Genomic DNA, 57,493 nt, shown 5'->3' on the forward strand with positions numbered 1-57,493 from the left:
CTTCGGCGACGAGATCGCCGCCGAATTCGCCGAGGATCTCGGCGACGCCGGGCACAGCGTCGGTGGCCAGCTCATCGGAGAGCCGGTAGCTGTCCAGCATGGTGAGCAGCGCGACCTCCTCGCCGGCCGCCTGCAGTCGGACGGCGATGTCGTGCGCGATCAGTCCGCCCAGCGACCAGCCGAGCAGCTGGTACGGCCCGTGCGGTTGCACGGTCCGGATGTGGGCGATGTAGTGCTCGGCCGCTTCGCCGATCGAACCGAATCCCGGTTCGCCGCTCGCCTGTGGTGACTGCAGCCCGTAAACCGGCTGATCGGCGGGCAGTTCGGCGAGCAGGCCGGCGTAGCACCAGGACAACCCGATCGCCGGATGCACACAGAACAGCGGGGGCCGGTCGGTCCCGGTGCCCGGGCGCAACGGCAGCAGGGGAGCCAGCGCCAACCGCATGGCATCGGCGGCGGAGCCGTCGCCGAGCCGGGCGGCCAGCGCGGCCGGGGTGGATTCACCGAACAGCAGTTGCATCGGCAGGTCGTACCCGGCCTCCCGGGCCCGGCCGACCACCTTCGTGGCGAGCAGTGAATTACCGCCCAGTTCGAAGAAGCCGTCTCCGGCGCCCACCCGGTCGACCCCGAGCACCTCCGCGAAAATATCGCACAACGCGGCCTCTACCGGATTGGCGGGCGCCCGGTAGGCCTCGGCGGCGGTGAACACCGGTTCGGGCAGGGCGGACCGGTCGAGTTTGCCGACCGGAGTGAGCGGCAGCCGGTCGATCAGCATGATCGACTGCGGAACCATGTAATTGGGCACCAGTTCGGACACATGCGCGGTGAGTTCGGCGGCGGTAGTGACCCCCGCCGCTGCCTTCACATACGACACCAGCGCGGTCGCGCCCGCGGCCGTCCGATGTCCCGCGGTATGAGAGAACTCGACCGCGGGGTGCCGGCTCAACGCCGCGTCGATCTCGCCCAGTTCGATCCGGAAACCGCGGATCTTCACCTGATGGTCGGTCCGGCCGACGTATTCGATATCGCCGGGACCGCCGTCGCGCGCCGTGCGGATCCGCACCAGATCCCCGGTGCGGTACATCCGCTCCCCCGGTTTCCCGAAGGGATCGGCCACGAAGCGCTGGGCGGTGAGCCCGGGCCGGTCGTGGTACCCGCGGGCGAGCGCCCCGCCGGCCAGGTACAACTCGCCGGTGACCCCGAGCGGCGCCGGGCGCAGCCGGGCGTCGAGCACCATGGCCGCGACACCGCGGATCGGTTCACCGATCGGGATCGGACCACCGGGTACCAGGGGCGGCGACATAACGGTCACGATGGTGGTTTCGGTGGGTCCGTAGACGTTGTGCAGATTGCGGCCCGGCGCCCAGCGCGCCACGACTTCGGCCGGCAGGGCCTCGCCACCGACCAGTACATGCTGGAAATCGGTGACACCTTCCGGGTCCACCGTCGCCAGGGCGGCCGTGGTGATGAAGGCGTGGGTGATCCGTTCCGCGATCAGCACCCGGGCCAGATCCGCACCACCGACCACACCCGACGGGGCGAGCACCAGGGTGGCCGCGCCACCGAGCGCGAACAGCAACTCCAGCATCGCGGCATCGAAACTGGGGGTCGCGAAGTGCAGGATGCGACTGCCCGGCCGGACATCGAAGCGGTGGGCCGTCTCCGCCGCGAAATTGGACAGCCCGCGATGGGTGACCACCACACCCTTGGGAGTTCCGGTGGAACCGGAGGTGTAGATGACGTAGGCCGGGTTGTCCATCCGCAACGGGGTGATCCGGTCCGCGTCGGTGAGCGCGGCGCTGGACGCCCGCAGCACCTGTTCGCGAACCTCGTCGTCGTCGAGGGCCAGCCAGTGCGCCCCTTCGGGCAACTGCTCCCGGTACTCGGCCAGCGTGAGACCCAGGGCCGCGCCGGAATCCGAGAGCATATGGGTGATGCGCGCGGCCGGATAGCCCGGATCCACCGGGACGAACGCGGCGCCGGTCTTGGTCACCGCCAGGACCGTGGCCACCGATTCGACGGTACGCGGAATACCCAGCGCCACCAGCGTTTCCGGCCCCACGCCGTAGCCCACAAGCACCCGGGCCAGCCGGTTGCTCCAGCGGTCGAGCGCATCGTAGGTGACCTCCACGCCCGCCCCGGCGAGCGCGACCGCCTGCCGGTCGACGTGCACCGCGGCGGCGAAGACCTCGGCCAGGGTGCACGGCTGGTCCGGATCGGCTCGACGCAGCGGCGCCAGCGCCGACCATTCGGCAGGCTCGAGCAGCTCCAGATCACCGATGACCACGGCGGGGTCGGCGGCGATCGCGCCGAGCAGCCGGACCAGGCGGCGGCCGAGCCGGGCCGCGGTCGGTTCGTCGAAGAGATCTCCGCTGTAATTCACCGCCACGCCGATACCGTCGGGCGACCGGTCGGCGCCGCGGCATTCGGTGAGGGTGAACTGGAGATCGAATTTCGCGATACCGGCGTCGATATCCATCGCCTCGATACTCAGGCCCGGGAGTTCCAGGGCGCGTACCGGTTCGTCGCGTACCGACAGCATCACCTGGAACAGCGGGTGGTGCGCCTGGGAACGAACAGGGTTGAGCACTTCGACCAATCGCTCGAACGGCAGGTCCGCGTGCCCGAACGCGTCGAGATCGGTATCGCGCACGGTGTCGAGCAGATCGGTGAACCGGTCGTTGTGGGCAACCGGGGTTCGCAGGACCAGCGTATTGACGAACATGCCGATCATCCGGTCGAGTTCGGGCCGCCCCCGGCCGGCAACCGGGGTGCCGACGGCGATATCGCCGACGCCGGTCATCCGGTGCAGCAGCACCGCCAGCGCGGCGTGCAACACCATGAACAGGCTCACATTGTGGCGTCCGGCGAGTTCGCGCAGTTCCCGGTGCACCCCTGCGTCGACTCGCTCCTCGACGGTGCCGCCGCGGTAGGACGGTACCGGCGGCCGCGGGCGGTCGGCGGGGACGGCGAGCAGTTCGGGCAGTCCCTCCAGCCTGGTGCGCCAGTAGTCGAGCTGCCGGCGGATCGGGGAGCCGGGATCGTCCTCGTCGCCGAGCAGTTCCCGTTGCCACAGGGTGTAGTCGACGTACTGGAGTTGCTCAGGGTCGGTATCGGGCCGGGCGCCGAGCCGGATCGCCCGGTAGGCCGTCGCCACATCGGCGGCCAGCGGTTCCAGCGACCAGCCGTCCATCGCGATGTGGTGCACCACCAGCACCAGGATGTGATCGTCCGGCGCCACCACGAAAAGCGCTGCCCGCAGCGGTATTTCGGTGGCCAGGTCGAATCCGGGGGTGATGAACCGTTCGATCGCCGCTCCGTGGCCCGCGTCGCCGGCCACCGGTGCGTGCAGGGTGACCGCGGCGTCGGCCGCGTCGAGCACCCGCTGTACCGGCTCGCCGCCGACCTCCGGGAACACCGTCCGCAGCGTCTCGTGCTGTTCCTGTACCCGGTGCAGCGCACCGCGCAGCGCCGCGTGATCGAGCGGACCGCGCAACCGCAGCACCACCGGGATGTTGTACGCACCGCCCGAGGTGTCCGAACCGCCGAACCGGTTGAGGAACCACAGCCGCTGCTGGGCCGGGGACAGCGGAATCCGCTCGGGCCGCTCCCGGCGCACCAGGGCGGCCCCGGTGCCGGCGGATTCCCCGTCGAGACGGGCCGCGAGTTCGGCGACCGTCGGGGCGGCGAACACCGTCCGTACCGGCAGTCGTACTCCGGTGGCCGCGTCCAGGCGACCCACCAACTGGGTGGCCAGCAGCGAGTTGCCACCGATATCGAAGAAACTCTCGTCGGCATCGGTGATCGTCACGCCCACCAACTCGCCCATGATCGCGGCGACCCGGCGTTCGGTCTCCGAACCGAGCACGCGTCCGGATGCGGTGGCGGGCAGGACCCGGGGTTCGGGCAGCGCGGCGGTATCCAGTTTGCCCACCGGTGTGAGCGGGATCTCGTCGAGCAGTGTGAACGCGGCCGGGATCATATGCCGGGGCAGGCGACTGCTCAGATGGTCGCGCAGTTCCTCGGGTTCGGGGCATATCGTGGGATCGGCCGGGTGGACGAAGGCGACCAACCGGTCCGAATCGCCGAGCCGGCGCACCTCGACATGGGCGAAGTGCACCGCCGGATGCGCGGTGAGCGCGCCGGCGATTTCGCCGAGCTCGATGCGGAAGCCGCGCATCTTCACCTGGTTGTCGCTGCGGCCCAGATAGCGCAACCCGCCGTCGCGGGTCCAGCGCGCCACATCACCACTGCGGTAGAGCCGGGCCCCGGGCGGTCCGTAGGGGTCGGCGACGAACCGCGCCGCGGTGAGCCCGAACCGGTCGTGATAGCCCCGCGCCAGGCCCGGACCACCCAGGTACAGCTCACCGGGTACCCCCACGGGCACGGGCCGCAGGCGTTCGTCGAGCACCACGGCCCGGGTCCCGCGGACCAGATCGCGTAGGTCGCCCGGGTTGCCGGCGGTCAGCGGCGTCACCGAGATCACGATGGTGGTTTCGGTGGGTCCGTAACCGTTGAACAGGCGGCGGCCGGGCGCCCAGCGCGCCACCAGCTCCGGCCCGGCGTGTTCACCGCCGACCATCAGACCCCGCAGCGCCGGCAGCGGCCAGCGCTCGTGGTCGATGGTGGCGAGCGCCGCGGGGGTGATGAAGGTGTGGGTGACCCCGGTGCGGGTCATGAATTCACCGAGTTCGTCACCGCCGTACACATCCGGCGGCACGATGACCATGGCGGCACCGGATCCGATGGCGAGCAGCAGGTCCAGGATCGCCGCGTCGAAACTCGGCGACGCGAAGTGCATGGTGCGCGCGGCGGGGTTCACCGCCAGCCGGTCCCGGAACTCGTCGGCGAGATCGGCGACCGCGCCGTGGGTCACGATGACACCCTTCGGCTTACCGGTGGAGCCGGAGGTGTAGATGAGGTAGGCCGCATCGGTGATCCGCACCGGGCGCAGCCGGTCGCTGTCGGAGACCGGGCCCGCGGCCTCACCACCGATCTCACTACGGCCCGCGGGGGAATCCAGCAGCAGCCAGTCGATCTCGCTGCCGCCCGCCGCGCGCAGCCGTTCGGCGTACCCGCTGCGGGTGATCCCGACCGAGCAGCCGGAATCGGCGAGCATATGCGCGACACGCTCGGCCGGATAGTTCGGATCCACCGGGACGAAGGCGGCTCCGGCTTTGGCGACAGCGAGCATGGTCGTCATCGAATCCGCGGATCGGATGAGCCCGAGAGCGACCTTGTCGCCGGTGCCGAGTCCGCGCCGGATCAACGCGCGGGCCAGGCGGTTGGCGCGACGGTCGAGGTCGGCGTAGGTGAGTACCGTCTCGTCCTCGTACAGCGCCGGGCGCGGTCCGTGAGCGAGTACGGTGGCACCGAACAGAGCGCCCAGGGTGCGCGGGATCCCCGGAGCGGGGCCGCGGGCCGGGCACAGGGTGTCACGTTCGGCATCGGTGCGGGTGTCGATATCGCCCACCGGTACGGTCGGCCGGGCGCCGATCGCGGCGAGCACCCGCAGGAAGCGGTCCGCGAGCGCCTCGACGGTGGTCGCGTCGAACAGTTCGTCGGCATAGACGAATTCGAGGTCACCGCCGGTGAGATCGTCGGCGCGCAACTCCAGATCGAACTTCGCGCGCGCAATATCGAGCGGGGCCGCCCGCACCGCCAGCCCGGGCAGTGCCAGGTCGGGCACCGGGGTGTCCTGCACGGTGAGCGCGACCTGGAACAGCGGGTGGCGCGCGGTGGCACGCGGATCGTGCCCGAGCGCGGCCACCACCTGTTCGAAGGGAATATCGGCGTGCGCGAGCGCGGCGAGTTCGGTATCCCGGTCCTCCCGCAGGAGGTCGGTGAACGGGCGCGCCGGATCGACCAGGGAGCGCAGCACGAGCGTATTGACGAACATCCCGACCAGATCGGCGAGCCGGCTGTCCGTGCGTCCGGCGACCGGGGTACCGATGGCGATATCGCGGCCACCGGTGACCGCCCGCAGCAGTACCGCGAGCGCCGAACGCAGCAGCATGAACGGGCTCACGCCCTCGGCGTGGACCAGATCCACCAGGGCGGTGCGCACCGGCTCCGGAATACTGCGGCGGACCGAGGCGGACGTCTGCTCGGGTTCGGTGGGGCGGGGCCGGTCGTAGGGCAGGGGTAGTTCATCGGGCAGACCCACCAGCCGGTCCCGCCAGTAGCCGAGCTGGCGCGCGGCGAGGCTGTCCGGGTCGGCCTCGCTACCGAGGTGCTCACGCTGCCAGAGACCGAAATCGGCGTACTGCACCGGCAGCGGTGCCCACTGTGGCGCGGCACCGGCGCGGCGGGCCTGGTAGGCCAGCGCCAGATCCCGGATCAGCGGCCCCATCGACCAGCCGTCGGCGGCGATGTGGTGGAGCACCACGCCGAGCCGGTAGCGATCCGGCCCGGTGCGCAGCAGGGTCACCCGCAACGGAGTCCCCACGGTGAGGTCGAATCCGGTGGTGGCCGTTTCCCGGAGCGCCGCTTCGGCCCCGGCGTCCTCGGTCTCCTGTGGTTCCAGGGTGGGCAGCGCCCAGGCGGCGGGCAGAATACGCTGCTGGGCGCCGTCACCGTCGGCGGGGAAGACGGTACGCAGGACCTCGTGCCGTTCGACGATATCGCCGAGCGCCGCTCGCAACGCGGGTACGTCCAGCGCGCCGTCGATATCGAGAACGAACGCGATGTTGTAGGCGCTGGATTCGGGCGCGAACCGGTTGAGGAACCACAGCCGCTGCTGCGGCAGCGACAACGGCAGCCGCGCGGGCCGCGGATCGTAGGCGGCCAGCGGGATCCGGGCGGTGGCCGGAGTCCGCAGCAACTGTTCGGTCAGCGCCGCGACGGTCGGAGCCTCGAACACCGTACGGACCGGCAGGTCCACCCCGAACCGGTCGTAGAGCTCGCCGACCAGCCGAGTCGCCAGCAGCGAGTTGCCGCCCAGGTCGAAGAACGGGTCCTCGGCACCGGTCACCGAACAACCCAGCACCTCCGAGAAGACCTCGGCGACCCGGCGTTCGGCCTCGGTGGCGGGCGCGCGGGAGGTGGAGCCGGTGCTCAGGAACACTGGTTCGGGCAGCGCCTTACGGTCCAGCTTGCCCGACGGCGCCTTCGGGAACTCCGGCAGCACGGTGATGGCGTCGGGGACCATGTACGCGGGCAATTGACCGCGTACGGCCGCCCGGACCACGGCGGGATCCAGTGTGCTGTCGGCGACCAGATAGGCCGCCAGCCGCTGCCGGGCGTGCGCGTCGGTGTGTACCACCGTCAGTGCCGACCGCACTCCGGGATGGCCGCGCAGTACGTGGTCGATCTCCGACAGTTCGATCCGGAAGCCACGCAGTTTGACCTGATCGTCGGCGCGGCCGAGGAACCGCAGCCGCCCGGTCCGGTCGGCCACCACCAGATCACCGGTGCGGTACATCCGTTCGCCGCGCCGGCCGTACGGGCCGGCCACGAAACGGGAGGCGGTCAGGCCGTGCCGGCCCAGATAGCCGCGAGCCACCCCGGGGCCCGATACGTACAGTTCACCCGGGGTACCGGGCGGTACCGGACGCAATCGGGAATCCAGCAGGAACAACCGCATACCGCGCACCGGGTGGCCCAGCGGCACCGGACGGCCGGGCCGCATCGGGCCGGACATGGTGGCGGCCACCGTCGCCTCCGACGGGCCGTACATATTGTGCATGCGGTACCGGTCGGCCCAGGCCGCCACCAGTTCGGGACTGCACGCCTCACCACCGACCATGACACTGTGCAGCTGATCCAACCCGGACGGATCGACCGTGGCCAGGGCCGCAGGGGTGACGAACGCGTGTGTAACGGCTTCGGCCCGCAACAGTTCGGCGAGTTCGGCACCGCCGTAGATATCCGGCGGCGCGATCACCACGGTGGCCCCGCAGACGAACCCGAGCATCAGTTCGAGCACCGAGGCGTCGAAACTCGGCGAGGAGAAGTGCAGGGTGCGCGCGGCCGGGGTGACGCCGAACAGATAGCACTGTTCGGCGGCGAAGGAGGACAGTCCGGCGTGGGTGACGACGACGGCCTTCGGCGTGCCGGTGGAGCCCGAGGTGTAGATCAGGTAGGCCGGATGCGCGGCGCGCAGCGGCGCGATCCGGTCGGCATCGGTGATCGGCGCCGCGGATACGGCGGCACAGTCGATGTCGATATCCGGCGAGCCGAGGATCAGCCACGATTCCACGGCACCGGGCACCTCCGCCAGCGCCGCGACCTGCTCCCGGCCGGTGACCCCGAGCCGGGCGCCGGAATCGGTGAGCATATGGGTGATCCGGTCCGCCGGATAGCCCGGGTCGACCGGGACATAGGCGGCACCGGTCTTGGCGACCGCCCAGACCGCGGTGATCGCGTCCAAACCGCGCGGCAGCGCCAGCGCGACCACGGTTTCGGGTCCGGCCCCCTGCTCGATCAGCAGCCGGGCCAGCCGGTTCGCGCGTTCGTCCAGCTCCCGGTAGGTGGTGTCCCGGCCGCGGTACCGAACCGCGACCCCGTACGGGTCCTTGACCGCCGACCGGCCGAAGAGGTCGGCCAGCAGCACCGGCGATTCGGCGGGTCCACCCGCCAGCGGAACGAGATTGCCGCGCTCGCGCCGCTCCAGCACCTCGATATCGCCGACCGGCCGCCGGGGGTTGCCGACCGCCGCGTCCAGCACGGCGACGAACCTGCGCGCGATCGCGGCGACGGTCCGCTCGTCGAACAGATCGGTGGCGTAGCCGATCTCGGCATGCAGTTCACCACCGGCGTTGTCGTCATGGATCTCGAGCTGGAGGTCGAATTTCGCGATGGCCCCGTCCAGCGGCAGGATCTCGGTCCGCACCCCCGGCAGCGCCAGTTCGATTTCACCGGCGTTGTCGTAGGACAGCATCACCTGGAACAGCGGATGACGCGCCCCGGAGCGTTCCGGGTTCACCACCTCGACCAACCGCTCGAACGGAACGTCGGCGTTGGCGAAGGCATTCAGATCGGTTTCCCGGACGATATCGAGCATCCGCTCGAAATCGGCGCCGGGATCGACCTCCGTGCGCAGCACCAGGGTGTTGACGAACATCCCTACCAGTTCGTCCAAGGCAGGGTCGGTGCGGCCCGCGATGGGGGTGCCGATCACGATATCGGTGCTACCGCAGATACGGGCCAGCAGCGTGGCCAGCGCGGCGTGCACCACCATGAACATGCTCGCCCCGCGCGCGGCGGCCAGTTCCGCGGCCGCGCGGCGGGTGCCGGCCGGGATGGTGAACGAGACCTGCCCGCCTCCGGTGGAGCGGCGGGCGGGACGCGGACGGTCCAGCGGGAGGTCGAGCTGATCGGGCAGTCCGGCCAGTTCGGCCCGCCAGTGGGTGATCTGCCGGCTCAGCGCACTGCCCGGATCGGATTCCTCGCCGAGCAGCTCCCGCTGCCACAGCGCGAAATCCGCGTACTGCACCGGGAGCGGAGTCCACCGCGGCGCCCGGCCGGCGACCCGTGCCTCGGCCGCGGTGGTCAGATCCCGGACCAGCGGCGCGACCGACCAGCCGTCCCCGCAGATATGGTGTAGCACCAGTACGAGGACATGGCTGTCGTCGTCGAGGGAGTACAGGGCGACCCGGACCGGGAACTCGGTGCGCAGATCGAACGGCCGGGAGGCGAATTCCGCGGCCAGGCCCGTGATCCGGGCGCTGTCGGCCTCGATCACGTCGAGGGCGAGCCCGGCGTCGGCGGCCGGATGGATCTGCTGGTAGGGGCCCTCGCCGGACTCGGGGAAGGTGGTCCGCAGGCTTTCGTGCCGCTCCAGCACGTCGAGCAGCGCGGCCTGCAACGCCTCGATATCCAGGATGCCGTCCAGCCGGACGGCGAGCGGCATATTGTAGGCGGCGGCGTGCTCGGCGAAACGGTTCAGGATCCAGAGCCGCTGCTGCGCCGGGGAGAGCGGGATCCGGTCGGGCCGGGCCATCGGGACCAGCTGTGGTGAGGCGAGGTCCGGTTCGTGTACGGAGAACCGATCGGTCAGTTCGGCGATGGTGCCCGCCTCGAACAGATCACGGATGGTCAGCGCGGTACCGAGCGCGGTATTGATCCGCGCGACCGCGCGGGCGGCCACCAGCGAGTTGCCGCCGAGTTCGAAGAATCCGTCCTCGATTCCGACCTCGGGCACACCCAGGAGTTCAGCGAATATCGTGGCCAGGACTTCTTCCACCTCGTTGCGCGGCGCGATCCGGGCACGCTGTTCGGTGGGTTCCGGGGCCGGTAACGCCGCCCGGTCGATCTTGCCGTTGCTGTTCAGCGGCAGTTCGTCGAGCACGGTGACCGTGGCGGGCACCATGTATCCGGGCAGCGAGCGGGCCAGTCCCGCACGGACCTCGTCCGGTTCGGGCACCGCCCCGCCGCGTGCCACCACATAGGCCGCGAGCCGATCGCCGGCGGGGCCGCGGTGCGCGACACAAACCGCGCGGGCGATCCGCTCGTCGGCCAGCAGTGCGGATTCGATCTCGCCGAGTTCGATGCGCAACCCGCGGATCTTGACCTGGAAATCGGTGCGGCCCAGATACTCCAGCACCCCCCGGCGGCTCTCGGCGGACCCGAGCTGCCAGCGGGCCAGATCGCCGGTGCGGTACATCCGCGCGCCCGGGGTGAACGGATCGGCCACGAACCGCTCGGCGGTCAGCGGCGCCTGACCGGTATAGCCGCGCGCCAGCTGCACACCGGCCAGGTACAGCTCCCCCACCGCGCCCGGCGGGACCGGGCGCAGCGCCGCATCGAGTACATAGGTGCGGGTGTTCCACACCGGCGAACCGATCGGGACCGATTCGGGGTCCGGCGGGCAGCGCCAGTAGGTCACGTCGACCGCGGCCTCGGTGGGCCCGTACAGGTTGTGCAGCTGCGGGCCCGGCAGCGCCGCGTGGAAATCACGCACGGTGGCCGGCGGCAGCGCCTCCCCGCTGCAGAAGACGCGGCGCAGTGACGCGCAGTCGCCGACTTCGGTATCGGTGACGAAGACCGAGAGCATCGAGGGCACGAAATGCACTGTGGTGATGCTCTTCTCGCGGATCACCCGCGCCAGGTAGGCCGGATCGCGGTGCCCGTCCGGACGCGCCACCACCAGCCGGGCCCCGGTCTGCAACGGCCAGAAGAACTCCCATACCGAGACATCGAAGGTCGCCGGGGTCTTCTGCAGCACGGCATCGGTGTGGTCGAGCGGGTATTGATGCTGCATCCAGCGGAGCCGGTTCACGATCGCCTCATGGGTGATGCCGACGCCCTTCGGGGCGCCGGTGGAACCGGAGGTGTACAGCACATAGGCCAGATGTTCGCCGCGCAGCGGTGAGATCCGGTCGGCGTCGGTGACGGGTGCGGGATCGTAACCGGAGAGATCGGCGGTATCGACCGCGAACAGTTCGGCATTGCCGGGCAGTTCGAGGCCGTCACGGATGGCGACCAACAGCGCGACCGGACGGGCCCGGTCCACGATCCCCGCCAGCCGCGCGACCGGATGCTCCGGATCCAGTGGAAGATAGGCGGCACCGGTCTTGATCACGGCGTACATCGCGACCACCAGTTCGATACTGCGGCGCAGGCACAGCCCGACCACCTGTTCCGGACCGGCACCCGCCGCGATCAACTGCCGGGCCAGGCGGTTGGCCCGGGCATCGAGTTCCCGGTAGGTCAGCGCCGCACCCTCGAACTCCACTGCCACGGCCTCCGGGCAGTGCCGCACCCGGTCGGCGAAAATACCGGCGAGCGTGCCGGTGTGGACCTCGGCGGCCGTATCGTTCCAGGTGTGCAGCACCTGCCGCTGTTCGGCGTCGGTGAGCACGGGCAGATCCCGGACCGCGGTGTCGCCGCCGGTGTTGAGGAAGCGGTCCAGGAAGCCCAGGAACCGGCGGTGGTGGGCGGTGACCTCGTCGTCGCTGTAGAGCAGCGGGTTGGCCTCGAAATCGAGATGGACCCGGCCACCGTCACCGTTGTACAGGTTGACCGAGAGGTCCTCGACCGGCCCGGTGGCCAGCACATGGACCGAGACCTCGCATTCGGCGAAGTGCAGTGGCTTGCTGAACAGCATGATGTTGATCATCGGGCCGAAGAAACCGCGGGTATCGCGGTCGTAACCGCAGTCACGGCGGATATCGTCGTGCCGGTAGCGCTGATGCCGGAGCGCTCCGGTGATCTGGCGTTCCACCACCCGGACGACATCTTCGACGGTGGTCTCGGCCTCGAAGCGGATCCGCAGCGGCACCACATTCGATACCACCCCGGCCGAGCGGCGCAGCGAAACGGTGGTGCGCGCGGAGACGGGCAGGCTCAGTACCACGTCGTTCTCTCCGGTCATGGACCGCACGTAGCAGGCCATGGCGGCAGCGTACAGAATCGAATCGGTCGCGTTGCGTTGCGTTGCCGACGCCGCGACGGACGCCTCGGTGGCCTCGCTCAGGACCGCGGTGGCGAGCCGGCGACCCGCGTCCGCAGTGGCCGGGGGGTTGGCCACGGTGGAGAGACTGACGACCTCCCCTGCGCCGTCGAGGATTTCGCTCCAGTAGGCGCGGTCGGTGGTGAACCGCTGCGTATTCCGGTACTCGCGCTCCCCCGCGTACAGTTCGGCCAGGGGGGTGGCGCGCGACACCGTGGGTTCCCGGGACTCGTAGTAGGCGGAGTAGATCTCCGCGGTGCGGACCAGGGCGTTCATCGCCGCATAGCCGTCGATGAGGATGTGGTGGACCCGGGAGTACCAGATGTAGTCGCGATCGCCGGTGCGCAGCACGGCATTGAACACCAGCGGGTCGTGGTCGAAGTCGACCGGAGTGCGCGCGTCCTTCTTCATCCAGGCCAGGGCCGCGGCATCCGGGTCCGGTTCCGACCGCAGATCCAGTCGCGCCCACCCGGGTCGCGTCGCCGGATCGACCACCTGGTGCGGTACTCCGTCTATCTGGACGATGCGCTGGAGGCCGACCTCGGTCTCCACCCCGAAACGCTCGACCGCGTACAGCAGCAGACCCGGATCGAGATCACCGTGGAACTTCACGTACTCGACGACGACGAGCGGGATCTCGGGCTGGATCCGCTGGGCATACCACATCGCTGTCTGTGCGGGTGTGAGCGGAAACGGTTCGGCCGAAACTTCTGCCGACGAACTGCTATCGACCCCGGTGGCCGACGATCTCATCAATCACTCCGTTCTACAGCTCGACACTCCCCGAACAGCCCGCAACCGGCCTGTACCGGCCGTGGGGTGTGATTCACGACTGGTTATTCGGAACAGCGCAGTGAATGGATTGCAGTCGAAACCGAATGGTTACCTGGAGCCGGAACGGTAGCGGACCACGGTGTCCGATTTCCGGCACGCTGATGACGCAGAGACGTGGAAGATCGCTTGACTTCTCGTCCGGCGGGCCGGACGCTGCCTAGATACTACGCACAAAGAGCCGACATGCTTACCCCTCGCAATCGAAAAATAAACACGGTGCAAACCGGAAGAACCGCCGACAGCCCAGACGTTATCGCAGACTGGCCGGTGGTGACGAAAATCCGGGTCGGCGGTCAGCCGGACACGGGCGCCGCGGGCCTCTCGGCCGGTCCGCGGGCGGCTCGCCGCCGGAGGATCGAGAGCACCACACCGGCCGCCGTCACGAATACGGCGACCAGCTCCGGCCAGGGCCCCAGCACTGTCGCCGGGGTGTGCGAATCACGCAGCGGCACCTCGGCGACCAGCGCTTCCGGCGTGAACAGCGCGCTCTGCTGCCGCACCGTCCCGTCCGCGGCGATGATCGCGCTGACCCCCGAGGTGGCGGCCACGACCAGCGAGCGCCCGTGTTCGACCGCCCGCACCCTGGACATCGCCAGTTGCTGGTAAGTCATTTCACTGTCGCCGAAAGTCGCATTGTTCGTGGGGACCGCCAGCAATTGCGCTCCCGAGCGCAACGAATCTCGGAAAGCCCGGTCGAAAGCGACCTCGTAACAGGTTGCCACCCCGATTTCCGTACCTGCGGCCCGAATTGTTCCGTCTCCGTGACCCGGAACGAAGTATCCCGCCTTGTCCGCATAGTCCGAAAAGAGCCGGAAGAACCCGCGCATCGGCAGGTATTCGCCGAAAGGCTGTACTATTTTTTTGTCGTGCCGGTCCCCCGGACCACTTTCCGCGGTCCACACCATGACCGAATTCGTCGTGGTGCCATCCCCGTTGACCAGTACCGCTCCCACCAGAATCGGTGCCGAGATCCGCCGGGCCGCCCCCGAGATGAGGGCGGACGCGTCGGGATTGCGTAACGGGTCGATATCGGAGGAGTTTTCGGGCCACACGACCACATCCGGGGCCGGAAACAGACCGCTCGCCACCTCAGCGGCCAGTTGTTCGGTCCGGCGGACATGATTGTCGAGCACGGCCCGGCGCTGCGCATTGAAATCGAGGCCGAGCCGGGGCACGCTGCCCTGAATGGCGGCCACAGTGATCGTCCGGTCGCCGTCCAGCGGACCGGGCAGCGTCGCCCGGAGTCCGAGCCCGGCCAGTGCCGACAGCAGACAGGTCGCCGCCGCCACGGCCGTTGCCATCCGCCCACCATTCCCGGCGAGGCCGTATCCCGGCGAATGCGAAGAGGCGGCCGCACCCCTGTCCTCTTCGTCGCTCGCGGCAACGCGCCCGGTACCGCTGCCCGCTGTCGCTACCGGGTCGGCGCTCATCGGCCCGCGGCGCCCACCCACCTCCCGGAGGACCCCCAGCACCACCGCGGCCCCGCAGGTACCGCTCAGTGCGACGGCGAAGCTCACCAGCGGCGCGCCACCGTAGGCCGCGAGCGGCAGAAACCAGCCGTCGGCCTGCCCGAAGGCCAGCCGCCCCCAGGGGAATCCGCCGAACGGGAAACTCGACCGGCCCCATTCGGCGGCCGTCCAGGCCAGGGCGAGCCACAACGGCCATCCGGGCAGGCGGCCCAGTATCCGGCCCAGCACCCCGAACAGGCCCAAGTACACCGCGCACGCGGTGGACAGCGCGAGCCACGGCAGCGGACCCACATAGATCCCGGTCCACGGCAGGAGCGGAAGGAAGAAGCCCAGCCCGGCGAGGAAGCCGTAGCCGAAACCGGCCCGCAGCCGGGGCCCGCTCCGCACGACCAGGGTCAGCAGCGCGATCCCGGCGGGCGCGAGGAACCACCACGGTCGCGGCGGGAAGCTACCGAACAGCAGGGCTCCGGCGGACACCGCGGCCACCGATCGCACCACCACCGGGTAGCGGGTGAGCTTCCCGGTCCACCGGATCGCCGGCCCGTCACCCTGGTTCACTGCTGCATCCTGTTCCACTCGAGCCGAGATCACGCCTGATAGATGGGGACACCGTCGCGCACGGTGCGCAGGCAACGCGGCAGGTCGGCATCCGGGGTCAGCGAAGGCAGCCCGGGCACCCGGGAGCGGGGGTCGGTGGACCAGCGCTGGACTGTATCGGTGGGCGCGGCGACCACCAGCTCACCGGCCTCCCATACCGCGTACGACGCGGGTGCCCCGGGCACCAGGGTTCCGGCGACGCCGTCGCGCACCCCACCGGCCCGCCACGCGCCGCGAGTGGCGGCGGCGAAGGCGGCCCGCGGGGAGAGGCCGTGCCCGGGGGTGCGGTGATGCACGGCCGCGCGGACCGCCGACCACGGGTCGAGGACGGTCACCGGCGCATCCGAGCCGATGGCCAGCGAGACACCGGCCGAGGCCATGGCGGCGAACGGGTTCAGGGCCGCGGCGCGGGTGGCGCCGAGCCGTTCGGCGTACATCCCGTCGGGTCCGCCCCAGACCAGGTCGAACGCGGGTTGCACACTGGCGATCACCCCCCAGGCTGCGAGGGCCTCGATCTGTGTCGCGTCCAGCAGTTCCGCGTGCTCCACCCGGTGGCCGCGCGCGGCCACCGCCGGGCCACCGAGTTCGGCGACCACCTGCCCGAACCCGGCCACCACCGCGTCGAGCGCTCCGTCACCGATGGCATGGAAACCCGCTTGGACGCCCGCCTCGGTACAGGCCCGCACATGCGCGGCGATATCCCCGGCATCCAGGTAGGAGACCCCGGTCCCGGGGGCGTCGGCGTAGGGGTCGCGCAGCCGGGCGGTATGCGAGCCGATGGACCCGTCCACGAACAGATCGCCGGCGAGCCCGTGCGCCCCGAGATCGGACAGCAGGGTGCGCGCCTCATCCGCGGTGCGCACCGCCTGGCCCCAGTAGGCCCGCACCTGCACGCCGTGCTCGAAGGCGAGCAGTTCGCGTAGATCGGCTTCTCCTTCTATATCGGGGCCCGCGCATTCGTGCACGGCCGCGATCCCGTGCGCGGCCGCGGCGTCCAGCGCGGTCCGCCGGGCCGCGTCCCGCTGTTCCCGGGTGAGCCGGGCCCGGGCCGCGGCCCGTACGAGATGATGCGCCGCCGCCCGCACCGGCTCCCCCGGAGTGAACCCGGCCGCGGAACGCAGTCCCGGCACCGCGTCCAGCAGTGCCGAGGAGGCCACCGCGGAATGCGCGTCCACTCGCGCCAGATACACCACCTGGCCGGGCCGGGCGGCGGCGTCCACTTCGGCCACCGTCGGCGGCCGGCCCTCCGGCCAGCGGGTCTCGTCCCAGCCGTCGGCGAGGATCGCGGCGTCGGGGTGACGGGCGGCGTAGTCGGCGACCAGTTCCAGGCAGTGGGTGAGCGAACGGGCCGCGGCGAGGTCGAGGCCCGCGAGCCGCAGGCCGAGCGCGGTGGTGTGCAGATGGGGTTCCACGAAGGCGGGTGTCACGAAGGCGCCGTCGAGCTCGACGATCTCGGCGTCCGGATGCAGGGCACGTCCGACATGATCGGCGCCGAGCCATACGACGACGCCGTCGGTCACCGCCAGGGCGGTGGCATCGGGCGCACTCGAACTGTAGATCCGGCCTCCGACCAGCAGCTGCGTACTCACGGGAGTCCAGTCTGCCGCACCGCTGCCCGGCTCGCGCGGGCCGGTCCGGGCGCGAGCGGGCGGAGCAGCCCCGCGGCGGCGCCGGATCCCGCGCCCGCCCGCGGCGAATTACGCTGCCTCCATGACCAACACGCTCGGTGCGGTCGGTACCGCCGACTACGTTCTGCTCACCACCTTCCGCAAGGACGGCACCCCGGTGTCCACACCGCTGTGGGCGGTAGCCGAGGACGACAAGCTCTACGTCTGGACTGTCACCGACAGCTGGAAAGTGAAAAGGCTGCGGCGCAACCCGGAGGTCACGCTGCAATCGTGCGATTACAAGGGCACACCGCGCGGTGAGGTGGTCCACGGCACCGGCCGGGTCCTCGATGCCGACGGCAGCACGCGGGTCCGCCGCCTGATCCGCCGCAAGTACCGGCTCACCGGCCCACTGGTGGTATTCGGCAGCGTCCTGCGGCGCGGCAAGTCCGGCACCGTCGGCATCGAACTCACCCCACGGTCCGAGCCCGCCGTCCCGGAATAGCCGACCGTCGTCCCGGCCTGTCGGGTCAATCGACGTGGGGCCGTAACCATTCCTCGAGGTCGTCTGCCGCGCCGAGCTCGGCGGCGAGTTCCGCCCGCTCGGTGTCGGTCAACCCCAGTGCCGATAGGTCGGCCCGGCGCTCGGCGGCCTTGTCCGGGTTTCCGCGCGCGACGGCGAGTTCGGCCAGTGCCGCCAAGGCACGTGCGCGGTCCAGCACACCGGCCGCCCCGCCGTGGCGGCGCAGCCCCGATTCGAGTGCTCGTTCGGCGGCCTTGTCGTCGTTCTTGGAATCGCGCAGGATCCGCGCATTGTCGAGCACTCGGGCAAGGCCGGTCAGTTTCGCCGATCCGCCGTACTCGATTTCCGTGGGCTCCGTTCTGGCGATATAGATCACTCGGTTGCCGTCCGGGTCTATGAGAGTGAACCTGGTCTGCCCGGCACGGAAGCGCGTGATCCGCCCGGGACCCTGCGCGGGGATCCGGCCGAACCGTTCGCGTAGCGCGGTACTGAAGTGGCGATGCCGGTCCGCGACATCGTCGACCATGACCAGACAACCCGCCTCCTCCTTACCTGCGTGCCCCGCGGGAGCGGAGGTGAAGTGGAGGTCGCAGTCGTGCGCCGAGATCGCGCCGTAGACGTACGGCTTGGTCTGTTCGTAGGTGACCGTGTAACCGAGCGCCCGGTAGAAGTCGAGCGTGCGGGTCAGATCGTGTGTGGGCAGCACCGGTACCGCGGTATCTCCCATGAGAACCCTCCCAATAGTCAATTTTGACTACCCGAAGCTAGGTCACTCGGCGTTCGGAAGTCAAATTTGAGTACCGTACTGTTCGGGTGACGGAAGGAGCGCCGATGGCGGCGGTACGGTTGCTGGTTCTCGGAGTGGCACGGCGGCAGCAGCCGACCCACGGTTACGCGGTGCGCCGCGAACTGCTGTCCTGGCGCGCCGATACCTGGACCAATGTGCAGCCCGGCTCCATCTACCACGCCATGAAACAGCTCACCCAGGAGGGAAAGCTCCGCACCCTCGGCACCGAGGACGGCGGCCGGGGACCGGGCCGTACCCTGTTCGAACTCACCCCCGCCGGCGAGGCGGAATTCCTGGAGCGCATGAACGAGGCGCTGACCAGCGTGGACATGGAGGAACTCGGTGCCGGTATCGCCTTCATGGACGCCCTGCCGCGCGCCCATGTGATCGCGAAACTACGCGAACAGCGGGAGGGCAGCCGCGCGATCCGCGATGAGCTGCTGACCATGGTCGGTGACTATCCGGGTCGCTACGAGCCCCCGCACGCCACCGATCTGCTCGAATTGTGGAGCGGGGTCTTCGACAATCTCACCGGCTGGACCGCCGGTGTACTGGATCGGCTGGAGCGGGGCGAGTACCGCATGGCCGACGATTCCTAGATCCCGCGCGGCTCCGCGGGCGGGAGCCGCTTTTCCACGATAGTGCTCGAGTGCGGTCGCTCGTCGGTGTACCACTCGCTCACCACGACACCGTCCACGACATCGGCATCGATCACCGTGGGCCGGTACGGTGCGGCCGCGGCGATCTTGGCGACGCGGCGCGCGGCCAGGGCCGCCAGTATCGGGCGCAACAGCGCGCGGGTCGGCGGGATGAGTATCAGCAGGCCCACCACCGAGGTGACCGGGCCGGGAACGAACATCAGCAGGCTGCCCGCCCCCACCAGCGCGCCGTCGGCGACCGCGGCTCCCGGGGTGATCTCACCACGCGAGGCGCGGCGGAACTGTTCTCCCACCCGACGCCACTGCGAGCCGAGCAGCAACATGCCCGCGGCGGAACTGGCGATGAGCAACAGGATGGCGGGAACGGCGCCGAGCCAGGCGACGGCGGCGGCGAAGACTGCGATCTCGACGACGAGGTAGACGAGGAAACCGAGGACGGGCATGGGCGAACCTTTCGGTCGGACTACCCGGACAACGAACGAGATGTCCGATTTTCTCCCGAAACCCTCGATTGCCCGGCTTCCGATGCCGGGAAGCCCGGACTCCGCTTCCGGATCCCGGCCGGCCGCAGTGCCGGTTCCGCGTTCCGGGCCGCCCGCCCGGATCCCGATGCTCAGCCGCCCGGACGTACCACGCCGGTCTCGTAGGCCAGCACCACCGCCTGCACCCGGTCCCGCAGGCCCAGTTTGGTCAGTACCCGGCCGACGTGGGTCTTCACCGTGGCTTCGGACAGGAACAGCTGGCCGGCGATCTCGGCGTTGGACCGTCCGGCAGCGATCTGTTCGAGCACTTCGCGCTCGCGGGCGGTGAGCACCTCGAGGATGGCGGGGTCGCGCGAGGGCGTGGGTTCTTCGGCGATCAACCGGTCGAGGAGGCGTTTGGTGACCTTCGGCGACACCACCGCGTCCCCGGCCGCGACGCTGCGGATGGCCGAGATCAGGTCCTCGGGCGGGGTGTCCTTGAGCAGGAATCCGCTCGCGCCGGCACGCAGCGCGCCCAGAGCGTGTTCGTCGAGGTCGAAGGTCGTCATCACCAGGACGCGGGCGCCGTGGTCGGCCTCCAGGATGCGACCGGTGGCGGTCACTCCGTCCACGACCGGCATCCGGACGTCCATGAGCACCACATCGGGGGTGAGCTCGGCGGCCCGGGCGACCGCCGTGGCGCCGTTGTCGGCTTCGCCGACCACCTCGATATCGGGGTGTGCGCCGAGCACCATTTTGAGTCCTACGCGCATGAGTTCCTGGTCGTCCACAACGAGCACGGTGATCGGCACGGATTCCAATGTAGTGGCGGCCGGTACCTATTCCCGATCCGGTGCGGACAGCGGAATCCGCGCGTATACCCGCCAGGCGCCATCGGGCCGTCGCCCGGCCTCGAGACTGCCGCCGAGCACCGCCATCCGTTCGCGCATTCCGGCCAGGCCCAGGCCGCTGCCCTCGATCCGGTCCTCGGGCCGTACCGGGACGCCACCGGAGTCGACGACCTCCACCTCGATATGGTCGGCGTGCCGCCGCACCCGCACCCACGCCTTCGGGTGGGCGCCGGCGTGGCGGAGGGTGTTGGTCAGCGCTTCCTGCACGATGCGGTGGGTGCCCAGACTGATCTCGGGCGCGACGCCGTCCAGTTCGCCGGCCAGTTCCAGTTCGACCGCCAGGCCCGCGTCCCGCATCAGCTGCACCACCGCGGCGAGCCCCGCCGTCCCGTGCTGGGGGACTTCGTCGGGGGCGTGTTCGGTGCGCAGCAGCGCGACGGTGCGGCGGAGTTCGCGCAATGCCTCGCGGCCGGTCCCGGCAATGGTGACCAGCGCCTGTTCGGTGGTGCCGGGGTCGGTGCGCAGGGCGAACCGCGCGCCGTCGGCCTGGACGATCATCACGCTCACCGCGTGCGCGACCACATCGTGCAGTTCCCGGGCGATCCGGGTGCGCTCGGCCGAGACCGCGTCGTGCGCACGGCGTTCCCGGTCGGAGTCGGCGACGGCCAGCCGGGCCGCCACCTCCGCGTCGTAGGCGCGGCGGGCACCGGTGAACTCGCCCAGCGCCCAGCACAGGGCGAAGAACACCGAGACGAACGCGAGGTCCCCGGCCCGGAAACCGCTCAGCAGCGCCATCCCGTACGCGGTATCGGCGACCAGCGCCAGCACGTACCAGAGTCCGGCGCGCCGGCCGACATAGGCGACCAACGTGTACAGCATGACCCCGTGGCCGATCAGCGCCGCGTGCCCGGTGGGGTCGCCGACGATGTAGCCGATGGTGCTGGCGCAGATCGACAGTGCCATGAAGGTGACCGCCATGGCCCGCGGATAGATGCGGCGCAGCACGATCGGGAGCGGGATGAGCACCGAGAACACCAGGAAGGCGGCGAGGTGGGTGCTGTCGCGGGCCATGGTGAGGTCGAACACCAGCAGCGCCGCCGCGAGCGCGGAGTCCGCGACGACGGGGTTGTCTCGAAGCCACAGAATGAACCGGCGCACCCGCCCAGCCTAGGAGTACGGCTCCGGCCGGCTCCGTGAGCGGGTGATCTCCACCCGCGGACCGTCTGGTTCGCTTGGCGGGTGGATGTGACCGACTGGCTGATGCTGCTTCCGGCCGCGGCCGCCGCAGGCTGGGTGGACGCCGTGGTGGGCGGTGGCGGCCTGATCGTACTGCCGACCCTGCTGCTGGTGGCCCCCGGCCTCGCGCCGCAGACGGCACTGGGTACCAACAAGCTGGCGGCGGTCGCGGGTACGGCCACGGCGGCGGCTACCTTCGCCCGGAAGGTTCCGCTCCAGTGGCGGCTGCTGATACCCGCCGCCGCACTGTCGGCGATCACCGCGGCGGCGGGTGCGGCGGCGGTGGCGCTCATCGACCGAGACCTGTTCATCCCGATCGTGCTGGTGGTGCTGATCGGGGTCGCGATCTTCGTCACGGCCCGTCCCACGATCGGGATCACGCTGGCCGCCCACCCCCCGTCGCGGCGCAAGATCGTGCTGGTGGTGGCGCTGGCCGCGGGTCTGATCGGTGCCTACGACGGACTGCTCGGCCCCGGCACGGGAACGTTCCTGATCATTACTTTCGCCACCCTGCTCGGCACCGAGTTCGTCCGGGCGGCGGCGATGGCGAAAGTGATCAACTGCGGCTCGAATATCGGGGCGCTGATCTACTTCGGCGCTACCGGGCACGTGCTGTGGGCGCTGGGCGCGGCGATGGCGCTGGCCAATATCGCGGGCGCGGTGCTGGGTTCGCGGATGGCACTGGACCGCGGCGCGGAGTTCGTCCGCGCGGTGCTGCTGGTGGTCGTGGTCGCCATGGTGATCCGGCTGGGCTGGCAGCAGTTCGGCTGAAGACGCGCACCGCGGGCCGCTCGTCCGGGGCCGGTTGCGCCGGAGTTCCCCACCGCAACCGGCCCCGCCCCGCGGACCGCTGTGCCCCACGACACGATCCGGGGCCTGCCCCGGTCCTCGCATCGTTACGGGCGTGCCTCGCTCCGGATATCCATCACGACCGCCTTGGGTTCGGTGAAGAACTCACGGCTGAAGTTGCCGCCCTCGCGGCCCACCCCCGAGTCGCCGACCCCGCCGAACGGGGCCCTGAGGTCTCGGACGAAGAAGCAGTTGACCCACACGGTTCCCGCACGCAGCAGCGCGGAGACCCGGTGCGCCCGGGACAGGTTCTCGGTGAACACCATGGCGTTCAGCCCGAACGGGGTGTCGTTGGCCCGGCCGATGGCTTCGGCTTCGGAATCGAACGGAGTCATGACAACAACCGGGCCGAAGATCTCCTCCCGGCAGACCCGGGCGTCGGCGGGAGCGTCGGTGACAACGGTCGGACGGACCGTCCACCCCTCCCCCATTCCGCCCATCACCGTGGTGCCGCCGTCGGCAGCGACGCCCTCCAAGAAAGAGCGCACCTTGGTGTAGTGCTCCGCGGAGGCCAGCGGGCCGAGCTGTGTCGCCGGATCTTTGGGATCACCCAGGACCAACGCGTCGGCCACCTCGCAGAAGCGGCGCAGGAAGGCGTCGTAGATACCGCGTTCGACGAACAGGCGACTACCGGCGAGGCAGACCTGTCCCGCATTGCTGAAGATGGCCTTGATCGACCACTGCACAGCGGATTCGAGATCCGCGTCGGCGAATACGATATTGGCGCCCTTACCGCCCAGCTCGAGGCTCACCGGTGTCAGGTTGCCGGCCGCCGCCCGGGCGATGGCGCGGCCGGTGTTCGATTCACCGGTGAAGGTGATGCGGTCCACCCGGGCGTCCGTGGTGAGCGCCTCACCCACCGAATCCGGCCCGAACCCGTGCACGACATTGAGCACGCCCGGGGGCATACCGGCCTCGTGTGCGAGCCGGGCCAGAATCGTCGCCGAGTGCGGCGTGTCCTCGGCGGGTTTGAGCACGACGGTGTTTCCCCAGGCCAAGGCCGGTGCGATCTTCCATGTTTCGAGCATCAGCGGGAAGTTCCACGGCGCGATGGCCGCGACCACACCGGCCGATTCGAATCTCGTGTACGCGTGGTGGCCGGAGTCCATCGGTAGCGTCTCGGCCGACGACATGCGCGCGTGGTCGGCGAAGAACCGGAAGTTCAGCGCCGAGCGCGGAACGTCCTTGGACGAGCTGTCGGCGATGGGTTTGCCCATATCCATGGTGTCGGCCATCGCCAGCTCGTGTGTGTTCGCATCGATGAGATCGGCCAGCCGGTGCAGAATCTGCCCCCGCTCGGCGAAACCCATCCGCGGCCACGGGCCCGAGTCGAAGGCTTCGCGGGCCGCCGCGACGGCGAGATCGGCTTCCGCGGGTCCGCCCAGCGCGACCTCGGTGCGCACCTCACGAGTCCACGGGTCGATATTGTCGAAGCGGCCGTTGTTCTTCGACTCGACTTCTTTTCCATCGATGAAGTGGGTGATCAGTTCCATGGCTATCTGTCTCGTTCCTCAATGGTGACGTCGCCGGCCGCCCAGTGGGAACCGGGAACCTCCCGGACGACGACGCGAATACTGGGCAGCGGTGCCCCGGTGGATTCGGCGGTGGCATGGGTGAGTCTGGAGATCAGGTCACGTAGGACCTCCGGACTGCGTCCTTCCACGAGCGTTACTTCGACGAAGGGCATCCGCGCACCGCCTCGAAACGTGTCACCAGGGCATCGACGGATTCGATACGGGCGAACACGGTGCCCATAACACGCAGACTGTTCTCGTGCAGGTCGGGGAAGTACCCGGCGACGGCATCGCGGGCCACCACGACCTCGAGATCGCGGAAGAACGCGTCCCGGACGGTGGATTCGACGCAGAAGTCGGTGCGCACACCCGCCACCGCCATCCCGGCGACCCCGGCCAGCGTCTCGGCCAGCGATGTTCGGTAGAAGGCACTGAAGCGCTGTTTGACGACGACGGGGTCCTCGGACCGGACATCGAGTCCGGCCACCAGCTCGCTGCCCCAGGTGCCGGTCCGAAGGCCCGCGGCGGCGAGAAAAGGACTGCGCTGCGCGAGTATTCCGAGCTCGGAATCGTCGGCCCACTCCATCCGCACCCAGATGACCGGCACCTGCGCCGCCCGGGCGGCACTCACCAGGGTATTGATGCGGTCGACCAGTGCGGGCAGATCGCGAACGACCAGGCCGGCCTGCGCGAAGACTCCGTCCGGATGGCAGTAGTCGTTCTGCATATCGATGACGACCACCGCCCCGATCCCGTACTCGGAGCTCGGCGCCGCGGCGGTCATGCGCGATCCGGGTCGGCCGTGAGCGCCGCATGCGCTTCGAGTGCGGTGGTCGCACGTCCGGAATCGCCGCTCGCGATGGCCTCGACCAATTCCCGGTGTACCCGTGCCCCGACGCCGGTGTCCACCGGAGAACCCGAGGCGACGACTCCCGCCAATCGGCTCTCGACGAACTCGAGCAAAGACAGATACGTGTGCTTGAGGATCTCGTTCGTGGTGATCTCGGCAATACGTTTGTGCAACGCCCAGTTGGCACGCAGATAGGCCTCCACACCGAGGTCGGGGGCGAACATCACCTCGCCCAGGGCACGCAGTTCCTCGACATCGACGGTGTTCCGGAAACGGGTCGCGTCCTGGGTGATGAGTGGTTCGAGCGCCTCACGCATGATGAGACAGTCGGCCACCGATACCGAATCGCCACTCAGCTCCAGCATCTTCTGCCCCAGGCGAACCAGTGGCGGCGGTGAGGCCACGAAGATCCCGCCGCGGACACCGGGCCGGATCGTGATCATCTTCCGAGCGCTCAACAGCCTGATCGCCTCGTTGAATGTGGCGACTGCCACGTCGTACCGCTCGCGCAGGCTCTCCTTGGTACCGAGACGATGGCCGTTGCCGAGGCCTTCGTCCCGGATCATCTGCTCGATATCGCGCGCCACCTCATCGGCCAGCGAGAACGAGGACTGGGTATCGAGTTCGCGTTTGCTCATGGTGTCCCTCTGCTCTGCCGTAGTTGTGGTATCTCCTCGAGCCGATCCGGTCGACAGGTCGGTCTCGACAGGAATCGGAGGGCATTCCCACCCAGGATCATGTGCTCCTCCTCGTGCGTCAGGTCGAGTGCCCGGACCGATTGCAGCGGCGACCGGTCCGCGAGATCGAAGGGGAAATCGCTGCCCATCAGGACGTTGCGCACGCCGACGTTGTCGATCAGGCGGGCGAGGGCCTCGTCGTCGAATACGGCTGTGTCGTACAGCAACGTGCGCAGATAGTCCGAGGGTGGCCGCAGCATCATCCGGGCAGACGATTTCCGTTCATAACCCAGGTCCAGCCGGGGGGTGATACCGGGCAGGCAGCCGCCGCCGTGCGCGAGACACAGCCGGAGATCGTACCGGTCGAGCACACCACCGAACACCAGGCGGGAGATCGCGAGACCGGTCTCCACCGGGTAGCCGAAAAGCTGGACCAGATGGTAATCGGCGAGACGCGTCCGGCCCGAGACCCGGCTGGGGTGCACCAGAACCAGGGTCTGCCGGCTCGAGAGCTCGTCCCACAGCGCATCGTTGACCGGCGCGTCCAATTCCGCCCCGCCACCGTAAGTCCCGATTGTCGCCCCGGCGAACCCGAGTTCGTCGATACACCGGCGCAGTTCCGCACTCGCTTCGGGCAGACCGACCGGAAGGGTGGCCATTCCCACCAATCTGTCCGGCGCCTGCGCGACGAACTCCGCCAGCGCGTCGTTGGATTGCCGGACCACTGCCGAGGTGAGCGCATCGTCGGTGGACTCCGACGCGAACAGGAAGGGCGGCGCCGATACCGCATGCATCGACACACCCGCCGCATCCATCGAACGGAGACGCTTCTCGATGTCGTACTGCTCGGCCGGGAAGGGGATCGCCGCACCCCGGTTCAGCCCGCAGATCGCCGGATCGATCGAGATCGAACCCGCGTCCATACCGGACAGGTCGGCCAGCCCGCGTCGTTCGAGCGCGACGAGCAGCGGCAAAGGCATTGCGTGACTGTGTATATCGATGACCGGGGAGGATCTCTGGCGGGACGACGGTATCTCTCTAGTCACGTCGCTCGGCCATGTATGCGTCGTAGTCGTCGCCCAGCAGCGAACGGATCAATGCCGTGGCCGCACCCGATGTACCGGCCTTCTCGCCGGTGCCGTAGATCAGGCGAGCCAGCTGAGAGAGAAGGTACGGGTGCAGCCCCAGCTCGTGCAGTCCGCGGAAGTCGCGCTCCCTGATGGCCCGCCGCTCCGCCTCGGTCAGCGGATATTCGTCGATGACCGCGTCCTCGTCGGACTCGAAGCGAGCCCGGAACTCCTCGTCCCACTTGAGGTCTTGCACGAGATCGTTGGTTTTCAACAGGGGATCGAACCGATCCAATGCCATGGTTTCAGATCCTTCCATTCGAAACAGAGCTCAGACGGTCCAGCGCACCGCGCCGACGCCGCACCGCCACTGTTCCACTGCGACGTAACCCAGATCGGTGCACGGACGAGGCCCGATGGCACCCAGAACGACTGTCCAGGAGAGTAATTCGGCGGTGCCGCCCGAACCGGCCGCCTCCATCCGCTGGAATGTCGCCTCGGTGCGGATGCGCTCGTGGTCCCCCGCGGTCAGCAGATCCATGTACCAGCGGTCGAATTTCTCGTCGATCTCCAGGTACCGAGGACCGCCGGGCTCATGGCTGAGCCCGCCGGAGCCGAACAGGCCGATCCGGGCGTCGGCCGGGAGGTCCTCGGTGATGGCACGCCCCAGGGCCTTCCCGAAGTCGTAGCAGACCCGCTCGTCCGGCACCGGAGGAACCGTACAGTTCTGCAGGATGGGGATGACGGGTACGTCCAGGGCGGCCAATCCGGCCATGGTCACCGGGACGGAGACATTGTCGTCGAACCTGAGCCGATCGCGGACCCCGCGCACCCGGGGGCCGCTGTCACGCACCGACTCGAACAGGGTTCTCGCGATGTCCGGCGCTCCGCGCAGGTCGTAGTCCGCTACCCGCAGCCACGGCTTGAACCACTCGTCCGGACCGGAGTGCCGATCGGTCAACCCGAAGGAGAAGTCCCATGGGTCACCCACCCGGGTATTGGCCACGTGATCGTTCCCGATGATCAGCAGTGCGTCCAGATCCGCGGCGGCGATCTCGTCGTGGATGACGTCGTACGCCCGTCGTACCGTCTCCCGATCGGCCGCGGGTGCCTTGTCGAACCACCCCGTCAGGCCCGGCGCGTGACTTGCCGCCACCGCCAAACTGATCCTAGCCATCATTCCTCCGAGTTCGTTTGCACAGGGGTGTCCCGCATGCGGGACACCCGGTTCGAGAAGGCCGAGCTCCGGTCACGATTGCCGCGCGGCCAAGCGGCGGCGGATCGCGGCGGCGGCGGCTTCGGCCGTGGCCGCCTGGGTATCCCGTCCTTCGCCCGCGGTCGCGCCCGCCGGGTCCCCGAGATACCCCAGGGGCGTGGTCCGGCGGGCGTCGTCGTAGCCGCGCCGCCAGACGGCGAGCTCCTCGGCCCCGTAGTCGGTGGCCCGTAGTTCTTTCCGCACGTCCTCACGTACCAGGCCAGGGCAGGAATCCATCATCATCGCGGTCTCCCACCGGCCGGCGTGCACGTCGACGAACTCGCGGCCGTCCGGTCCGCTTCGCACGGGCGGCGCCGTCACCGGGGGTGCGACGGCCGGGTCTTCGTGGACGGTCAGCAGGGGATCATCCGGAGACAGTTCGAGCCGCCGCGCGAGGGCCGTGTCGACGACGAAGCTGATATCCGCCGGCGCTCGTTTCGTACCCGTCTCCACTGCCTCGTAGATCGTCCTGTTGTGCAGGGCGTCGCCATGGCCGGAGAAGCAGAAGATATGACCGAAGCCGTCGCCGGACATGCTCACGAACAGATCGGCGAGTACCTCGCGCATCAGACCGGGCCGAATACTGTAGGAGCCGGGGAACGATCCGGACACCACGTTCACGCCCCAGTAATAGGGCGGGACGACGAGGGCGTCGACACCGTGTTCGGCCAGCACGGCCCTGACCTTGTGTGCCCGATCGGTCGGCACGTACACATCGGTCCCCGCCGGTAGGTGCGGTCCGTGTTGTTCGATCACGCCGATGGGCCAGAGCAGCACCGCCCCCGCGGCGGCCGCGGCATCGATCTCGTACCAGGTCATCTCGGCCATCGAACCGCTGAAGATATCCATCGGCTCAGCCTCCGGCCCGGGTGTCGTGGAATGTTTTGGCGTCCTGGATCCGCTGATAGACCAGTGCGCGCAACTCCGCGAAGCGGGGCAGTGCGCGGGTACGCAACTGATCGCGCTCGTCGGACAGATCGATCGTGATGTCGTCCAGCACCACGGTCGGCGACGCCGACAACACCAGGACCCGCTGCCCGATGTAGACCGCCTCGTCGATGTCGTGGGTCACGAACAGCACGGTCATGCCCAGCTGCTCCCAGAGCGAGCGGGTCAGATCCTCGAGCTCGGACCTCGTCTGGGCGTCGACGGCCGCGAACGGTTCGTCCATGAGCAGCACCGAAGGCTGGTAGGCCACGGCCCGCGCGATGGCGACACGCTGCTGCATACCACCGGACAGCTGCCACGGGTACGCCTGTGGCACATCATTCAGACCGACCGCGGCCAGAGCCTGTTCGACCAGTTCGGATCTACGGGCCTTCGGCACCTTCTTCTGCCGGAGCGGCAGCGAGACATTCTGCTCGACGGTCATCCAGGGAAACAGGCTTCTGCCGTATTCCTGGAACACGATCGCCATATCGCGAGGCGGACCGACGACCGGGCGGTCGCCCAGGTACACCGCGCCGGACGTGGGTGACAGCAGGCCGGCGATGCATTTGAGCAGGGTCGTTTTGCCGGCTCCCGAGGGGCCGACGATGCAGGCCAATTCGCCCCGGCCGATCCGGAAGGTCAGGTCACGGACCGCTTCCACGTGCCGGCCGTGACCGGAGTAGACCTTCTGGACCCCGCGGACGTCGAGCATGGCCGGCGCGGCATCGATCGTCGCCTCGGTGGGGCGGGTTCGGGTTGTGGTCATTTCTCTCCTAGTTGCGCACGGCGCAGGCCGTGATACCAGCCGAGGGCACGACGTTCGAAGACGCCGAACGCGAGCGACAGAGCGAAGCCGAGCAGACCCAGCACGATGATTCCGCTCCACATCTGTGGGATGGCGAACCCGCGCTGGAATTGAACGACGGTGAAACCCAGACCGCTCGAGCTGGCGAACATTTCGCTGATCACCATGAGGATGATCGAAATCGACAGAGCCTGACGCATTCCGGCCACGATCTGCGGGCTCGCCGCCGGGAGCACGAGGTGACGGATTCGCGCGCTTCCGCCGATACCGTACGACCGCGACGTATCCGACAAAACATCGTCCACCGCACGCACACCCTCGACGGTATTGAGCAACACCGGCCACACCGCGCCCAGCACGATGACCAGAATCTTCATTCCGTCACCGATTCCCGCGACGATGATCAAGACCGGGATCAATACCGGCGGCGGGATCGCGCGAAAGAATTCGAGTACCGGTTCCACCGTCGCGCGGGCGCGGCGGTGCAACCCGAGGAACACCCCGAGCCCGACCCCCGACACCACACAGAGGGCGTAGCCGGCGGCCAGACGCAACATGCTCGGCACGACGTCCTTCGTCAACCGCTCGGTGGTCAACCAGGAATCACCGAACGCCTGCGCGATCTTGACGAGCGAGGGGAAATAGTAACTACCCGAATTCGCTGTACCGATCCACCACAGCGCGATCAGAACGACCGGCAGTCCAACGATATAGAGGACCTTCTTCGCCACCGCGACGAGTTTCACGAAACCTCGTCCTTCCGTATCGACATATGCCACCCGAGCACCCGCCGTTCGATCGATCGAATGACTACATTGACCGCCATTCCGAGCAGACCCGAGACGATCACCATCGCGTAGACATCGGCGATCGCGTTGCTCGCCTGGGCTCGCGCGATCTCGCTTCCCAGTCCCGGGCTCCCGATGATCAATTCGGCCGAAATGGTGAGGATCAGGGCGACCGAGGCCGACAGGCGCGCGCCCGTGATCAGGTACGGCAATGTCGTCGGCCAGACCAGGTGCCGGAACACGGCCCAGCGCGAGAACCCGTACGATTCGGCCGTGTTCGCGGCAACGGGATCGATGTCCTGTACACCGTGGAGTACCTGCACGAGGACCGGCCAGAACGACGCGTAGCCGACCAAGAGCAGTGTGCTGCGAATATCCGTGCCGAACAACAGCACTGCCAGCGGAATCAGGGCGACCGACGGTATCGGGCGCAGGAATTCGATGGTCGACGCCGTGATCGCGATCGCCTTCGCCGAACTCGCGATGGCGAATCCGACCGCGGTGCCCGCGATCAGGGCGAGCCCCAACCCGATTCCCCAGCCGCGCACGGTGTCCAGCAGGGCCGCCCAGAAGGACGCCGCGCCGAGTTGCCCGGCGAGCGCCGTGAGCATTTCGCTCAGTGGCGGGAAATACTTCCGCGGCAGCACGCCGAGTCGTGGCAACACCTCCAGCAGGGCGGCGAAGACGACGACCCCGACGATGCCGAACGCCGCATCCGGCACCTTCCGCCTTCGCTCGGGCGCACGATCGGGACGGGACTCAGGCATTCCCGCGGCCCGCGCCCGGCCGGCCTTCGAAGACTCGTCCACGGTGACCGATTCCGAAATTGTGGGTGGCACTGTTACCTCGCTTCTTCACCCGGTACCGAGGCCGGAATGTCGCGGCCGACCGGAAACCGGATCACTTGACGATCAAGCCGTCGAGTACGCGGGGGTCGCCGATCAGGCCGGCCTCGGCCGTGAGCGTCGCCAAGCCGTCGATTTCGTCCCGATCGACGGCCGGCCCCCACACCGGTAGCCGGACGCTCTCGGCGACACCCTCGTCCAGCGTCAGATAGGTGTTCAGCGACTGACGTACTTCGTCGGGGTGCGCGGCGGCGTACTCGAAGGATTTCTCCAGTGCGGTGGTGAACCGCTCGACCACGTCCGGACGGTCGGCCAGCATCTTCTCGGAGGCGAACCATCCGGCGAACGGAATACCCTCGCCCATGGCCGCGTAGCCGACCGGCAACGGGCGCGCGCCCGCCTTCTCGGCGATCGTGATGAACGGCTCGCCCACCATCGCTCCGGCGATCTGGCCCGATTCGAGGCCCGCGACCATATTGGGGATGGGCATTTCGACCAGCGTGACATCCTCGGGAGCGAGCCCGCCCTTCTCGAGGCCGGCACGCACCGCGACCTCGCTGATGCCCTTCAGCGTGTTGATCCCGACGGTTTTTCCTTTCAGGTCCGCCACGGTGCGGATCGACGGGTCCGAGACCATCAGCTGGCCCGATCCGTCGTCGAGAACGTCGTCCGACGCGCGGGCGCCGATCGCGACCAGTTTGAGCGGAAGCCCCTGCTCGCGGGCCACGAGCAGGCTGGCCAGGTTGGAATAGCCGAAGTCGAAGTCGCCGCTCATGACGCCGGGCACGATCGCGGCGCCGCCCTGGGCGTCCTGCGTGGTCACGTCGAGTCCTTCGGCGGCGAACAGACCGCGTGCGACGCCCAATTTGACGGGAGCGACATCGATGATGGGGATGATTCCGAGCTTGACAGCGCCGCTGTCCTCGGCACCGGATCCACCGGCGCCGCAGCCTGTCAACGCGGTCGCCGCCAGCAGGCTCAACGCGACGGCGAATGCCCGCACGCTTTTCGGAAAGTTCGGCATGGGTCTCCTTGCTGGTACCCCCGGATCAGTATCGACTATAATCAATCACAATTGATAACGATCGACATGGCTTTCGCGAAAATTCAGTGTTACGAATCTTCCGAAGCCGGTAACCCGGCCGACACGGACTCACCTCGCGGCCGCCTCACCTGGCACATCCCCACCCCTCGACCCGACCCAAGGAGTCCCATGTCCGCACTCGACCTGTCCGGCGTAGTCGATATCCTCGCCACCGCGCAGCGCACCGGAACCGCCGTGGACCAGTTCGGTGCCGAGCTCACGCTCGGCGACGCCTACGCCGTCCAAAGGGCACTGCTCGACCGCCGCCGTGCGGATGGAGCGGTCTATGTGGGGCCGAAGCTCGGGTTCACCAGCCGCGCGAAGATGGCCCAGATGGGTGTCGACGAGGTGATAGTCGGCTGGCTCGTCGACGATATGCAGATCCCCTCCGGCGGCACCCTCTCCCTCGAACGGCTCGTCCACCCGCGGGCGGAGCCGGAGATAGCGTTCCGTCTCGGCCGCGACGTGAGCCCGAACGATCCGGACGACGACATCATCGACGCGGTCGACGCCGTGGCCCCCGCCCTCGAAATCATCGATTCGCGGTACCGGAACTTCCGGTTCAGCCTCCCCGACGTGGTCGCGGACAACACCTCGGCATGCCGATTCGTCGTCGGCGCATGGCAACCCGCGAACTCCACCACCGAGGTGGCCGAGCTACCCGTCACCTTGAGCTTGGACGGTGAACCGGCCGAGACCGGGACCACCTCGGCAATCCTGGACAACCCGTGGAACGCGCTCCGCGAACTGTCGACAATAGCCGGACGTTACGGTTACGCCCTGCCCGCCGGCGCGGTCGTCCTCGCCGGCGGCGCGACAGCGGCCGCATCGATCGACTCGTGCACCCACATCAGGGTGGACGTGCACGGCCTGGGCAGCGTGACTCTCGACATCGCACCACGTGGACAGGCCCGCACCGTCGACTAAGTTGTGCAGGGTGACGGCGACAACCTCCACCGAATCGGGCGGCCTACCGTCCGGGCACACCATCGATCCGGAGTTCGCGGACCTACCGCTGGCGGCGCTGACGGAATCGGCCCTGGCCGCGGCCCGCGCGGCCGGGGCCGAGCACGCCGATCTGCGAGTGCACCGGTTGTGTACGCAGACACTGCGGTTACGCGATGGCCGGGTGGAGGCACTGACCGATACCGTCGAACTCGGGTTCGCGGTCCGCGTCATCGTCGACGGCACCTGGGGTTTCGCCTCGCACGCGGCGCTGACCCGGGAGACCGCGGCCGAGGTCGCACGGTCCGCGGTGGCCGTGGCGACCACCTTGCGCGCCCTCAACCGGGAACGCGTCGAACTCGCCGCCGAACCCCGCTACAACAACGCCCGCTGGATCTCCGACTACCGGATCGATCCGTTCACCGTGGCCTCGGCCGACAAAGTGGCGCTGCTCCAGGACTATTCGGGCCGGCTGACCGCCGCCGACGGCGTCGACCACGTCACCGCCTCACTTCTCCAGGTCAAGGAGCAGACCTACTACGCCGACACCGCGGGCTCCTCGATCACCCAGCAGCGGGTGCGTCTGCACCCGCAACTGGAGGCGATCACCGTGGACACCGCCTCCGGCGGGTTCGAGACCATGCGCACTCTGGCGCCCCCGGTCGGCCGCGGCTGGGAGTACGTCACCGGCGCCGACGGGGTCTGGGACTGGGATACCGAACTGGCCCGCATCCCGGAATGGCTGGCCGAGAAGGTGAAGGCGCCGACCGTCACCGCGGGCCCGACCGATCTGGTGATCGACCCCACCAACCTGTGGCTCACCATCCACGAATCCATCGGCCACGCCACCGAGTACGACCGCGCGATCGGCTACGAATCCGCCTACGCCGGAACCTCGTTCGCGACCCCGGATCTGCTGGGCACGCTGCGCTACGGCACTCCGGTCATGCATGTCACCGCCGACCGGGTCCAGCCGCACGGGCTGGCCACCGTCGGCTACGACGACGACGGAGTGGCCGGTCAGCGCTGGGACCTGGTGCGCGACGGCGTGCTGGTGGGCTACCAGCTCGACCGGGTGTTCGCGCCGCGACTGGGCCTGGACCGCTCCAACGGCTGTTCCTACGCCGATTCGCCGCATCACGTACCGATCCAGCGGATGGCCAATGTCTCGCTACAGCCCGACCCCGAAGCCGATACCAGTACCGCGGAGCTGATCTCGCGGGTGTCCGACGGCATCTACATCGTCGGCGACAAGAGCTGGTCGATCGATATGCAGCGCTACAACTTCCAGTTCACCGGGCAGCGGTTCTTCCGGATCCGCAACGGTGAGCTGGCCGGCCAGTTGCGTGATGTCGCCTATCAGGCGACCACCACGGATTTCTGGGGTTCGATGGAGGCGGTCGGCGGATCGTCGACCTGGCAGCTGGGCGGCGCGTTCAACTGCGGTAAGGCGCAGCCCGGCCAGGTCGCGGCGGTCAGCCACGGCTGCCCGTCGGTGCTGGTACGCGGCGTGAACGTCCTCAACACCCGGACGGAGGCAGGACGATGACGGTGACCGGTGCGGGTGTACTGCCCGCGGGTGCGGTGGTCGAGCGGGCTCTCGGCGCGTCCCGGGCCGATGAGGCGATCGTGATCGTGAGCGACGAATACGAGGCCTCGCTGCGCTGGGCCGGCAACTCCATGACCACCAACGGCGCCTCCGTCTCGCGACGCTGGTCGGTGATCTCGGTGTTCCGGGACGGGCCGCGCTCGGCACGCGTGGGGAGTGTGGCCTCGACCAGTGTCGACCCCGCCGATATCGAGGCCGTGGTGCGGGCGAGTGAGGAGGCCGCCCGATCCGCCGAACCGGCCCGCGACGCCATGCCGCTGCTGGACACGAACGCGGTTCCGGCGGCACCGGATTGGGAGCAGGCGCCGGCCGTCACCGGGATCGATGTGTTCGCCGGGCTCGCCGCCGATCTGGCCACCGGTTTCGACGGCGGCGACCGGCTCTACGGTTTCGCACACCATCAGGTGCAGACCACCTGGCTCGGCACCTCCACCGGTGTCCGGCGCCGCTACACCCAGCCCACCGGGTCGATCGAGATCAACGGCAAGCGCGGCGACGGGGCGGAACTGGCCAGCGCCTGGGTGGGCGCCGGCACCGCCGATTTCACCGATGTGGACACCCCCGGTCTGCTGGCGGAACTGGCCCGGCGGCTGGACTGGTCGGCGCGGCGGGTGGAACTGCCCGCCGGACGGTACGAAACCCTGCTACCACCCTCGGCGGTCGCTGATCTGCTCATCTACATGTACTGGTCCATGGAGGGCCGGGGTGCGCAGGAAGGGCACACCGCGTTCGCCGCCGCGGGCGGTACCCGGGTCGGCGAGAAGCTCACCGATCTTCCGCTCACCCTCTTCTCCGATCCGGCGGCACCCGGCCTGCAGTGCCTGCCCTTCGTAGCCACCCCCGCCTCGTCGGAGACGGTCTCGGTCTTCGACAACGGCCTGTCCGCGCCGCGGGTGGACTGGCTGCGCGACGGTGCGATCGCCGATCTGGTGTACCCGCGTGCCACCGCCGCCGACTACGCCGTCTCGCCCACCGTCCCGGTGCAGAACCTGCTGCTCACCGGCGGTTCCGCGGCAACGCTGGACGAGATGATCGCCCGCACCGAACGCGGTCTGCTACTCACCACCCTCTGGTACATCCGCGAGGTCGACCCGGCCACCCTGCTGCTCACCGGGCTCACCCGCGATGGTGTCTACCTGGTGGAGAACGGGGAGGTCACCGCGGCGGTGAACAATTTCCGGTTCAACGAGAGCCCACTGGACCTGCTGCGCCGGGTCACCGAGGCCGGGGCCACCGAACTCACGCTGCCGCGGGAATGGAAGGACTGGTTCACCCGCACGGCCATGCCGCCGCTGCGGATCCCGGACTTCCACATGTCGTCGGTGAGCCGGGCGACCTGAACCCGCGAAGCGTCGTCCCGGGACTTCACCCCACACCGATGCGACCCGGCTCGGCGCCGGGCAGGCAGGAGTCGGCCGGCAAGCGGCACCGCGGGGCCGGCAAGCGTCCGCGACGGAAGATGTCCGCCACCGGCCTCGTCGTGTCGGCGCCGGGCGAGTGGGCGTCGCCGACAGTGATCACGCGGGATGTGTTGCTGCCGGCGCCGGGAAATCTATTCTGCTCGCGGTACACGCGGGAAACGGTCGATCACGCCACCGCAGTCAGCACTCGGGGCCCGTCGGCGGTGATCGCTACGGTGTGCTCGGAATGGGCGGTGCGGGAGCCGTCGGCCGAGCGGATGGTCCAGCCGTCGGCATCGGTGACGATCCGGTCTGTGGTGGCGGCGAACCACGGTTCCAGGGCGAGGGTGAGGCCGGGCCGCAGCCGGAAGCCGCGGCCCGCGCGTCCGGCGTTGGCGACGTGCGGGTCCTCGTGCATGGTGCGCCCGAGCCCGTGACCGCCGAACTCGGTATTGACCGGGTATCCGTAGGCGCGGGCCACAGCGGAGATCGCCGCGGAGATGTCCCCGATCCGGTTACCCGGCTGCGCGGCCTCGATGGCCGCGGCCAGCGCCTCCTCGGTGGCCCGCACCAGGCGCAGATCCGCAGCGGCGGGTGTGCCGACGATAACGGTGGTGGCGGCGTCGGCGACCCAGCCGCCGATACTCAGCGCCAGATCCGCGGTCAGCACATCACCGTCGCGTAGCGCGTAGTCGAAGGGCAGGCCGTGCAGGACAGCGTCGTTGACCGACAGGCAGACCGTATTGCGGAACGGACCACGCCCGAACGAGGGCGCGTAGTCCCAGTAACACGACACCGCGCCCCGCTGCCGGATCCGTTCGCGCACGATCATCTCCAGGTCGAGCAGGTTCACGCCCACCGCCGCGACCGCCCGCAGTTCCGCCAGGATCTCCGCCACGAACGCCCCCGCGACGCGCATCCGCTCGATCTCCTCGGGCGATTTCAACTCCACCATCACAACCTCCACAGCCAGTGGTATTTCTATACCGTCATTGCGGTACATTAATACCACTCTTTAGAATGGGGGTATGGTCCGCCTGCCCCTCACCGCCACCCAGATCGACGCCGGCCGCCGTCTCGGAGTCCGGTTGCGTACCGCCCGTGACGCGCGCGACCTCGCCGAGGTCGCGCGCGCGGCCGGGATCTCCCCGGAGACCCTGCGCAAGATCGAGACCGGCCGCCTTCCCTCGCCGGGCTTCGGCACGGTTGTTTCCCTGAGCCGCGTTCTCGAACTGCCCCTCGAGGAGCTTGCCGAGATCTGGACCGCGGACAATCTCGCCGAATCCGCCTGAAGGATCCGGAACGGCCTGGCCATCGGCTCCCCGCGGCCTGGGCACGGCCCTGCATTTCCGGACACCGACGCGATCACCGAGCGTCGACGACGTAAGCCCCAACCGCCGCGCCGAGTAGTCCGCTGCGCTCGCTCTGGCCCGACGGTCACCAATGGACCATCCGATCGCCGAGCAGGAGTGAGCGATCGGCTTGCACCGCACTGTCGCGCCCCGGGCCACCTCGGCGCGCAGTGGACACGCGAGGACGACCTCACGAGAGATCGCACTCCCGGATGCGTCCACGGGACCCAGCTCGGCTGGAACATCGCCTGGGTCTACGCGGTCGAACTGACCCGCCGGGCCACCGACCCGCGGGACGAACACGAGCGGATGTCCGGAGCAGCAGGTGACCGACGGTCCAATCGAGCGGGAGACGTATCCGCCGACCGCCCGGGCCTACGCGCCGTCATCACGAACAGGACGGTAAACAGCGAATTCCCACCGCGCGATCCGGCCGATCGCCCGGGCCAGCGCATCCCAGGTCGGATATTCCAGATCACGCAGGAAATCCTCGATGTAGCGGCGAAGCTCGGCGGTATCGATACGGTCGAGCACCAGCGCGTGATCGGCCGGCCGGAACCCGCGCCCGCCCGCAACCTCCGCGCTGTCACCCGAAGCCCGGACGACGAGGTCGAACGCCTCCTCCCCCGCGTCGCCCGCCGGGCCGATCATCAACTGCACCAACACGTCGTCGGCCGCGCTCACAGCGGCCGGGTTCGCGAGATCGACGTCCGGGCTGTACATTCCCTTGAGCTCCGCTCTCATCACCGCTCCTCGATCTCCAGATGCGCGTTGCTCTCCCAGTGCCGGGCGGTCATCGGGCGTGATTCGTAATTGGCCTCAACACTCCGCCCGGAAGGCTTCTGCTGGGGCGGGCGATACTGCCGCAATCCGTCGTCGCTGACCCAGCGATAGGCGCTGCCGTAGGGCAACCGCCTGGCATCGGCCCCGACCCAGGCGAGTCCAGCGGCATCGGCCTCGGCCCGCCCGGCCCGGCCGATACCGAAATTGCCGGCGCGCGCCCCCGCACTGCGCACGATCTCGACCACCCGCCGCCGATCCGGCCGAGCCGGTGCCGGCTTTTCGGAGTCCGCGCGCGGCACCGCTGCAGCGCTTCCGGCGGGAGCCTCCGCACCGGTCCGCCCCTCGGCGGCGGCCGTTCCGCTCCCTGGGATACGCTCCGCTCCCGCTGCGTCCCCGGCCACAAGCTTCCTCGCCCCGGTCCCGGTGCCGAGGTCGAGCAAACCATCAACTTCAACCCGGACCTTCTGGACGTAGGTATGGATATAGTTGGACAGAAGGTTCGCGAATGCGACGTACTCGCCTGCGACACGCGACACCAGCAGCCTCCCAGAAATTGAATATTGAAGAGCCTCCGCGACAGTATCGAATCGATATTCAGCGGCTGTCGATACCGATAGAAGCCGTCGGCGCTCAGGGCAAACGACCAGATGAGCGGTCACAAAGGTGATCAGGTGTGGCCCAGGCCAGGTCGGCCTGACCGTGAGGACATCGTCGAGTGTGACCAGTGCGAGATCGCGCTCCTGGATGATATCCATTAATCGTCCGCTCCGCGTCCGCCGCACCACTCTGCGCGGCACGACAACCCGCCAGGGCCGCCACAGTGCCCGCGGCCAGCACGGACAACACCCGACGCCTGTACATCGCCACCTCGATCGAATCGCGCTACCGGCAGGATCCATTGACGCTCGAGCGGTGCAGACGCTACCGGCGCGCGCAGAGCAGGGAGCGGACCGCCACGCAGGAGTTTCGACGGCGATACGGCAGGCGCTTACCGTGCCCCTATGAGATTTCGAGATGCCGATCCCGGACACGAACCAGGCAAGCCGGGGCCGGCTTACCGCGCCGCACTCGCTCGCGCCGCCGAGGCGCGAGCCCACGACGGTAGAAGGTGGGTTCGGCCGGCGATCATCCTGCTCACGGGACTACTGGTGTCCGCATGCACCGGAGAAGCACCCGCACCGGCGGCAGCCGACGACGTCCTGGGCACCGTCGTGCACGAAACCTTCACGTCATTGCGCGCGGCCCACGGCATCCCCGGCATCGCCGTGGGCGTGATCGACGGGGATCGGACCCAGGTCTTCGAATTCGGCACCACCGCCCCCGGTGGTGATCGCCCGGTCACCGAACAGACGATCTTCGAGATCGGCTCGCTCAGCAAATTGTTCACCACATTGCTGGCCGGATCCGCTGCGTCCCAGGAGCGGCTCGACTTCGACGACACCCCCGGCACGTACCTGCCGCGGTTACGGGACCACCCGATCGACAACGCGCGGATCAGGGATATCGCGACCTATACCGCGGGTGGCCTGCCGCAACAGTTTCCCTCCGAGGTGACGACGGAGGCCGAGATGTGGCGCTACTTCCAACAGTGGCACCCGACGTACCCGGTGGGGAGCACCCGCCTCTACGGCAACCCGGGTATGGCCCTGCTGGGGCAGGCGACCGCCGCGTCGCTCGGTCGCCCGTTCGAGGACGCGATGCGCGCCGAGATACTGGAACCGCTCGGCCTCCGGCACACATACTTCGATGTACCGGAGACAGCGCAGGACGACTACGCTTGGGGGACGGCGCGGTCGGGTGCTCCGGTACGGGTTTCTCCCGGTCCGGGTGATGCCGAGGCCTACGGGTTGAAAACGACCGCAGCCGACCTGCTGTCGTTCGTCGCGGCGAATATGGACAACCGGCGCGCTCCGCTCGCCCTGCGCGGAGCGCTGGACGCGACCCGGCGCGGCTACTACCGAATCGGCACGATGACACAGGCGCTGGGCTGGGAACGTTTCGAGTACCCCACCTCGCTCGAGGCGCTTCAGGCCGGCAACTCGGCCGAGGTCATCAACCGGCCCCTGCCGGTCGAACCGGCCCCGGCCGTATCCGGTCCGGCGTTTTTCGACAAGACCGGCTCTACCGGGGGATTCGGCGCCTACGCCACATTCGTACCGAGCCGTTCTCTCGCTGTAGTCGTACTGATGAACCGGAGTATTCCGATACCTGCCCGGATCGCCGCCGCCCACCGGGTCCTCGATGCCCTCGATTCCGTGTAGCGACCACTCATGGCGTGCGGTCGGCGTGGCCGCACACGGAGTCACCGGCCTCGGGGGCATCGTCGAGCCGACGGCGGACGGTATCGTCACGACGGTCGTGGCGCCGACGCCCCCGCCAGAACTCTCCGGCGAGCCCGGTCCAGCGGGCGGGGAACTCCCTGCTCAGTGATGGCGTGTGGAGGTGGTGGATTTGCTGGGCTTCTTCTTGCTCTTGTTCTTGCCGTCGCTGTCGGGCTCCCATTCGTAGCCGGGAGTCCCGTTCTCGCAGTATGAGTCGGCGACCTTGGTGTCGGTGGCGTCGAATTCACACCAGCGGTCGCTACTGCAGGCGACCGAGCCGAAGCCGGCCGCGAGGGCGATCACCACGGTGCCGGTGACAGCGCGCGGACGGGTGCCGGAATACATATTCTCTCCTGGGTCTTTCGTGGGAAGGGTGACCGCCGACAGCGGATCAGGGAGTGAGCCGGAGGCGGGCCACAACGGCACGATGGTCCGAACCCGCGAGGGTGAATGTACTGATGTGCTCGGTGGTGCCGCCGGATACCAGAATATGGTCGATACCGATCAGCGGACCCCAGGCTCGGTCGGCCGGATAGGTGAGCAGCCGGCCCGCACCGGCCTGTTCGGCGGCGGCGGCGAAATCGCCGCTCACCAGGCGGCGGAAGGCCATGTGGTCACTGGTCGCGTTGAAATCGGCGCCGACCACCGCCGGTCCCGGTGATGCGCGCAGGATGGTGTCGACGGCGCTCATCTCCTTCGCCCAGACCGCGGCGTCCGCGGTCGGCGGGAGCGGGTGGAATGCGTGGACCGCGACGGATCCGAGGGCGGGATGGGTGAGCGTCGCGGACAGGTTGCCGAGCACGAACTCCTGGTGCCGGACCGGATCCGAGAGCGGGAACCGGCTGTAGATACCGGTACCTCCGCCGCCGGGGCCCGGGTCCAGATAGTTGTACGGGAGCACAGCGCCGAGACCTGCCGCGGCCAGGGCATCGACTGCCTCGGGCGTGAGTTCGTCCACGGTGAACACATCGACGCCACGCTCCCGGACCGCGGTCACGAGGCCGGTCGTATCCGCCCGGCCGAACAGTAGATTCGATTGCAGCACGGTCAGTTCGACGCCGGTCGCGGCGCGGCTGTCCGGAACGAACAGCGGCAGCTGGGTCCACAGCACACCGGCGAGTACGATCACCGCCGCCGCGGCGCTGCGCCATCCGCGCGCGGCCAGGAAGAACAGCAGGGCTGCCACGGCGCCCAGCATCAGATACGTCGCGCCCGCGGCCAGCAGGATCAGTTCCCGCCGCTGCCAGCCCCCGAGATGGAGAGCCAGACCGAAGGTCCCGGCCAGCAGCACACACCGCCCCGCGCCGAGCAGCACCTGGCGGACAACTCCGTGCGTCATACCCGTAAACCTATCGGGCGCGCTCGAGAGAACCTTGCGAAGTTCTTGCGGCGAAGCTCATCCGGCCCGTGCTACCTCGGTTCGGTGCACGCCGGCCGAATCGCATCCGCGATAGTCCGGCGCGCGAAACCGTACGCCGATCGCGCGGCCGGAGCCGCGACCGGCAGTCGGAGCACCGGAACCGAGCGGGCCGGCTACCTGCGATCGGCGTTCAGAGCATCCCCCCGGCATCGATCTGCTGGGTGGTCCCGGTGATGTAGCGGCCGTCGTCGGAGACCAGATGCAGCACCGTGGCGGTGATGTCCTCCGGCTCGAGGGCCACCACCGGGAGCCGGTTCAGCGTGCGGGCCGCCTCTTCGAAGTCGGCGCGGTCCGGGTTCGGCAGATCCGGCCGGAACAGGCGGTAGGTGGCGTCGTTGAGGATCATGGGGGTGGCGACGGTGGTCGGATGCACCGTGTTCACCCGGATATCGTGCGGGGCGAGTTCTTTGGCGAGCACCTTCATCAGCATCACCAGTCCGGCCTTGGCCGCCGAATAGTGCGCGGTGTTCTCGTTGACGTGGAACGCGGCCAGCGAACTCGTGATCACCACGGAGCCACCGCGGCCGCCCTCGATAATGTGCGGAACAGCGGCCTTGAGCGATTTCCACACCCCGGTGAGGTTGATATCGATCATGTCCTGCCAGACGTCTTCGCTCATCTCCAGCGTCGGGGCCGGACTGGAGATCCCGGCATTGGCGACGACGATATCCAGCCGCCCGAATTCCGCCACCCCCGCCGAGACCGCCGCGGTCAGGGCGGCGAGATCACGGACATCGCCGTCCCGGGCGACGATACGGCGACCGGTGGCCTCCACCAGGCGGACGGTCTCCGCGAGGTCGGCGGCATCGGCCAGCGGGTACGGAACAGTAGCGACCTCGGCCGTGGTGTCGACGGCGATGATATCGGCCCCCTCCTGCGCAAAACGTACTGCGTGGGAGCGCCCCTGGCCCCGCGCGGCCCCCGTGACGAATGCGGTCTTGCCATTCAATTTGCCCATGAAGTACTCCGTATCCCGCGCTGCATCTGCACTTTTGCCGCAACTCGACAATATGACACCAACTGTCGAAAGTCGATGATCGATATGCCCATTCACGGCAACCCGCGCGCAACCTTCCCGACGGAGAATGTCCTATGATCTTGGTGCCCGCAGCGCAGCGGACCGGCCGAAACAGTTCCCGGGCCAACGTCTCTGCACCGCCCTGCCGTTGGCTGCCGATATGCTTGGAGCACGCCATGATCACGCCGCCAGACCCCGTGCCAGCACTCTCGGGACCCGGTCGAGGCGACGAAGAGCGATATCCGCTGCACTCCGCCGAATTCACCGCCGACCCGCACCGCGCCTATCAGGAGATGCGGGAACGTCACGGCGCCCTGGTGCCGGTGGAACTGGCGCCCGGTGTCCCCGCCACCTTGGTGATCGGATACCGCGCCGCCCTGCGCATTCTCAACGACCCGGCCCGGTTTCCCGCCGATCCCCGCCACTGGGAGAAAACCGTCCCCGCCGACTGTCCGGTGCTGCCGGTACTGCAGTACCGGCCGAACGCACCGCGCAGTGCCGGCGCCGAGCACACGCGCTACCGGGGTGCCGTCACCGCGGCGCTGGCCGGGGTGGACCTGCACCGGCTGCGCGATACCGTCGAACGCGTCGCGGCACCGCTGATCAATACGTTCTGCGAGTCCGGTTCGGCCGATCTGGTCGCCCAGTACGCCTTTCCGCTGACCTTCGAGGTCATCAACACGATGCTCGGCTGCCCACCCGAGATCAGCGACCGCGCCGCCGCCGCGACGGCCGCCATCTTCGACGGCGTCGACTCCGAGAAGGGCAATCTGATGTTCGGCGAGGCGGTGCAGGAACTGGTGGACGCCAAACGCGCCGAACCCGGCGACGATGTCACCACCCGGCTCCTGCACCACTCCGCGGCGCTCGACGCGAACGAGATGACCCACCAGGTGGTGGCCCTCTACGGCGTCGGCATGGGGCCGATGCAGAGCCTGATCATCAACACGCTGTGCTTGATCCTCACCGACGAGAGGTTCGCCGACGAGATGCTCGGCGGCGCGCTGGCGACCCGCGACGCGCTCGACGACGTGCTGTTCGACGATCCGCCGCTACCCAACGCGAGCGTCACCTATCCGCGGCAGCCCACCCTGGTCGACGACGTCTGGCTGCCGGCCCACCAGCCGGTGGTGATCAGCCTCGCCGGGTGCAACAGGGATCCGGAGATCGGGACCGGCCACCACACCGGCAACCGGTCGCATCTGGCCTGGGGCGCCGGCCCACACGCCTGCCCGGCCCAGCCGACAGCGTATCTGATCGCACAGGAGGCCATCGACCAGTTGCTCGACGCGCTGCCCGAGCTGCGGCTCGCGGTCCCGGTGGCGGAACTGGTCTGGCGGCCGGGCGTCCTGCACCGCACCCTCGCCGCGCTACCGGTCACCTTCCCGCCCACACCACCGCTGCCGTTGGGCTGAAGCGCGGTCCCGCGCAGGTGACCCGATCGAGCGTCCGTTCTGCCGCGGCGGGGCCCTCGGCTACCGCACGTCGGTACTCGCGGCGATCGCCTCGCTCTGGATCCGGTCGAACTGCGCGCTCATGGCCTCGGCCAAAGCGGTCGCTGCCGAGAGCGGACGCACCATCACCATGAAATCGTCGATCTTGCCGTCTTCGTCGACGTGCAGGAAATCGCAGCCGGTGAGCCGCTTACCCGCGACCGTCGCTTCGAATACCAGCGCATGGTCGCGGCCGCCGGGGTCGGCGATCTCCCGGATGTAGCGGAAATCCTCGAAAACGCGGAGCACACCGCGCAGGATGGCCGCGGTGATGGGTTTGCCCGGATAGGGCTTGTACGCCACCGGGCTGGTGAACACCACATTGTCGGCCAGCAGTGCCTCGATGGCGGCGGAATCGCGCTCCTCCACGGCCTTGCGGAACGGATGCATGCCGAAACCTCGCCCACTCGATATGCCGGCCGGACCTTGGCCGACCGATGCCTTGTGAACGCTAACCAGATCGCCCACCGATGTCCACGGTCGAGCCCACCGGCCGCACCCATCCGCCCCGACCTACGCGGGCGCCGACATACCGATCGAACTCCACGCGAAACCGGTCCGGCTCCCGGGGTGGGGCGAGAACAGCCTCGGCACGCGGCCATGCGCCGAAACGGTCCGTGCCGGGCGGGTGTTCTCGCAACGAGGGCATCGAACGCTCGGGCGGCGCGGAGAGCTCGGCGAATGACCACCCGCCGGTCCGAGGATTCAGTCCGCGGTACCCGTCCGGCGCGTGATCGCGATCCCGACCGACCCGCCGGCCCCGCGCAGCAGTTTGTGACCGCGGATCATCAGCTTGCCGCCGCGTCCGCGATCGGTGACCTACGGCGCGCAGCCGCTCTGTCATGGTGTTCGGCTCGCCGGTATCACCATTCCCGCTGCTACCATTCCCGGTGCTCTCCTGGCGCTCGGGGTCGAGAATGTTGCGGCCCGCGAGCCCCGGCGAGCGACAGCGAGACCCGGTCGGACGATACCGCCCGGCAGCTGTCGGAATCCGTAAGCCATGGAGTGGTGTCTGTGACCGACGAAATTTTCCTCGCCCACGTCGCCGACCGATTGGCCGACCTGCCGGCGGTGCGTGCCGTCACTCTCGGCGGATCACGCGCACAGGGCGCCCACACCCCGGACAGCGACTGGGACTTCGCGGTCTACTACCGGGGCGACTTCGACCCGGCGGATCTGCGCGCGGTCGGCTGGGCGGGCGATGTCTCCGAGGTAGGCGGCTGGGGCGGGGGCGTTTTCAACGGCGGAGCCTGGCTCACGATCGACGACCGGCACGTAGATGTCCACTACCGTGACCTCGACGTCGTAGAACACGAACTCGCCGAGGCCCGGCAGGGTCGCTTCCATTGGGAACCGCTGATGTTCCACCTCGCGGGCATCCCCAGTTACCTCGTGGTCGCCGAACTCGCCGTCAACCGGGTACTGCACGGCACTCTGCCCTGCCCCGCCTACCCGGTTGCGCTACGCCGCGCAGCTCCGCCGTCATGGCGCGACCGCGCGACCATGACACTGAACTACGCGCGCGAGGCATTTGTCCGACGCGGACAGGCCACCGAAGTCGCCGGCGCGCTGGCCACCGCCGCTGCGCAGACGGCCCATGCCATGCTGGCGGCTCGCGGCGAGTGGGTGACCAACGAGAAGCGGCTGCTGGACCGTGCCGGGCTGCGGGCCGTCGACGAGATCGTGGGCGGGCTGACGACCGACCCGGCGGTACTCGCCCGGGCAGTGGACACGGCCCGGGATCTGTTCACCGTCCCCGAGCCGGCCACCGGCGACACCGTGTGATCCGTTGTCGCCGATCGCCGGTTCGGCTCGGGTCACGGTGCGGTCTCGGCAAGATCGAATATCACATGTTCGCCAAGATCGGTTTTCCCGGGATGCGGCGCCGCCCGCGGGGCTTCTAGGCTCGCGGAGAGCCGCCGCCGCTCCCCCGTGACCAGGTGCGGCCCATCCGGACACGGCGTCACGGCGACGCCTACCGACTCGACCGGCCAACGGCGTGCCGGCACCGATAACGCGCCCCGAGCGCCGACGACCCCGAAGGACCTCCTGTGAAGAAAACCGTCCTGGCCGCCGCTGCCGTCGTTCTACCGCTCCTCTCCGTCACCGCCGCGAGCGCCGAACCGGTCCCGGTGCTCCCCGAACCGCCGGTGGCGGCCGCGCAGGATCAGGTTCCTTCCGGGCCGCTCGGGACAACGTTCCCGGTCCGGACCGGAGGAGATATGTCCATCACGGTCGACCCCGCCGACGCGGTGGTCGAGCCGCGCGCCGACGGCCAGCGCGTGCTGGTGTACGACGTGACCGCCGAGCAGACCGCGGGCAACCCCTATTTCCTGCCGACTCTCGACCTGCGCATGGTGACCGCCGACGGTACGACGGTGTATCCGCTCACCGATGTCCCCGGCGAATACCCGGCCGGGTTCCTCGAGCCGGGACAGCCCCGCCACGGGCTGGTGGCCTTCGGCATCGACCACCAGCAGACACCGGACCGGATCATCTTCGCCACCAGCGACTACTTCGTGCAGAGCAGTTGGACCCTCTGATCGGCTATTCGAGTTCGCCCTCGGTCTCCAGATACACCTGGCGCAGCCGGTCGAGCGTCTCCCGCTCGGGGCTCGCCCACATTCCGCGTTCGGCCGCCTCGAGTAGACGTTCGGCGATACCGTGCAACGCCCACGGATTGGACTGCTCCATGAACTTGCGGTTCGTCTCGTCGAACACATAGCTCTCGGAGAGTTTCTCGTACATCCAGTCGGCGATCACATCGGTGGTCGCGTCGTAGCCGAACAGGTAGTCCACGGTGGCCGCCATCTCGAAGGCACCCTTGTACCCGTGCCGGCGCATGGCGTCGAGCCAGCGCGGATTGACCACCCGGGCCCGGAAGACGCGGGTGGTCTCCTCCGACAGCGTGCGGGTGCGGACCGCGTCCGGGCGGGTGCTGTCGCCGATATAGGCCTCCGGGTTCTTACCCGTCAGGGCGCGCACCGTGGCGACCATCCCGCCGTGGTACTGGAAGTAGTCGTCGGAGTCGGCGATATCGTGCTCACGGGTATCGGTGTTCTTCGCGGCCACCGCGATCCGGCGGTACGCGGTACGCATATCGTCGGCCGCCGGGGCGCCGTCGAGGTCGCGCCCGTAGGCGTAGCCGCCCCAGATGGTGTAGACCTGCGCGAGATCGTCGTCGGTGCGCCAGCTCTTGGAATCGATCAGCTGGAGCAGGCCCGCGCCGTAGGTGCCCGGTTTCGACCCGAAGATCCGGGTGGTGGCCCGGCGCTCGTCACCGTGTTCGGCGAGATCGGCGCGGGCGTGGGCGCGGACATAGTTGGTCTCCGCGGGCTCGTCGAGATCGGCCACGAGCCGGACCGCGTCGTCGAGCAGCGCCAGGACATGCGGGAAGGCGTCGCGGAAGAATCCGCTGATCCGTACCGTCACGTCCACACGCGGCCGACCCAGTTCCACGGGCTCGATCACCTCGAGGGTGGTTACCCGGCGGCTGGCCTCGTCCCAGACCGGGCGCACCCCGAGCAGGGCGAGTACCTCGGCGATATCGTCGCCGGAAGTGCGCATGGCCGAGGTGCCCCAGACCGACAGGCCCACCGAGCGCGGGTACTCGCCGTGGTCGGCCCGATAGCGTTCGAGCAGTGATTCGGCCATGGCCTGCCCGGTTTCCCAGGCCAGCCGCGACGGGACGGCCTTGGGGTCCACGGAGTAGAAGTTACGGCCGGTCGGCAGCACATTGATCAGGCCGCGCAGCGGCGAACCGCTCGGGCCGGCGGGGATGAAACCACCGTTCAGCGCATGCAGGACGCGGTCGATCTCGACTCCGGTCCCCCGCAGCCGCGGCACCACCTCGGTCGCGGCGAAACGCAGCACCGCGGCGACCGCCGCGCGATCGCCGCCGGCCGTTTCGAACAGTTCGTCCGCGTGCTCGTCGACGAGCCGGTCCACGGCCTCCGGCGCCCACCCGGCGGCCTGCAACGCGACGATCAGTTCGCGGGCGCGGGCCTCCACCGTATCGACCCGTTCCCGCGCCTCCCCACCGGATTCGCTGAGCCCCAGCGCTTCCCGCAACCCCGGCACCGACATCTCCCCGCCCCACAACTGCCGGGCCCGCAGCATGGCCAGGACCAGGTCGACCTCGCCGGCACCGGCCGGGGCGCGGCCGAGAATGTGCAGGCCGTCGCGGATCTGGACATCCTTGATCTCGCACAGCCAGCCGTCGACGTGCAGCAGCATATCGTCGAAGGATTCCTCGTCCGGGCGTTCGGCCAGCCCCAGATCGTGGTCCATCTTCGCGGCGCGCATCAGCGTCCAGATCTGCTGCCGGATAGCGGGCAGTTTGGCCGGGTCCAGCGCGGAGATGTTCGCGTGCTCGTCGAGCAACTGTTCGAGGCGGGAGATATCGCCGTAACTCTCGGCGCGCGCCATCGGCGGGATCAGATGATCCACCAGGGTGGCGTGGGCGCGGCGTTTGGCCTGGGTGCCCTCCCCCGGATCGTTCACCAGGAACGGGTAGATCAACGGCAGATCCCCCAAGGCGGCATCGGTACCACACGCCGCGGACATGCCCAGGGTCTTACCGGGCAGCCATTCCAGATTGCCGTGCTTACCCAGATGCACCATCGCGTCCGCGCCGAAACCCCCGGCCGCGGCATCGGTGGAAAGCCACCGGTACGCGGCGAGGTAGTGGTGGCTCGGCGGGAGATCCGGGTCGTGGTAGATGGCGACCGGGTTCTCGCCGAAACCACGCGGCGGCTGCACCATGAGCACCACATTGCCGAAACGCAGTGCGGCGATGACGATTTCGCCGCGCGGGTCGGCGGAACGGTCCACGTAGAGCTCGCCCGGCGGCGGCCCCCACGCCTCGACGACCGCGGCGCGAAGCTCCTCGGGCAGCGTGTCGAACCAGGCGGTGTAGACCTCGGCGCCGATCCGTACCGGGTTGCCCTCGAGTTGTTCGGCGGTGAGCCAATCGGGATCCTGCCCGCCGGCGGCGATCAGCGCGTGCATCAGCGCGTCGCCGTCGCGTTCCTCCAGGCCCGGGACCTCACCCGGGGCGCCGAGATCGTATCCGGCGGCCCGCAATTCGGTGAGCAGGGAGATAGCGCTGGCGGGCGTATCGAGTCCGACGGCATTGCCGATACGAGCGTGTTTGGTCGGGTAGGCCGACAGCATGAGCGCCAGGCGTTTGCGGTCGGCGGGGATATACCGCAACCGCCCGTGCCGCACCGCGATCCCGGCGACCCGGGCCGCACGTTCGGCGTCGGGCACGTAGGTGGACAGTCCGTCCTCGTCGAACTCCTTGAAGGAGAACGGCACCGTGACGATCCGGCCGTCGAACTCCGGGACCGCGACCTGGGTCGCCACGTCCAGCGGGGACAGCCCGTCGTCGTTGGCCTCCCACTGCGCGCGGCCACTGGTCAGGCACAGGCCCTGCAGGATCGGGATATCCAGTTCGGCCAGCGCGCCGATATCCCATGCCTCGTCGTCGCCGCCCGCCGTGGCCAGCGCCGGTTTGCTGCCGCCGGCCGCCAGCACGGTGACCACCAGTGCGTCGGCCTGCCGGAGGGTGGCGAGCAGGTCGGGTTCGGCGGTACGCAGGGAGGCGCAGTAGACGGGCAGCGGTACCGCGCCGGCATCCTCGATCGCAGCGCACAGCGCGTCGATATAGCCGGTGTTCCCGGCCAGGTGCTGGGCCCGGTAGTAGACGACGCCGACCGTCGGCTTCCCGGCCACCGGTTCGGGATGGCGCGCGGCGCGTTCGAGCCGGCCCCAGGCGGGCAGCTGCATCGGCGGTTCGAACCCGTGCCCGGTGAGCAGGACGGTATCGGAGAGGAAATTATGCAGCCGGCGCAGATTCTGCGGGCCACCGGCCGCCAGATAGTTGTGCGCGTCGGAGGCCACGCCGACCGGTACGGTCGAACACTCCATCAGTTCGGCGTCGGGGGCCATCTCGCCGCCGACCGCCACCACCGGCACCCCGCTCGCCCGCACCGCGGTCAGGCCGTCCTCCCAGGCCCGCTTGCCGCCGAGGACCCGCACGATCACCAGATCGGCGTCCGCGAGCAGGCCGGGCAGATCCTCCACCAGCAGCCGGGCCGGATTGGCCCACCGGTACTCGGCGCCGCTGGCACGCGCGCTCAGCAGATCGGTATCGGAGGTGGACAGCAGCAGAATCACAGCGATGACCTTCCTGGGGGTGACGCGCCCGTGGGGGTTGTGTGCTCGCCGGAGAGGGTCTGGCTGTGTCAGTGGCGCGACCGCACCGGAGTTCCACCGGTTTCCTCGTCACCCGTCGAGCCCCCGGATGCTACCGCGACCGCCGGAACCGTCGGTCACCACACCGGCGCGCGGCCTCCGGACAACCTGTACTTGCCGACGCCTCGCGTCCCGGGTTGGCTTCCTGCCATGACCGACGACGCGGGTACGCAACTGTTCCACCAGTCCATGCCCTTCACCGAACGCCTGGGCGTGGAGGTGCTCGAACACGGTCCCGGGTTGGTGCGCAGCCGCATCGCCTGGGACGAGACACTCTGCACGCTGGGCGGCGCGCTGCACGGCGGCGTGCTGATGGCGCTGGCGGATTCGACCGCGGCGGTCTGCGCGTTCCTCAATCTGCCCGAAGGCGCCCAGGCGACCACCACCGTCGAATCGAAGACGAACTTCCTGCGGGCGGTGCGGTCGGGTCATGCGGAGGCATCGTCGCGGCCGCTGCACACCGGGCGGTCGTTCATCGTAGTCGAGACCGAGGTCCGCGACGACGCGGGCAAACTGGTGGGGAAGGTGACCCAGACCCAGGCGGTGCTCTAGTCCGGCCTCCGTAAACTGGTCGGATCATGGCACGTACCGATCCCGATTCCTGCCCCGGTGTCTTGCGCCTGCACGAGGCCGCCGACGGCCCGCTGGCCCGGGTCCGGGTGCCGGGCGGGGCGCTCGCGCCGGAGCAGTTGCAGACCCTCGCCGCGGCCGCCGCCGAGCTCGGCGACGGGCATATCGAACTGACCTCGCGCGGCAATGTGCAGTTGCGCCGGATCCGCGATGCCGACGCGCTCACCGAACGGCTGGCCGGTGCCGGGCTGCTGCCGAGCCGCACCCACGAGCGGGTCCGCAATCTCATCGCCTCGCCCCTGTCCGGACGGGTCGGTGACCACCCCGATATCCGGCCGCTGGTCGCCGCACTCGACGCGGGGCTGCTCGGCTCGCCCCGGCTGGCCGAACTTCCGGGCCGGGTCCTGTTCACCCTCGACGACGGCCGGGGGGATGTGAGCCCGCTCGGCCCGGATATCGGACTGCACGTACTCGACCGTGACCGGTCCGCCCTCCTGCTCGCCGGGCGGGACAGCGGTATCCGCGTGACCACCGCCGAAGCGCCCGAGGTGCTGTTGGCGGCCGCGCACGGTTTTCTGGCACTCGCCGACGGGCAGTGGCGCCTGCACGAGGTCGCCGACGGCGCCGCGCGGCTGGCCGCACTGCTGGGGCTCGAACCCGGGCCCGAACGGCTGGAATCCACCGGCCCCGGGGATCCGCCGATCGGCTGGCTGCCCCAGCGCGACGGTCTCGTCGCGCTGGGCGCGGGGGTCCGGCTGGGCTCCTTGCCCGCCCGCACCGCCGAATTCCTCGCCGCGGTCGAACGCCCGATCCTACTGACTCCGTGGCGCAGCCTGATCGTCACCGATCTGGAGGAATGGCCCGCCGAGCAGGTCGTCCGGGTGCTGGCGCCGATGGGTCTCGTCTTCGATGCCGATTCACCGTGGCTGCGGGTCACTGCCTGCGCCGGAGCACCCGGGTGCGCGAAATCGCATACCGACGTCCGGGCCGACGCCGCGGCCGCGGTCGAATCGGGCCGGACGGATAGCTCCGACGCCGGCGGCTCGAGTACGCCGCTCCCGGCCGCCGAGATCACCACGGCCGGGCGGCAGCACTGGTCGGGATGCGAGCGCCGCTGCGGCCGGCCCGCCGCGGCGGCCACCGAGGTCACCGCCGGTCCCGAAGGCTACCGGGTGACGCCGCCGCGCATCTGAACCGCCGTGCCGCGGCGCCGCCCGGCGAACCGTCCTACTGCTGCTGCGACGTCGAGGGCTTTTCGATCGGCCGCGAGCGACGATCTCCGTCGTCCTGTTTGCCGTGGCTGGCCACCAGGAGTACGACGATCAACAGCCCCATCACCGCCGCGACCGCCAGCGCGGCCGACGGTTTGCGCAACTGCTCGGTTTCCTCGCGCACCGACACTTCCTCCGGCCACTGCATGACGGGTTCGGCGGCACGGCGCTCGGGACGCCCCGCGGCTGCCGGACACCCATTCGACCGACTCGTATTCCCGGTGACGAACGACGACCTGCCTTGCGGCTCCTGAACTGTGAGCATGCGAAAATCGTATCGACGTGCGACCGGCGGATTTTCGAAAACTTCCCGGCAATGGGGAATTTACCCCGCGATGACGCAGGGGTGTCCCAGGTCACGTATGCGCCGGTCAGCGGCTCGGAGCCGGGAACAGCAGGCCCGCAACGTAAATCGGCCCACTGTGACGTGCGGTACGCTGTTCGGCCGGCTCCGCTTTTGTGTCGCAAACCATAGATCAACCGGCCCGGACGCGCCGGACACCCACGTAGGCACGCGGGGCGTACCGCAGCCGGTCGGGCAGCAGCGACCAGACCGTACGCACCACCGCCGCGAACACCCCGAACAGCTTCTGGTCCACGACCGTCCAGCGCAGCTCCAAAATCTCGCGGGCACGTTCGGGCATGAGCCCATTGGCCGGCCAGACATTGAACGCCATCACCGGCCGCCAGATCACCGACCACACCGGTTCCGGGATACCGGGCAGCGCCGGGATCCGGGTGCTGCCGAGCCGGAGCGCGAAATCAGTGGTGGCATTGGCCTCGAGCACCTCGTCGTTGGTGCGGTGCCAGTACTCCTCGAACTCGGCGTAGTCCGCCACCAGCACCCGGTCGGACAGTCCGTACATGCGCCACCAGGTGACGCCCTCGGCGATCAACTGATCCTTTTCCGCAGTAGTGAGCGGGGTCCCGAAATGCTCATTGAGGGCGATGGTGAGTTCGACGAAGGTCGCGTGGGTCCACCGGTAGACCTCGGGGTTGAGCGCGTGGCAGAAATTCTTCAGTGACCACTGTAGACATTCGGCAGGATATGGGGTAACTTCTGACTCGTTGGAAGTGAAGGAAGTATCCATACGGCACGGGAGATGATGAACTGCCCGTGATGGCGGAAACGGCGGGCGCGGCCAGGGGACCAGGATGTACAACGGTCCTACCGTCCGCCGGGAGGCAAGCGAAGTTGCACGGAAAGAAGAGGAAGTAACACCTTGAAGAGAAAGGAGGCGTTGACCGTCGGGTCACCCGTGAAGATATGCGATTCGGGTGATCGCCGACGTCTCGGTTACCTGTCGGAAGACGAAGTAATTCCCCCTTTCGGTACCCCGGCGCCGTCGGCGCCGGGGTACTGCGCCGTCTGGAGGCCATACGATTTCCGAACCCCCCACCGCGAACGAGAAGTTCGACGATGACGACTACCCCGCCTACACCATGGGCCGAGCCGCGGACATGCTCGGCACCACTCAAGCGTTCCTGCGCACTCTCGACGACGCAGGACTGATCACCCCGCAACGCTCCGCCGGCGGGCATCGCCGCTATTCCCGTTACCAGCTGCGCATCGCCGCCCGCGCCCGCGAACTCATGGACTCCGGCACCCCCTTGGACGCGGCATGCCGGATCATCATCCTCGAGGACCAACTCGCCGAAGCCCGCGAAATCAACGCCAAACTCACCGATAAGGGCTGACCGCACCGGCCACCGGCGGACAGGTGAATTCCCCGGGTCCCGGCAGCGCGGCCGGTCACCGTGCGTTCTCATGGCCGGCGGCCGGCCGAGACGCTGCCCACGCGTCCGGGCAGCAGCGGCCAGGCCCTCATGAGTGCCGTCGCACGATCGGCTCGCGAATGAACTCGGCCGGTGCGGCGCACACATGGATCACCAGCCGCCCGCCCGGCGTGGTATGTCGAGTGCTTCGCGCAGGGACCGGAACCCGAACCGCGGCGCCGCAGATCGGCCATGATCGAGATCAGGCCCCGCAAGAAGCGGTCGAGCCGGTCCGGCGAGGCGACCACGAGGGTATCGCCGGCGCGCATATAGTCCAGGCACGCCGACAACTGCTCGCGCTCGACGCCTTTCCCGGATTTCTTGTCGGCGAACACACTCTTGTACGGCCTCTTCAGGGTGCGGGCCTGCCGGTCCAGGTTCTGGTCCCGGGGCGAGACGCGGGCATATCTGATCAGGGCGCCTCCCCCGCCGATCGGGTCCAGGGCATCGCCATCGAGCAAGAGTCGTTCGAGGCGTCCGTAACCGCCTGGTTGTACGGAAAAGGATGAGCGGCCCTTCTTGAACAGCTGGTCTTGACGACACGTTTTCTGAACAGTCACTGTTCTCGGTCGACCTGGACGTGACTCGCAGCAGAGTGATCGCCCGCCAGCGGGCCTGCGCGGACTCGGCGAACTTGAAGATCATCGCCAGGGCGGCGGTCGGGCCGCCCGCGGGTGACCTTGGTCCGCAGTTTCACCGTGGAGAAGGTCGATTCGAAAAGAATCGCTGACCTTCACCGTCGAAGAGTCTCCCATGGCAAACCTGCTCCTATCGGTGATGGGTGCCTTCGCCGAGTTCGAGCGCGCCCCGCTTCTGGACCGTCAGCGCGAAGGCATCGCCGCCGCGAAAGCCCGCGGCGCCTACACCGGCCGCGCACCGGCCCCGACCACCGAACAGATCGCCCAGTTGCGAGAGCGGGCCGGCGCAGAGAATCGAAATCGGTGCTGGCCGCCGAGTTCGGCATCACGCAACTACCTACGCGTCGAACCGTCGACGCCGTGATGCGCCGGCCACTCGATTCCCACATCTCCGGGTTCTCGGCGCCTCGAGGTGAAGGTGGAGCGCGGCGAAGCCGAGTTCGGCATGATGACAACATGACTGGCGGGAGTCCCGGGTATCAACCCAACGAATTGCTCGGGCGGTTGGTTGGGTTCCGTCTCTACTCCGTGCAGTTCGTGATGGACTACGTCCAGTTGCACTTCGACGGCCCCACACAGGACATGCCCATCCTCAACTGCGACGTCATGCCGGCCGTGGCGACCTCAGGCCACACGTTCACGGACAGTCTCCCTGGGTACGCGGAGGCACTGCGTTCGCTGATCCCCGGCACCGTGGTACGAACGGAGGAGACCACCGGAACCGGCCTACGGATCGAGCTCGACAACGGGAGCGTCGTGCTGAATCCGACACTGGCTGAGCTCGTGGGACCAGAGATCGCGATGCTGAATGGCTTCACCGACAGGCATTGGATGTGCTGGCGTCCGGGTGAGGACACATTCAGGGACCTCGTTTAAGCCCTCGCGACACGATTGCTGAACAGACACCCCGCCTCGAAATCCTCTGTGGTTTCGATGGGTAGTCCGGTGTTCATCAACCGATCTTGGGCTCGATCGGTCACTGCATCACCGCGTGGATGATCATGTCGGTGTGGAGGGTTGGGTGCGGGACTACAGTTGTCGCCTGCTGGTCAGGACGAGTTGTGGAGACGGTGGCGGGCGGGTGAGTCGCTCAGTTCGATGTCGCGGCCACTCGAGATGCCGCTTCAGCATGTGCGCCGATTCCTTGCCCAGACCGGAGGAGTCCGAAAGCGCCCCGAGTTCGGCAAAGTCGGCATCTGACACTGGCCGAGCGTGAGGAGATCTCGCGGAGCCTGGCCATGGGATGCTCGGCGCGAATGATCGCGGTGTCGCTCGGGCGCTCGCCGTCGACCTTTGAGACCGCCATCGTTGGCGAGACAGACTGACGTGCAGCGGCACGCACAATGAGCGAATGAGGCCGGTACAACTCGATCGGTCGCGTGGTCCCGATTCCTCGGTCGCAAGATGGTGAGCCAGGTGACCATATCGATGACGACGACCACCTGACCGGACCCGCATTGTCGCCGAGTCGACCGCCACCAGGCGCGTCAGTCGATAGTGAAGTCGAACGAATACCAGTCTCCGGCCAGCTTCTCGAACTGTCGCGCACCGCTCCCTACTGGCTCAGGGCCGGGCGAGAAGACCCAACCCCGGACAGTGGTGCCCACGAACCCGTCGGCGTCGTAGAAGTAGACGCGCCCATCGGGCGCGCGGTGCACCAGACTGATATCGACCCCGCCGAGATTCAGGTCCCGACGGGTGTGCGGCCTATCCTTGCGCAGCATCTCGACCGCGACCTTTTCCATTTCCGGACGTGCGGAATCGAAGCCCGCAGGCTGAAAGACCATGCCGGCCACCAGCCCCGCGAGCACAACCACCGGCACCGCGGCGACCTTCCAGGACCACCGACGCTCGCTGCCGAGCAGGTGCAACGACTTGATCGCCCACACCAGCAAGCAAACACCCAGCAGAACCCCGCCGGCCACCAGGGCAAGAAGCTGATCGGGACCGGTCATATTCCTGACGAACGGAGCCCAGTCGAGGTGGACGCACATAAGGACCACGACACCGAGGACCGCCCCCGTCAGGGACACAAAACCCGGCGCAGTGGCAGTGTCACGCCCGTCCCCGGTCTGCCGATCATGGACACGCATTGTTTTGACCGAAGCCTCCTCATCTCGACGACCGTGCCCGAAGGCCTGATCCGCGCTCGGTGATGCCCGGACCGGGCTCTACGGCGCGGTCAGCCCACTGACCGGCCAGCGGAAGGGCAGAACCGTCGAGTGCAGCCGATTACATCACCCTCCAGAGCTGGAGCGCCCATCGTCCCACCCAACCTCTCATCCAGACCCGCAGCAGAATCCCACGATCGGTGCCACCCAACACTACGAAACATTGCCACTCGACACTGCGAGTCACTGGGATGGGGTTGAGTCCGGGGCCCAGAGTGGGCATCGCTCCGCGTCCGGGCCGAGGATAGGCTGGAATCGTCTGCCGCGTCAGCGCGCGGCCTACTGCATGAGACCGGGCATCGCTTCGAGGAGACGGTTGCGGACGACATTCAATGCGGCGATCTTCTCGTCCACCTCGTTGAGCCTGCGGGCGACGACCTGTGCGC

Annotated in this window: 49 protein-coding genes (2 of these 49 cut by a window edge); 17 read left to right on the forward strand and 32 right to left on the reverse strand. The window is 68.7% G+C overall.

The window, feature by feature from the left end; all coding sequences use genetic code 11:
- From ACQPYS_RS18245 to ACQPYS_RS18255, 3 genes are all read right to left on the reverse strand, one after another.
- Positions 1-13,147, reverse strand: partial view of an amino acid adenylation domain-containing protein gene (locus tag ACQPYS_RS18245; protein ID WP_433490288.1) — the 5' portion only. Its footprint begins 395 nt before the window's first position; the window shows 13,147 of its 13,542 coding nt (coding positions 1-13,147); the start codon lies at positions 13,145-13,147; its stop codon lies beyond the left edge, outside the window.
- 374 nt (positions 13,148-13,521) lie between these two features.
- Positions 13,522-15,255 (reverse strand): apolipoprotein N-acyltransferase, encoded by a 1,734-nt coding sequence (gene lnt / locus ACQPYS_RS18250; RefSeq protein ID WP_433490289.1) that lies wholly within the window; start codon positions 15,253-15,255, stop codon positions 13,522-13,524.
- A 29-nt stretch (positions 15,256-15,284) separates the two neighbouring features.
- A complete protein-coding gene (locus ACQPYS_RS18255) occupies positions 15,285-16,883 on the reverse strand; it encodes an amidohydrolase (protein ID WP_433490290.1) in 1,599 nt (532 codons plus the stop codon).
- A 121-nt stretch (positions 16,884-17,004) separates the two neighbouring features.
- Between ACQPYS_RS18255 and ACQPYS_RS18260 the strand changes: the two genes are divergently transcribed.
- The gene (locus ACQPYS_RS18260) at positions 17,005-17,406 is read left to right on the forward strand and encodes a PPOX class F420-dependent oxidoreductase (RefSeq protein ID WP_431937586.1); all 402 of its coding nucleotides are present in this window, start codon (positions 17,005-17,007) and stop codon (positions 17,404-17,406) included.
- Between the two features lie 25 nt (positions 17,407-17,431).
- Here the strand turns inward: ACQPYS_RS18260 and ACQPYS_RS18265 are convergent, their stop codons facing one another.
- A complete protein-coding gene (locus ACQPYS_RS18265) occupies positions 17,432-18,151 on the reverse strand; it encodes a glyoxalase (RefSeq protein ID WP_433490291.1) in 720 nt (239 codons plus the stop codon).
- Positions 18,152-18,255: 104 nt separating this feature from the next.
- Between ACQPYS_RS18265 and ACQPYS_RS18270 the strand changes: the two genes are divergently transcribed.
- A complete protein-coding gene (locus ACQPYS_RS18270; RefSeq protein ID WP_433490292.1) occupies positions 18,256-18,810 on the forward strand; it encodes a PadR family transcriptional regulator in 555 nt (184 codons plus the stop codon).
- Here the strand turns inward: ACQPYS_RS18270 and ACQPYS_RS18275 are convergent.
- The 3 genes from ACQPYS_RS18275 to ACQPYS_RS18285 form a co-directional block, all read right to left on the reverse strand.
- Complete coding sequence (locus tag ACQPYS_RS18275) at positions 18,807-19,313, reverse strand: FxsA family protein (RefSeq protein WP_433490293.1); 507 nt, start codon at positions 19,311-19,313, stop codon at positions 18,807-18,809. The two genes, ACQPYS_RS18270 and ACQPYS_RS18275, sit on opposite strands and share 4 nt — an antisense overlap.
- Before the next feature lie 170 nt (positions 19,314-19,483).
- Positions 19,484-20,143, reverse strand: coding sequence for a response regulator (locus ACQPYS_RS18280; RefSeq protein ID WP_063038949.1), 660 nt, complete (start codon positions 20,141-20,143; stop codon positions 19,484-19,486).
- A gap of 27 nt (positions 20,144-20,170) precedes the next feature.
- Positions 20,171-21,340 (reverse strand): sensor histidine kinase, encoded by a 1,170-nt coding sequence (locus ACQPYS_RS18285; protein WP_433490294.1) that lies wholly within the window; start codon positions 21,338-21,340, stop codon positions 20,171-20,173.
- Between the two features lie 81 nt (positions 21,341-21,421).
- Between ACQPYS_RS18285 and ACQPYS_RS18290 the strand changes: the two genes are divergently transcribed.
- A complete protein-coding gene (locus tag ACQPYS_RS18290; protein WP_433490295.1) occupies positions 21,422-22,189 on the forward strand; it encodes a TSUP family transporter in 768 nt (255 codons plus the stop codon).
- Positions 22,190-22,314: 125 nt separating this feature from the next.
- Here ACQPYS_RS18290 and ACQPYS_RS18295 read toward each other — a convergent pair whose 3' ends face one another.
- The 12 genes from ACQPYS_RS18295 to ACQPYS_RS18350 all read right to left on the reverse strand — a co-directional run bounded on the left by ACQPYS_RS18295 (position 22,315) and on the right by ACQPYS_RS18350 (position 32,022).
- On the reverse strand, positions 22,315-23,760 hold the full coding sequence (locus ACQPYS_RS18295) for an aldehyde dehydrogenase (protein WP_433490296.1): 1,446 nt from the start codon (positions 23,758-23,760) through the stop codon (positions 22,315-22,317).
- 2 nt (positions 23,761-23,762) lie between these two features.
- Positions 23,763-23,954 (reverse strand): tautomerase family protein, encoded by a 192-nt coding sequence (locus ACQPYS_RS18300; protein ID WP_063038601.1) that lies wholly within the window; start codon positions 23,952-23,954, stop codon positions 23,763-23,765.
- Positions 23,936-24,565 (reverse strand): cysteine hydrolase family protein, encoded by a 630-nt coding sequence (locus ACQPYS_RS18305; RefSeq protein ID WP_433490297.1) that lies wholly within the window; start codon positions 24,563-24,565, stop codon positions 23,936-23,938. Before ACQPYS_RS18305 ends, ACQPYS_RS18300 begins: the two co-directional genes overlap by 19 nt.
- Positions 24,562-25,269 (reverse strand): FadR/GntR family transcriptional regulator, encoded by a 708-nt coding sequence (locus tag ACQPYS_RS18310; protein ID WP_063038605.1) that lies wholly within the window; start codon positions 25,267-25,269, stop codon positions 24,562-24,564. The genes ACQPYS_RS18305 and ACQPYS_RS18310 overlap by 4 nt, the downstream gene beginning before the upstream one ends.
- Positions 25,266-26,354 carry an amidohydrolase family protein gene (locus ACQPYS_RS18315; RefSeq protein ID WP_084481383.1) on the reverse strand — a complete coding sequence of 363 codons (1,089 nt, stop codon included), beginning with the start codon at positions 26,352-26,354 and terminating at the stop codon, positions 25,266-25,268. Before ACQPYS_RS18315 ends, ACQPYS_RS18310 begins: the two co-directional genes overlap by 4 nt.
- Positions 26,347-26,676 (reverse strand): extradiol ring-cleavage dioxygenase, encoded by a 330-nt coding sequence (locus ACQPYS_RS18320; protein ID WP_063038607.1) that lies wholly within the window; start codon positions 26,674-26,676, stop codon positions 26,347-26,349. Before ACQPYS_RS18320 ends, ACQPYS_RS18315 begins: the two co-directional genes overlap by 8 nt.
- A 30-nt stretch (positions 26,677-26,706) precedes the next feature.
- Positions 26,707-27,552 carry a hypothetical protein gene (locus tag ACQPYS_RS18325; protein ID WP_063038951.1) on the reverse strand — a complete coding sequence of 282 codons (846 nt, stop codon included), beginning with the start codon at positions 27,550-27,552 and terminating at the stop codon, positions 26,707-26,709.
- Between the two features lie 72 nt (positions 27,553-27,624).
- Positions 27,625-28,479, reverse strand: coding sequence for a creatininase family protein (locus tag ACQPYS_RS18330; RefSeq protein ID WP_084481386.1), 855 nt, complete (start codon positions 28,477-28,479; stop codon positions 27,625-27,627).
- Between the two features lie 4 nt (positions 28,480-28,483).
- A complete protein-coding gene (locus ACQPYS_RS18335) occupies positions 28,484-29,326 on the reverse strand; it encodes an ABC transporter ATP-binding protein (RefSeq protein ID WP_433490298.1) in 843 nt (280 codons plus the stop codon).
- Positions 29,323-30,111, reverse strand: a complete 789-nt coding sequence (locus ACQPYS_RS18340) for an ABC transporter permease (protein WP_433490299.1) — start codon at positions 30,109-30,111, stop codon at positions 29,323-29,325. Before ACQPYS_RS18340 ends, ACQPYS_RS18335 begins: the two co-directional genes overlap by 4 nt.
- Positions 30,108-30,875, reverse strand: coding sequence for an ABC transporter permease (locus ACQPYS_RS18345; RefSeq protein WP_433490300.1), 768 nt, complete (start codon positions 30,873-30,875; stop codon positions 30,108-30,110). The genes ACQPYS_RS18340 and ACQPYS_RS18345 overlap by 4 nt, the downstream gene beginning before the upstream one ends.
- A 178-nt stretch (positions 30,876-31,053) precedes the next feature.
- A complete protein-coding gene (locus ACQPYS_RS18350; protein WP_433490301.1) occupies positions 31,054-32,022 on the reverse strand; it encodes an ABC transporter substrate-binding protein in 969 nt (322 codons plus the stop codon).
- 189 nt (positions 32,023-32,211) lie between these two features.
- On the opposite strand from ACQPYS_RS18350, the gene ACQPYS_RS18355 reads away from it, so the two are divergent.
- The 3 genes from ACQPYS_RS18355 (at position 32,212) to ACQPYS_RS18365 (ending at position 35,976) form a co-directional block, all read left to right on the forward strand.
- Complete coding sequence (locus ACQPYS_RS18355; protein ID WP_433490302.1) at positions 32,212-33,009, forward strand: 2-keto-4-pentenoate hydratase; 798 nt, start codon at positions 32,212-32,214, stop codon at positions 33,007-33,009.
- A gap of 61 nt (positions 33,010-33,070) precedes the next feature.
- The gene (locus ACQPYS_RS18360) at positions 33,071-34,576 is read left to right on the forward strand and encodes a TldD/PmbA family protein (protein WP_433493076.1); all 1,506 of its coding nucleotides are present in this window, start codon (positions 33,071-33,073) and stop codon (positions 34,574-34,576) included.
- A complete protein-coding gene (locus tag ACQPYS_RS18365; protein WP_063038620.1) occupies positions 34,573-35,976 on the forward strand; it encodes a TldD/PmbA family protein in 1,404 nt (467 codons plus the stop codon). Before ACQPYS_RS18360 ends, ACQPYS_RS18365 begins: the two co-directional genes overlap by 4 nt.
- A gap of 247 nt (positions 35,977-36,223) precedes the next feature.
- Here ACQPYS_RS18365 and map read toward each other — a convergent pair whose 3' ends face one another.
- Positions 36,224-36,991 (reverse strand): type I methionyl aminopeptidase, encoded by a 768-nt coding sequence (gene map / locus ACQPYS_RS18370; RefSeq protein WP_063038955.1) that lies wholly within the window; start codon positions 36,989-36,991, stop codon positions 36,224-36,226.
- A 73-nt stretch (positions 36,992-37,064) separates the two neighbouring features.
- On the opposite strand from map, the gene ACQPYS_RS18375 reads away from it, so the two are divergent.
- Positions 37,065-37,328 (forward strand): helix-turn-helix transcriptional regulator, encoded by a 264-nt coding sequence (locus tag ACQPYS_RS18375; protein WP_063038622.1) that lies wholly within the window; start codon positions 37,065-37,067, stop codon positions 37,326-37,328.
- Between the two features lie 435 nt (positions 37,329-37,763).
- On the opposite strand, the gene ACQPYS_RS18380 is transcribed toward ACQPYS_RS18375, so the two are convergent.
- Positions 37,764-38,072: an Imm8 family immunity protein gene (locus tag ACQPYS_RS18380; RefSeq protein ID WP_433490303.1), complete on the reverse strand. Its 309-nt coding sequence runs from the start codon at positions 38,070-38,072 to the stop codon at positions 37,764-37,766.
- Between the two features lie 59 nt (positions 38,073-38,131).
- The gene (locus ACQPYS_RS18385) at positions 38,132-38,926 is read right to left on the reverse strand and encodes a hypothetical protein (RefSeq protein ID WP_433490304.1); all 795 of its coding nucleotides are present in this window, start codon (positions 38,924-38,926) and stop codon (positions 38,132-38,134) included.
- 246 nt (positions 38,927-39,172) lie between these two features.
- Here ACQPYS_RS18385 and ampC point away from each other — a divergent pair, with 246 nt between their 5' ends.
- On the forward strand, positions 39,173-40,432 hold the full coding sequence (gene ampC / locus ACQPYS_RS18390; RefSeq protein WP_433490305.1) for a class C beta-lactamase: 1,260 nt from the start codon (positions 39,173-39,175) through the stop codon (positions 40,430-40,432).
- A gap of 162 nt (positions 40,433-40,594) precedes the next feature.
- Here the strand turns inward: ampC and ACQPYS_RS18395 are convergent, their stop codons facing one another.
- The 3 genes from ACQPYS_RS18395 to ACQPYS_RS18405 all read right to left on the reverse strand — a co-directional run bounded on the left by ACQPYS_RS18395 (position 40,595) and on the right by ACQPYS_RS18405 (position 42,870).
- Positions 40,595-40,837 (reverse strand): hypothetical protein, encoded by a 243-nt coding sequence (locus ACQPYS_RS18395; protein ID WP_431940202.1) that lies wholly within the window; start codon positions 40,835-40,837, stop codon positions 40,595-40,597.
- A 46-nt stretch (positions 40,838-40,883) separates the two neighbouring features.
- Positions 40,884-41,831, reverse strand: coding sequence for an endonuclease/exonuclease/phosphatase family protein (locus ACQPYS_RS18400; RefSeq protein ID WP_433490306.1), 948 nt, complete (start codon positions 41,829-41,831; stop codon positions 40,884-40,886).
- A 211-nt stretch (positions 41,832-42,042) separates the two neighbouring features.
- Positions 42,043-42,870, reverse strand: a complete 828-nt coding sequence (locus tag ACQPYS_RS18405; protein ID WP_433490307.1) for a mycofactocin-coupled SDR family oxidoreductase — start codon at positions 42,868-42,870, stop codon at positions 42,043-42,045.
- Between the two features lie 236 nt (positions 42,871-43,106).
- Here ACQPYS_RS18405 and ACQPYS_RS18410 point away from each other — a divergent pair, with 236 nt between their 5' ends.
- Positions 43,107-44,345, forward strand: a complete 1,239-nt coding sequence (locus ACQPYS_RS18410; protein WP_431940205.1) for a cytochrome P450 — start codon at positions 43,107-43,109, stop codon at positions 44,343-44,345.
- Between the two features lie 60 nt (positions 44,346-44,405).
- On the opposite strand, the gene ACQPYS_RS18415 is transcribed toward ACQPYS_RS18410, so the two are convergent.
- Positions 44,406-44,813: a nuclear transport factor 2 family protein gene (locus ACQPYS_RS18415; RefSeq protein WP_433490308.1), complete on the reverse strand. Its 408-nt coding sequence runs from the start codon at positions 44,811-44,813 to the stop codon at positions 44,406-44,408.
- Between the two features lie 618 nt (positions 44,814-45,431).
- Here ACQPYS_RS18415 and ACQPYS_RS18420 point away from each other — a divergent pair.
- Together ACQPYS_RS18420 and ACQPYS_RS18425 are read left to right on the forward strand one after the other, a co-directional pair.
- A complete protein-coding gene (locus ACQPYS_RS18420; RefSeq protein ID WP_433490309.1) occupies positions 45,432-46,208 on the forward strand; it encodes a nucleotidyltransferase domain-containing protein in 777 nt (258 codons plus the stop codon).
- A gap of 266 nt (positions 46,209-46,474) precedes the next feature.
- A complete protein-coding gene (locus ACQPYS_RS18425) occupies positions 46,475-46,966 on the forward strand; it encodes a hypothetical protein (RefSeq protein WP_431940210.1) in 492 nt (163 codons plus the stop codon).
- A 4-nt stretch (positions 46,967-46,970) separates the two neighbouring features.
- On the opposite strand, the gene cobN is transcribed toward ACQPYS_RS18425, so the two are convergent.
- Positions 46,971-50,603: a cobaltochelatase subunit CobN gene (gene cobN, locus ACQPYS_RS18430; RefSeq protein ID WP_433490310.1), complete on the reverse strand. Its 3,633-nt coding sequence runs from the start codon at positions 50,601-50,603 to the stop codon at positions 46,971-46,973.
- A 228-nt stretch (positions 50,604-50,831) separates the two neighbouring features.
- Between cobN and ACQPYS_RS18435 the strand changes: the two genes are divergently transcribed.
- The gene (locus tag ACQPYS_RS18435) at positions 50,832-51,233 is read left to right on the forward strand and encodes a PaaI family thioesterase (protein ID WP_433490311.1); all 402 of its coding nucleotides are present in this window, start codon (positions 50,832-50,834) and stop codon (positions 51,231-51,233) included.
- Between the two features lie 26 nt (positions 51,234-51,259).
- Positions 51,260-52,444, forward strand: coding sequence for a precorrin-3B synthase (cobG, locus tag ACQPYS_RS18440; protein ID WP_433490312.1), 1,185 nt, complete (start codon positions 51,260-51,262; stop codon positions 52,442-52,444).
- Between the two features lie 34 nt (positions 52,445-52,478).
- On the opposite strand, the gene ACQPYS_RS18445 is transcribed toward cobG, so the two are convergent.
- Both ACQPYS_RS18445 and ACQPYS_RS18450 read right to left on the reverse strand, forming a co-directional pair.
- Entirely contained in the window at positions 52,479-52,787 is a 309-nt protein-coding gene (locus ACQPYS_RS18445; protein WP_431940214.1) for a hypothetical protein, read from the reverse strand.
- Between the two features lie 211 nt (positions 52,788-52,998).
- On the reverse strand, positions 52,999-53,613 hold the full coding sequence (locus tag ACQPYS_RS18450) for an oxygenase MpaB family protein (protein ID WP_433490313.1): 615 nt from the start codon (positions 53,611-53,613) through the stop codon (positions 52,999-53,001).
- Between the two features lie 352 nt (positions 53,614-53,965).
- Here ACQPYS_RS18450 and ACQPYS_RS18455 point away from each other — a divergent pair, with 352 nt between their 5' ends.
- Positions 53,966-54,220 (forward strand): MerR family transcriptional regulator, encoded by a 255-nt coding sequence (locus tag ACQPYS_RS18455; RefSeq protein ID WP_431940216.1) that lies wholly within the window; start codon positions 53,966-53,968, stop codon positions 54,218-54,220.
- A gap of 68 nt (positions 54,221-54,288) precedes the next feature.
- On the opposite strand, the gene ACQPYS_RS18460 is transcribed toward ACQPYS_RS18455, so the two are convergent.
- Positions 54,289-54,759: a recombinase family protein gene (locus tag ACQPYS_RS18460; RefSeq protein ID WP_433490314.1), complete on the reverse strand. Its 471-nt coding sequence runs from the start codon at positions 54,757-54,759 to the stop codon at positions 54,289-54,291.
- A 292-nt stretch (positions 54,760-55,051) separates the two neighbouring features.
- Between ACQPYS_RS18460 and ACQPYS_RS18465 the strand changes: the two genes are divergently transcribed.
- The 3 genes from ACQPYS_RS18465 to ACQPYS_RS18475 all read left to right on the forward strand — a co-directional run bounded on the left by ACQPYS_RS18465 (position 55,052) and on the right by ACQPYS_RS18475 (position 56,261).
- Positions 55,052-55,300, forward strand: a complete 249-nt coding sequence (locus ACQPYS_RS18465) for a recombinase family protein (RefSeq protein WP_433490315.1) — start codon at positions 55,052-55,054, stop codon at positions 55,298-55,300.
- A gap of 92 nt (positions 55,301-55,392) precedes the next feature.
- On the forward strand, positions 55,393-55,812 hold the full coding sequence (locus ACQPYS_RS18470; RefSeq protein WP_431940220.1) for a hypothetical protein: 420 nt from the start codon (positions 55,393-55,395) through the stop codon (positions 55,810-55,812).
- A gap of 362 nt (positions 55,813-56,174) precedes the next feature.
- The gene (locus tag ACQPYS_RS18475) at positions 56,175-56,261 is read left to right on the forward strand and encodes a hypothetical protein (protein ID WP_433493077.1); all 87 of its coding nucleotides are present in this window, start codon (positions 56,175-56,177) and stop codon (positions 56,259-56,261) included.
- A gap of 162 nt (positions 56,262-56,423) precedes the next feature.
- Here ACQPYS_RS18475 and ACQPYS_RS18480 read toward each other — a convergent pair whose 3' ends face one another.
- Both ACQPYS_RS18480 and ACQPYS_RS18485 read right to left on the reverse strand, forming a co-directional pair.
- A complete protein-coding gene (locus ACQPYS_RS18480) occupies positions 56,424-56,891 on the reverse strand; it encodes a hypothetical protein (RefSeq protein WP_433490316.1) in 468 nt (155 codons plus the stop codon).
- A gap of 495 nt (positions 56,892-57,386) precedes the next feature.
- Positions 57,387-57,493, reverse strand: the end of a protein-coding gene (locus tag ACQPYS_RS18485; RefSeq protein ID WP_433490317.1) for a MerR family transcriptional regulator. Its footprint extends 244 nt past the window's final position; 107 of the gene's 351 nt are visible here — the last part of the coding sequence; the start codon falls outside the window, past its right edge; it ends in the stop codon at positions 57,387-57,389.

This window comes from Nocardia grenadensis (assembly GCF_050942415.1).
GTDB classification, from domain to species: domain Bacteria; phylum Actinomycetota; class Actinomycetes; order Mycobacteriales; family Mycobacteriaceae; genus Nocardia; species Nocardia grenadensis.

What these genes read in the sequence shown, in the direction of transcription:
- ACQPYS_RS18305 (WP_433490297.1), bottom strand. Translation starts at nt 24,565, where the DNA reads ATGACCGCCGCGGCGCCGAGCTCCGAGTACGGGATCGGGGCGGTGGTC.
- ACQPYS_RS18475 (WP_433493077.1), top strand. Translation starts at nt 56,175, where the DNA reads ATGGGATGCTCGGCGCGAATGATCGCGGTGTCGCTCGGGCGCTCGCCG.
- ACQPYS_RS18415 (WP_433490308.1), bottom strand. Translation starts at nt 44,813, where the DNA reads ATGCATCCGTTCCGCAAGGCCGTGGAGGAGCGCGATTCCGCCGCCATC.
- ACQPYS_RS18410 (WP_431940205.1), top strand. Translation starts at nt 43,107, where the DNA reads ATGATCACGCCGCCAGACCCCGTGCCAGCACTCTCGGGACCCGGTCGA.
- ACQPYS_RS18445 (WP_431940214.1), bottom strand. Translation starts at nt 52,787, where the DNA reads ATGCTCACAGTTCAGGAGCCGCAAGGCAGGTCGTCGTTCGTCACCGGG.
- ACQPYS_RS18450 (WP_433490313.1), bottom strand. Translation starts at nt 53,613, where the DNA reads ATGGATACTTCCTTCACTTCCAACGAGTCAGAAGTTACCCCATATCCT.
- ACQPYS_RS18455 (WP_431940216.1), top strand. Translation starts at nt 53,966, where the DNA reads ATGGGCCGAGCCGCGGACATGCTCGGCACCACTCAAGCGTTCCTGCGC.
- ACQPYS_RS18355 (WP_433490302.1), top strand. Translation starts at nt 32,212, where the DNA reads ATGTCCGCACTCGACCTGTCCGGCGTAGTCGATATCCTCGCCACCGCG.
- ACQPYS_RS18325 (WP_063038951.1), bottom strand. Translation starts at nt 27,552, where the DNA reads ATGGCTAGGATCAGTTTGGCGGTGGCGGCAAGTCACGCGCCGGGCCTG.
- ACQPYS_RS18270 (WP_433490292.1), top strand. Translation starts at nt 18,256, where the DNA reads ATGGCGGCGGTACGGTTGCTGGTTCTCGGAGTGGCACGGCGGCAGCAG.
- ACQPYS_RS18405 (WP_433490307.1), bottom strand. Translation starts at nt 42,870, where the DNA reads ATGGGCAAATTGAATGGCAAGACCGCATTCGTCACGGGGGCCGCGCGG.
- cobG (WP_433490312.1), top strand. Translation starts at nt 51,260, where the DNA reads ATGGCACGTACCGATCCCGATTCCTGCCCCGGTGTCTTGCGCCTGCAC.
- ACQPYS_RS18275 (WP_433490293.1), bottom strand. Translation starts at nt 19,313, where the DNA reads ATGCCCGTCCTCGGTTTCCTCGTCTACCTCGTCGTCGAGATCGCAGTC.
- ACQPYS_RS18435 (WP_433490311.1), top strand. Translation starts at nt 50,832, where the DNA reads ATGACCGACGACGCGGGTACGCAACTGTTCCACCAGTCCATGCCCTTC.
- ACQPYS_RS18385 (WP_433490304.1), bottom strand. Translation starts at nt 38,926, where the DNA reads ATGGATATCATCCAGGAGCGCGATCTCGCACTGGTCACACTCGACGAT.
- ACQPYS_RS18395 (WP_431940202.1), bottom strand. Translation starts at nt 40,837, where the DNA reads ATGTATTCCGGCACCCGTCCGCGCGCTGTCACCGGCACCGTGGTGATC.
- ACQPYS_RS18310 (WP_063038605.1), bottom strand. Translation starts at nt 25,269, where the DNA reads ATGAGCAAACGCGAACTCGATACCCAGTCCTCGTTCTCGCTGGCCGAT.
- ACQPYS_RS18350 (WP_433490301.1), bottom strand. Translation starts at nt 32,022, where the DNA reads ATGCCGAACTTTCCGAAAAGCGTGCGGGCATTCGCCGTCGCGTTGAGC.
- ACQPYS_RS18265 (WP_433490291.1), bottom strand. Translation starts at nt 18,151, where the DNA reads ATGGGAGATACCGCGGTACCGGTGCTGCCCACACACGATCTGACCCGC.
- map (WP_063038955.1), bottom strand. Translation starts at nt 36,991, where the DNA reads ATGGTGGAGTTGAAATCGCCCGAGGAGATCGAGCGGATGCGCGTCGCG.
- ACQPYS_RS18470 (WP_431940220.1), top strand. Translation starts at nt 55,393, where the DNA reads ATGACTGGCGGGAGTCCCGGGTATCAACCCAACGAATTGCTCGGGCGG.
- ACQPYS_RS18480 (WP_433490316.1), bottom strand. Translation starts at nt 56,891, where the DNA reads ATGACCGGTCCCGATCAGCTTCTTGCCCTGGTGGCCGGCGGGGTTCTG.
- ACQPYS_RS18365 (WP_063038620.1), top strand. Translation starts at nt 34,573, where the DNA reads ATGACGGTGACCGGTGCGGGTGTACTGCCCGCGGGTGCGGTGGTCGAG.
- ACQPYS_RS18330 (WP_084481386.1), bottom strand. Translation starts at nt 28,479, where the DNA reads ATGGATATCTTCAGCGGTTCGATGGCCGAGATGACCTGGTACGAGATC.
- ACQPYS_RS18465 (WP_433490315.1), top strand. Translation starts at nt 55,052, where the DNA reads ATGGCAAACCTGCTCCTATCGGTGATGGGTGCCTTCGCCGAGTTCGAG.
- ACQPYS_RS18260 (WP_431937586.1), top strand. Translation starts at nt 17,005, where the DNA reads ATGACCAACACGCTCGGTGCGGTCGGTACCGCCGACTACGTTCTGCTC.
- ACQPYS_RS18335 (WP_433490298.1), bottom strand. Translation starts at nt 29,326, where the DNA reads ATGACCACAACCCGAACCCGCCCCACCGAGGCGACGATCGATGCCGCG.
- ACQPYS_RS18375 (WP_063038622.1), top strand. Translation starts at nt 37,065, where the DNA reads ATGGTCCGCCTGCCCCTCACCGCCACCCAGATCGACGCCGGCCGCCGT.
- ACQPYS_RS18320 (WP_063038607.1), bottom strand. Translation starts at nt 26,676, where the DNA reads ATGGCATTGGATCGGTTCGATCCCCTGTTGAAAACCAACGATCTCGTG.
- ampC (WP_433490305.1), top strand. Translation starts at nt 39,173, where the DNA reads ATGAGATTTCGAGATGCCGATCCCGGACACGAACCAGGCAAGCCGGGG.
- ACQPYS_RS18295 (WP_433490296.1), bottom strand. Translation starts at nt 23,760, where the DNA reads ATGGAACTGATCACCCACTTCATCGATGGAAAAGAAGTCGAGTCGAAG.
- ACQPYS_RS18300 (WP_063038601.1), bottom strand. Translation starts at nt 23,954, where the DNA reads ATGCCCTTCGTCGAAGTAACGCTCGTGGAAGGACGCAGTCCGGAGGTC.
- ACQPYS_RS18400 (WP_433490306.1), bottom strand. Translation starts at nt 41,831, where the DNA reads ATGACGCACGGAGTTGTCCGCCAGGTGCTGCTCGGCGCGGGGCGGTGT.